The organism is Acinetobacter marinus (assembly GCF_900096915.1).
Lineage (GTDB): Bacteria > Pseudomonadota > Gammaproteobacteria > Pseudomonadales > Moraxellaceae > Acinetobacter > Acinetobacter marinus.
The window spans coordinates 519044-576714 of sequence record NZ_FMYK01000001.1 but is presented as its reverse complement, the minus strand read 5'-3'; the positions used below and the strand labels follow the sequence as shown (position 1 = coordinate 576714).

Genomic DNA, 57671 nt, shown 5'->3' with positions numbered 1-57671 from the left:
TAAGACAAAACTCGAGTTACTCAGCTGGAGCTTATGATTGAAATAAAATAATGCGCCGAGCATGATCACTGTGCCGAGCTGATGCAGTAGGTAGGATTGCATCTCCAGTGGATGAATACTGGCAATAGCGACCATCACGATCAACACCAAGATGGTCAGCCATTTGATTTTATTCATTATTATATCCAGTATGCCTTTATCTCAATAAAGACATACTAGCGATTTGTTTGATTCAGAACAATTTAAATTTCTGAGAAATTATAAATATTTCTTGAGGTCTTTGGCTTGCTGTTCCGCATTACCTGTATAGCTCGCAGGGGTCATCTCAGCAAGGCGAGCACGATCAGGTGCAGGCACTTGCGTCAGCTCATCACCATTGACAAAGTTCACCATCATGTCACGAGTCATCGCTTGACCACGCGTCAATGCTTTCAACTTTTCATATGGTTTTTCAATGTTATAACGACGCATCACAGTTTGAATCGGCTCAGCCAAGACTTCTTGCGCTTGGTTCAAATCTTCCAACAGGCGATCAGCATTGAGTTCAAGTTTACCAATGCCTTTTAAGCAGGCATCAAATGCAATCAAACTTTGCGCAAAGCCAACGCCCATATTACGCAGTACCGTTGAGTCGGTGAGGTCACGTTGCCAGCGAGAGATTGGTAATTTTTCACCCAAGTGTGCAAGCACGGCATTGGCAATCCCGAGGTTACCTTCTGAGTTTTCAAAGTCGATAGGATTCACTTTGTGTGGCATCGTTGATGAGCCAACTTCGCCATCTTTGAGTTTTTGTTTGAAGTAACCGAGTGAGATATAGCCCCAAACATCACGATTAAAGTCGATCAAAATGGTGTTAAAACGACGCAGTGCATCGAATAATTCCGACATATAGTCATGCGGTTCGATCTGTGTGGTGTATGGGTTGAACGTCAAACCTAAAGACTCAACGAAGGCTTGAGAATGCTTCGCCCAGTCAAGTTCTGGATAAGCTGACAGATGCGCATTGTAGTTACCGACTGCGCCATTGATTTTGCCTAGCAATTCCACTTGTTCAAATTGTTTGATTTGACGAGAGAGGCGATACGCCACATTCGCCATTTCTTTACCCAAAGTTGTCGGGCTTGCAGTCTGACCATGTGTGCGAGATAGCATTGGCTGTGCTGCATGCGTTTCAGCGAGTTTTGCAATGCTATCTAAAATATTTTTCATACTGCTCATCAGCACATCACGACCACTTTTCAGCATCAACGCATGTGACAAGTTGTTGATGTCTTCAGAGGTACAGGCAAAGTGAATAAATTCGCCTGCATCTTTCAGCTCATCAATATGTGCAATTTTTTCTTTAAGAAAATATTCAACTGCTTTGACATCGTGGTTGGTGGTGCGTTCAATCTCTTTGATACGATTGGCATCATCTTCTGAAAAATTCGCTACGATCGCATCCAGTGCAGTATTAGTTTCTGCGCTAAATGGTTGAATTTCAGTGATGTCTGCATGATTGGCAAGTGCTTGTAACCAACGCACTTCAACCGTAACACGAGCATGGATCAGACCAAATTCAGAGAGGAAAGGGCGTAGAGCGTCGCATTTGCTGGCATAGCGTCCATCGAGTGGTGAAAGTGCGGTTAGGCTAGAGAGCATGACAATTCCTTAGACATTAAAGGGAAAATTGAGGGAAATTAAAATCGTATGTTCAGCGAGATGATTAACCATCATGAACCATCTCTTTTTGACTTTGCTGATATTGTATCGAAGCAAAATAACGAATCTGTTTAAGCGTTTTGGATTTGGTGAAAATCATTTTCCACGGACTACCGCCTAGCTGTCGCCAATAATGCGCCGATTGTAAACCTGTAAATAACATCGCTCGGATCAGCGCCACATCATGCGGATTCTTAAAGGTGCGAGCAGTGCCCTTGACCATAATCCGAGGCTTCATGGTACTTGCGGTGTCTGTATATAACGTCGCTAGGCTTTGAATGATACTTTGATGCTGAAAATTATGCTCAAAAAAAGTCAACTGACGAATGATCTGTTGCTGAGTGTTGAGAATTTTCTGCTGAAAATCTTTATTACTGTAGACCTTGCTTGAGAGCTGTAGCATAGCCATCGCATAAGCCAAAGTCTGTTTACTTGCAGGCAATTTAAAGCGTGGAAAACGATGCTTCGGCTGTGGATCGTAAGGCGCAATCAGACTTTGTTCGAGTGTGCGTAAACCTAAACCCAAATGCTCAAGTGAGCCAAAAAATAATAAACTATTTTGATTGGGATTGTCCGTTGCACGAATATTTAGAGCCGCTTGCAATAGCGTTTGACTGTATTGATCACCTGTATCATGTACCGCTTGACTGCCACGGAGGGCAATCAGATGCACAATCTGCGCTGCCTGAAACACCGCAGCCAGCGCCAGCACCTGATGCTGTTCACGGCTGAGCGTCACGCTTGGCTGAAAAGGGCTAAGATCGGTCATGTACTATTGCCTTGTAACGGTTAGGTTGCCTTGCTAGGCTAGCTACGATTGAAATTTTAAAATCAACTGATCACGTTAAATCCATCAAGCTAAATAGCTCAAACCAAATAGCTTAAACTAAGTATTGCGGTAAAGGTGCGTCAATACTGCGAATCACACCACCACCCAAACACACTTGATCTTGATAAAACACAACAGATTGCCCAGGCGTTGCGGCACGTTGCGCTTGATCAAACACCACACGTACGCCCTGTGCAAAATCAGGATGTGGAAATATTGTACAGTCTTGATCGGGTTGGCGATAGCGTGTTTTTGCAGTACAACGCAGTCCAGTCGTCGGAATGGCTTGTTCGCCTGCGATCCAGTCAATGTTTTCACTGTCAAGACTATGACTGAGCATCAGCGGATGTTCATGTCCTTGACCAACGACAAGTCGATTATTTGCAATGTCTTTGTGCAATACGAACCATGCACCTTCAGCCACATCTTTTAATCCGCCAATGCCAATCCCGCCTCGTTGACCAAGTGTGTAATACATTAAGCCATGATGTTCGCCGATGACTTTACCATCTTCCAAAACAATTTCCCCAGCTTGAGCGGGCAGATATTGCTTTAAGAAATCACTAAAGCGACGCTCACCGATAAAGCAAATCCCCGTCGAGTCTTTTTTAGTCGCTGTGGCAAGATCATATTTCTTGGCAATTTCACGCACTTGTGGTTTTTCTAACTCACCAACTGGGAATAAGGTTTTATTGATCTCACGACCGTGTACGGCATGTAGGAAATAGGTTTGATCTTTATTATTGTCCACACCACGAAGCAGTGGCGCATAGCTTTCGCCTTGACTATTTTGCAAAGTTTGCCCACGGCGTGCGTAGTGACCTGTGGCAATATAGTCTGCGCCCAACGTCATGGCATAGTCCAAAAATGCACGGAATTTAATTTCTTTATTACAGAGAATGTCAGGATTTGGCGTGCGTCCTGCGGAATATTCCGCCAAGAAATGCTCAAAGACACGATCCCAGTATTCTGAGGCAAAATTCGCGGTATGGAGCTGAATCCCTAGCCGATCAGCAACCGCTTGCGCATCGGCTAAATCTTCCAGTGCCGTGCAATATTCCGTACCGTCATCTTCCTCCCAATTCTTCATAAATAAGCCTTCGACTTGATAACCTTGTTCAAGTAAAAGTGCCGCAGAAACTGAAGAGTCCACACCGCCAGACATGCCGACAATGACATGTGTGTTTTGTGGAGTATGAGCATTGTGATCAGTCATAGGAGAATGTTGTTCCAAAAAATTAGAGCCTAAAATTAACAAGGCAGTTTAAAAGCCTATATGGCGTTTAAAGCGTTTAAATCAACTCAAGCGGTAAAGGGTGAGGCTGAAACTTGCGCAAATGGATGTTCATAAATCAAATCGACGGGATACTTCTTACCAGCCAAAGCATCTTCAATCGCTCGAATCACCAATGGACTCCGTGCACGTGCAGTCAGTTGCAATTCCTCAAATGTCATCCAGTGCGCTTGCACGATGCCATCATCTAAATCCTGCTGTGTATGCTCAAGCGCATTCGCTAAGAAACAAAAACGATAATAAGTACGATCAGGAAACATCGGCGGGGTATAACTATAGATGCCAAGCAAATCGGTAATTTCCACTCGCCAAGCTGTTTCCTCTAAAGTTTCACGGAGGGCAGCTTGGATCACGGTTTCACCTGCTTCGACATGTCCCGCAGGTTGGTTAAATACAGTATGACTAAAACCCTCGCTATGTTCTTCAACCAACAAGAAGCGATCTTCACGCTGTACCACAGTCGCTACGGTAACATGTGCAGTCCACGCTGATGTTGCGTGTGATGATACTAAATTTGAAGTATTCGCCATCTGTACAAGCCCTCAAAATTGAGGTGCATATGATACGAAATTTTGTCGAAAATGGCTATGTTATTCATAGAGTGCAATTGAATTGCTGGTTCGATTATTCTAGGTTATACATTCGTGATGATTACAAAAAATGAGAGGGTTTGAGTATCTACTTATCACATTTATTCATAACAACATGCAAAAAACATATATGTTGTAATTTCATCAATATATCGCAAATATTCATGTCATCGACTTGAAAATCTATGTGTACGGCAGAATATCGGCATAGCATTCAGAAAGTTAGCCAGTTGTATGCTAGACTACCTGCCTGAAATTTAACACCTTGTTGTATGCGTCATGCGTTTTTGAAAACGTGTTGATTGGAATATTTGATTGGAATCGTAGTAGGGTCTCCTTAATGTCTGACGAAAGATTAACCCACCTAAAACAGCTTGAAGCTGAAAGTATTCATATTATTCGAGAGGTTGCAGCAGAGTTTGATAACCCTGTAATGCTGTATTCGATCGGTAAAGATTCGGCGGTGATGCTGCATCTTGCGATGAAGGCATTCTATCCTGCAAAGCTCCCATTTCCATTGATGCACGTCAATACAGGTTGGAAATTCAAAGACATGATCACCTTCCGTGATGAGATGGTGAAGAAAAATGGTCTGGAATTGATCGAACATAAAAATCTTGAAGGCATGGCGCAGGGTATTAACCCTTTTGATCATGGTAGCTCGAAATATACCGACATCATGAAAACCCAAGCCTTAAAGCAAGCATTGGATAAATATAAATTCGATGCGGCATTTGGCGGGGCACGTCGTGATGAGGAAAAATCACGTGCCAAAGAGCGTGTTTATTCTTTCCGTGACAGCAAGCACCGTTGGGATCCAAAAAACCAACGTCCCGAGCTGTGGAATATCTACAATGGTAAAGTCAATCAAGGCGAAAGTATCCGTGTATTCCCACTCTCAAACTGGACTGAGCTAGACATTTGGCAATATATCTACCTTGAGCAGATTCCAATTGTGCCATTGTATTACGCTGCTGAGCGTCCTGTGGTTGAGCGTGATGGCACCTTGATCATGATTGATGACGAGCGCTTCCCACTGCGTGAAAATGAAGTGCCTGAAAAGAAATCGGTGCGTTTCCGTACACTGGGCTGTTATCCACTGACAGGTGCGGTCGAGTCAAAAGCGGATACCTTGCCTGACATTATCCAAGAAATGCTCCTAACCACCAGTTCTGAGCGTCAAGGTCGAATGATTGACCATGATGAAGCAGGTTCAATGGAAAAGAAAAAGCAAGAAGGTTACTTCTAATTTTTTCTCACTGCATTTCATTGTTGATTGCATGTGGTTTGGTTTTTCACTGCAATAACTGATTTAAGTTTTTAACTGGTAAAGTTTTTAAAGAATATTAGGCGGAATATAAATGTCGCATCAATCCGAACTGATTAGCCAAGATATTTTGGCATATCTCAAACAGCACGAACAAAAAGACTTATTGCGTTTTCTGACTTGCGGTAATGTCGATGATGGTAAAAGTACCTTGATTGGTCGCTTGTTGCATGACTCGAAAATGATCTATGAAGATCAACTCGAAGCAGTACAACGTGACAGTAAAAAAGTCGGGACACAAGGTGAAAAAGTTGATCTTGCGCTCTTAGTTGATGGTCTGCAAGCAGAACGTGAACAGGGCATTACCATCGATGTGGCGTATCGTTATTTCTCCACGGAAAAGCGTAAATTTATCATCGCAGATACCCCAGGACATGAGCAATATACTCGCAATATGGCTACAGGCGCATCGACCTGTGATCTTGCGATCATCTTGATTGATGCACGTTATGGCGTACAGACGCAAACTCGTCGTCATACTTTTATTGCTGCATTACTCGGTATTCGTAACATCGTGGTGGCAATTAACAAGATGGATTTGGTGGAATTTTCTCAAGACAAATTCGATCAAATTCGCCAAGATTATTATGCTTTTGTTGAGCAGTTGGGCGACCGTCAGCCTAAAGACATTCGTTTTGTGCCGATTTCTGCATTGAACGGCGACAACGTGGTCAATCCATCAGAAAGTACGCCGTGGTACTACGAGAATGGTTACCAAGCACAAACTTTGATGAATATCTTGGAAACCGTTGAAATCACTCGTGATGCCAAGAAGCAAGATTTCCGTCTGCCTGTGCAATACGTTAATCGTCCAAACCTCGACTTCCGTGGTTTTGCAGGCACGATTGCGCTTGGTGCGGTGAAAGTTGGTGACGAGATTGTTGCGCTTCCTTCAGGAAAACGCAGTACCGTCAAAGAAATCGTGACTTATGATGGCAATCTTGATCAGGCGCAAGTTGGTCAAGCCGTCACTTTGACTTTAAATGATGAAATCGACATTAGCCGTGGTGATTTGATCACGCACCCAAGCGCATTACCGTCTGTATCTCGTGCAGTGCGTTCGACTGTGGTGTGGATGAGTGACCATCCGCTCGTGGTGGGCAAGTTGTACAACGTCAAAGTTGGCGTGCAAAGTGTCCCTGCCAAAGTCACCCGTATTAACCATCGTATCGACGTGAATACGCTTGAGCATGGTCAGGTTGATCAGTTAGAGCTCAACGGTATTGCGGATATTACTGTTGAATTTGACCGTCCAATCGTGTTTGATCATTATCAAGACAGTCGTCATACAGGTGCATTTATCTTTATTGATCGTTTGAGCAATGTCACGATTGGCGCAGCGATGATCGAAGATTTGGCGCAAGTGTCTGATAGCGCACAACCTGTGACTGCTGAAGATCGTGCAGCACGACTTGGTCAAAAGCCTGCGGTATTGGCGGTGACTGCTGAGCTATTTGCACAGTCGCAACAGCTTGAACGTGCCTCACTCTCGGACGGTATTGTGGTGATTGCACAAGCGAACTTGAATGCAGACAGCATCAATTTACTTCGTGAAACTGGTATCACTGTACTTGTCGATCAAGCTGAGCTTGCAGATACTGAAATCACTGCTAAAACCGTCGATGAAGCGGTGGCGCAGATTAAGGCGATTGTTCAGCTTTAATTCGACAGTTTCTTTAATTCAAAAGTAAACTTAAAAAAAGAAAAGCTCTAAATTACGGTTTAGGGCTTTTTTAATACAACTGAATTAACTTTTAAAACTTGTTAGACAACTACAAAACGCTACAGTCAGCAGATGGCTTCGTGTCATGCTATGATTTCAATGCCTAAATAAATGCAATAAAAATCAACTTGGTGCTTTCTATGCCGATATACAACGATGCTCATCTTAATGGTCACCAACGCTATTTGATCGCTTCACTGAAGCGTGATTTGCAACACGCCGAGAATTATAATGAATGGAAAACTATTGCGCAGCAGTTGGATGAGGCGACGGGTCTGGAAGCATGGAAATTTGATAATACTTCGCCACATTACGGGTATCCATTTTTGGCACAGCGTTTGGTGCGGATGAAGCGATTGATTGAAAATGATCAACAGCTTGATTTGGCAGAATATTTGCGCGAAGGTTTAAACTTTGATATTGCCAATATTGCGCATCCCTTACTTTATAATCAAACTTTTACAGGGACAAAGAAACTGATTGAAGATTATGTCGATAGCATGAGTAAAGCTTTTGCTCATATCGCTTCCGATGAGTTCACTGCATTTAATCGCGCCGAAAAAATCGAATATTTCGAAGGCGCTTTAAAAGCTTATGGTCAGCCTGCATTGATGTTCTCAGGCGGTGCGACACTGGGTATTTTTCATCTTGGTGTGTGTAAAGTGCTGTATGAGCAAGATTTATTACCAAAAGTATTTTCAGGCTCTAGTGCGGGTGCGATCATGGCGGCGATGTTGGCAACGCATAATGATCAAGAGCTGATGGATTTTATCCAAGGCGATGGTTTTATTGACCATGCCTTTAAATATCGCAGTATTTACCAAATTTTGGCAGATCAAGGTGGTCTAGCGGATATCGGCACCCTAAAAAAATTCTTGATTGCCAATCTTGGGGATTATACTTTTGAGGAAGCCTTTGCCAAGTCGGGTCGACATTGTTCGATTGTAGTGGCGCCATATAGCACAGGTTATAATCCACGGATCATGAATGAAATCATGTCGCCAGAGTTGTTGGTGTGGAGTGCGACATTAGCATCCTGTGCGATTCCATTTTTCTTTCCACCTGTCCGCCTCAAAACTAAACGCCATGATGGCGTGTACACACCGTATATGGCAAATACGCACTGGGTTGACGGCAGTGTGCGCAGTGATTTTCCACAAATCCGTATGGCTCGACTTTATAATATTAATTACAGCATCGCTTGTCAGGTCAATCCGCATGTGGTGCCGTTCATGCAATCGGATTTTCAGCGTTATCGTCGAGATTTGCTCAGCTGGCCAAGTCGTTTTATTCGTCATCAAGCCAAGACTTTATCCATGCAAGGTTTAGATTTTACGCGCAACAATTTATCCAGTTTTCCGTTGATTCAGCGTGTGGTTGATCATGGCTATGGCATCGTTGGACAGCGCTATTATGGTGATATCAACATCGCTGCGAAATATAACCTCAACCATTATCTATGGATGGTCAAAAATCCTGATAAGAAAATCTTTAAGCAATTGCAAAAAGAAGGTGAGCGCGCTACTTGGTCGAAGATCAGTCGTATAGAGATGCATGCTCGAGTCGGCAAAACTATTGAACATTGTTTGACTGTGCTCAAGTCTGGACAGCAACAACATCAAGGTTCAGCACATGAACATCAACTTTGATCCAAAACTGCCTTATCAAAAGATCAAATCGCTCAATGCGGATTTTAGTCGAAAGTTAGGGCAGTACGTTGATTTGATCCGCCAGCAGGATCACGATTTTGTGTTGAAATATTTGAGTGAATCGGCAAATATGGTGTTAAAAAGCAGTTTTTCGTATGAATTGGCGATGAATGCGAAATTATTTGATTTAGGTTTCTCTCAGCTTGATCAAATCTGTGATCAGGTACAATTCAAACAAAAATGTCAGGCTGATTCTGACATACTCATATTGCCTTGTATGATATCGATAGATTGTAGCTCGCTCAATGTTGAACAAAGCATCGAAAAATTTATAAAAATCGCAGAATGTGTCGATACCTTGCACAGTTTGGGCTTTCTACATGGCGATTTAAAATTAAAACATTTTTTAAGTGATGCTATGGGGGCGATTCGGCTCATCGACTTTGCGCAAAGTCAAAGCATTCAAATATCTGCTACAAATCTCATCAGCCAAACGCTCAATGCGACGCCAGCCTATATGGCGCCCGAACTATTTCATGGATCGGCAAAATCTGTGCAGAGTGACATTTATGCATTGGGGGTGATTTTCTATGAAATTCTGATCGGGCAGAAGCCATTTCAGCAGCAAGGCAAGGTGCTGAACAGCTATCAAGATTGGGCGCTCGCACATTGTCAGCGAGCGATTCCACTGTTGCCTGAAGCATTGCAATGCTATCAAAGTGCTTTGGATCACATGCTTGCTAAACGACTAGAGAATCGTGCAAAAAGCATAAAAACTGCGATAAGTGATTTAAAATTAAGCAAAAAATAGGAATTTGATGATTTAATGCCCGCTTGTGATACTTTTATGAAAAAAGTACTTGGCAAGTGAAAAGCACATTGCTAATATACGCACACATCGGGGGCGTGGCGAAATTGGTAGACGCACTGGATTTAGGTTCCAGCGCTGCAAGGCGTGAGAGTTCGAGTCTCTCCGCCCCCACCATATACTTAGCAATATTGATATATTGTAAAGGCTTAGTGAAAATATCACTAAGCCTTTTTTTATTTGTGCGATGCTTTTTTCGATGTATTTTGATTGCAAGTTTATCATGTGGCGTTGTTTATCCAGTTTCAATTTATGCCGATGATTTTGAATGAATTAAATTTTCGCCATGGTAGAGTGTGGCTGGGATTTACAAGCTTTATCTATTTTTTGCTTTAGTCGAGCTATTTTTTTCGATATGCTATATTCATTAGATTATATTTTAACTTATTGAATAAATTAAGGATAAATGGATGCAACCAATCATCATCGTTGGTGGCGGCATGGTCGGGCTGAGCCTTGCACTGATGTTGGCAAAACTAGAGCTAAAAGTCACCTTGCTTGAAGCGATCACGTATCCTGATTATCAAGCGCAAGGCGGTGAGACGGCATATCACTCCAGTTTTGATGCACGAAATACTGCCTTATCTCGGCGCAGTGTTGAGATTTATCATGAGTTAGGATTGTGGGAAACATTACAACAATATGCCACGCCAATTCATCAAGTGCATATTTCAGAACAAGGCAGTTTTGGTAAAGCCAAACTGGTCAATACTGAGGAAAAAGTCGAAAGTTTTGGGCAAGTCATTGAGAATGCATGGCTTGGTCGAGTTCTTCTGCAAACTGTGCAAGACAATCCATTAATTGAGCTGATTGATGGCGTGCAAGTGACTCGCTTGGCACAAGATGAGCATTCGGTGTCGATTACTGCATCCAAAGGGGATGCGACCATGGCGTTGAAAGGGCAGTTGGTGATTGCTGCTGATGGTCGAGATTCGTTCTGCCGTCAGGCGTTAGGCATCGGTGTGGATGTGCATGATTATGATCAAGTGGCGATCGTCACCACGGTACAAACCTCAAAAGCACATCAGCAAGTCGGCTTTGAGCGATTTAGTCCTTTAGGGCCTTTGGCGTTGTTGCCTTTACATGGGGAATATCGTCGTTCCGTCGTCTGGCCTGTGAAAAAAGGTACGGAGCAAGAATGGCTTGGTGAGGAAAATGATCAGCATTTCTTAGATGCGCTACAACAAACCTATGGCGATCGTGCAGGGAAATTTGAAAAGACTGGAAAGCGTTTTAGTTATCCATTATCCCAAGTGCTAGCACATCAGCAAGTGTCAGGTCGTGTGGTACTGATGGGCAATGCGGCGCATACCATTCACCCTGTGGCAGGGCAAGGCTTTAACTTGTGTCTACGCGATGCTTTTGTCCTGTGTCGTTATCTTGCTCATCAACAACAGCAGGGTTTAGATTTGGGTGATCATGAGATGCTGAAATCTTATGAGCAAGCACGTCTCAGTGATCAAAAGAAAGTAATTTTCTTCTGTGACAAAGTGGTGCGAGGCTTTAGCAATCACAACCCAATTTTAAAAATTGCACGCAACACAGGCTTACTCGCATTTGATTTGATTCCAGGTGTCAAGCCGATGGTGGCGACCTTTGCCATGGGGTTAAAAGCATGAGTAAGGAAATGCACAATACGCATCAAAACACGCACCATAGTGTGATTATCATTGGTGGTGGTTTGGTTGGTGGATTGACTGCTTTGTTGCTTGCCAAAGCAGGCATTCAAGCCACTGTTTTAGATGCTTCGCCATTGCTTGATGCGGAAAAAGTGCTCAGCCAAACTAATCCACGTGTATTGGCACTCAATCAAGCCTCGATGCACTTGATGGAGCAAGCGGGCGCATGGCAACATTTGCAAAAATTTCAGCGTTATCAGCCCTATAGTGGTATGCAAGTGTGGCACCGTGATGGACATGGTGAGATTCATTTTGGGCAAGCCTCTATGACACCGCCGATGCCTCATGATTGGCTTGGCATTATGGTCGAGCCAAGTGTGCTTAACCTTGCTTTACAGACAGAATTACAGCAGAAAGTTCAAGATTATCGTACTCAAGTCAAAGTCACTCGACTGGAGAAATTACCTCAACATTGGCAAGTCACTTTGGCGGATGGTGAGGTGCTCACCACAGACTTAATTATTGGTGCAGATGGCGCAAATTCTTTTGTTCGTGATCAGGTTGGGATTTTGCCAGATCGTCTGGATTATGGACAAACGGCGGTCAGCTGTGCGATTCGTACCGAAAAAACGCATCAGCATGTGGCTCGGCAAATTTTCCTCGATACAGGTCCTTTAGCATTTTTACCCATGAAAAGTTTAGATGCAGAACATCAAGGGCATTGGCAATCCATTGTTTGGACTTTACCAACGGATTATGCGGATGAATATCGTGAACTGAATGATCAAGATTTTGCCAAAAAAGTCAGTCAAGCCAGTCACTATATGCTCGGTGAAGTGTTTGAGGTCGTTTCACGTGCAAGTTTTCCGTTAGCAGCTCGTCAGGCGCAAAGTTATGTGACAGATGGTGTGGCATTGGTCGGTGATGCGGCGCATGTGATTCATCCATTGGCAGGGCAAGGGGTGAATTTAGGCTGTTTGGATGCGGCGGTATTGGTCGATCAATTGATTAAAGATCACAAACGTGGCGCATGGGCGCATATTCAGACACTGCGCAAATATGAACATCAACGTCGCCTGCACAATAGCTTGATGATGCACAGTATGTCAGGGCTGGGTTGGATCAATATCACTCAGCTTCGACCGCTACAATGGCTTCGTAATGAAGCGGTGCATTTCGTAGCAAATCAGCAAAATGCGGTGGATTTCTTTAGCGTGCAAGCCAGTGGTGTGCCTGCGCTCAAAGATACGCAATACGCAATTTAAAAAAATGATCGTTCTTCTCAAGAACGCTGATTGTTAAAAATTCAATCAATTGATCAAAATCGTGATAAAAATTGAATTTTTCGATGATATTTTCACCATTTTTAACAGTCAAGGGGCTAGGCGGATACCCAATTGATTGCTACATTTCGCCTAAATAGATCAATTTAAAGCGATAGATGTACGTCGCTGCGAATATTTGATGTTGTGGAGATACTGAGCATGAGCGGTAACATAGATTATGACGACGACGACCTGAACGAAGGCGTTGATGAGGAAGAAAGTAAATCTGCCGAAAATGGTGCAGAGACTGATGATGGTGATGGGGAAAGTGCTGGGCGCACCACAGATGCAGAGCGTGAAGAAGCAGAAAGCCTTTCAGTCACTGCACGTCAAAAAGCCCGAGATTCGCTTGAAGATGAAGTGGCACGCTTTCTTGCACAGGGCGGACGCATTACCGAAGTGCCACCTGATGAATCTGCACATGATTAAGTGGGTTTGTTTGAATTCACTATAATTGCCTTTACGGCGTTATTACTCGACTTCGGTCGAGTTTCTTGTTTTTGAATGTTGAAAAATTATCATGAAACTTTAATTGTCATCATATCTTCATCATTTTGCGATCAAAGGTTCATGTTGGCGGTTTAGATTTTTGCTGTTTATTGATAGCCAAAGATGAGAAATCTATGCCAAGTTTCGTGACACGCCGTGCGTTAATTCAAAAGAGTTTAATGGGCTTTGGGGCATTATCTGTTGCCAGTAGTTTGGTGGGGTGTAATGACGATGATGATCAAGATTCGGATCATGCGCCAAAAGTTGAGTTCTTACATGGCGTTGCCAGTGGTGATCCTCTGCAAGATCGGATGATTTTGTGGACACGTATTAGCCCAGAAGATGCGTCTTTGCGTGTCAATGTGACTTGGGAAGTCGCAAGCGATGCGGCATTTTCTCAGATCATCGCTACAGGAAAAGTCGAAACCAGTATTGCAGTGGATTTTACGGTGAAAGTGGATGCAACAGGTTTGGATGCAGGACAAGCCTATTTCTATCGTTTTAAATGCGGTTCAGCGATTTCTGCAACAGGACAAAGCAAGACTTTAGCGACACAAACCGATCAAGTCAGCTTTGCCGTGTGCTCGTGTTCAAACTATCCTGCGGGATATTTCCATGTCTATGCGGAGATGGCAAAACAAGATGTCGATGTGGTGATTCATCTCGGCGATTATATTTATGAATATGGCGCAGATGGCTATGCTACAGAAGATGCAGTCGCTCTTGGTCGTACGCTCGCAGCAGATAACAATGTAGAAATCGTCAAATTAGACGACTATCGTAAGCGTTATGCGCTGTATCGCACCGATGCCGATCTACAAGCATTACATCTGCGCCATCCATTTATCGTGGTGTGGGATGATCATGAGCTGGCGAATGATACATGGCGTGAAGGTGCTGAAAATCATCAAGACAATGAAGGTGATTTCTTCGAACGCAAACTTGCGGCACTACAAGCCTATTTTGAATGGATGCCAATTCGTCCGATTTCAGAAGATGATCATTTGAATATCTATCGTCAGTTTAATTTTGGTGAGCTGGTACAGCTAAATATGCTCGATACACGTATTTTGGCACGAGATGAACAGTTGGATTATGCGGATTATATCACTGCATCAGGCGTAGACTTTGCGACATTTCAAGCAAATTTGACAGCGCAAAATCGCACACTCATGGGTTATGCTCAGCGTGCTTGGTTACAGCAACAATTGGCGATGTCAACAGCGACTTGGAACGTGCTTGGGCAACAGGTGTTGATGGCGAAAATGTTGATCCCTGCGGAGTTGCTCATGTCATTAAGTGCAGTTACCAGTGGTAATGTCACCGCAGACACCTTGGCAGCTATGAATGCGCAAATCACCGAATTGGTCACGATCAAAATGCGAATTGCTCAAGGCGATACGTCGGTCACAGCGCAAGAAAAGGCACGGATTAGCACGGTTGCGCCGTACAATCTCGATGCGTGGGATGGCTATTATTATGAGCGTGAAGTACTGTACGGGACATTGATGCAACTGGGCAAAAAGGTCGTAGTGCTAGCGGGTGATACGCATAATGCGTGGAGTAGCTATCTATATAGTCAGGCGACTGATACACAATCATCTAGCTATGTGGGTGTGGAGCTGGCAACCAGCTCGGTGTCTTCACCAGGCATGGAAAAGTATTTGAATATTTCGCAGGCGCAGTTGCAACAGTTTGAAATGGCATTTACTACTTTGATTGATGAGTTGGCATATACCAATCTGAATCAGCGTGGCTATCTCACCGTGACTTTTGATCAAGTGCAAATGCAAGCCAATTGGATTTTTGTTGATACCATTAAAGATAAAGAGTATTCGGTGGATAGCAGTCGTGCACATCAGTTGACTTTAGATGTAGATTTAAATGTAAAAACTGACTCTGCACAAGTTGCGTAACGGTCAACAAAATTTGCACTGACGCTAAGTTCTTTAATTGATTGATTTCAGCCAAATGCGTTTGGCTGATTTTTTGGTTAAAAATATTATAAATTACAGATTATTAATGATTTGATCGCAATTTTTAGACACAAAAAAACCAGCATTATGCTGGTCATTTTCTACATTAATTTCAATATAAGAATTAATGTCACCATAAAATGGTGCCCGGGGCCGGACTCGAACCGGCACGCTTTGAGGGCGGGGGATTTTAAATCCCCTGTGTCTACCTATTTCACCACCCGGGCGTTCATTCTAATTTTGCATATGATTTCAAGTCTTTATGCTTAGACATTACCAATTTGGAGGCGGAGGTCGGAATCGAACCGGCGTACACGGAGTTGCAGTCCGCTGCATGACCACTCTGCCACCCCGCCTACTTGGTGATGCACATATTAGCAACCTTTGAGAAAAAAACAATACTATTGGCGGCGAATATGCGCAGAAAAACAACATCTAAGCGCAATTGTGCAAAAAATTCATGTATGATTTGCACATTAAAATTTTTGTTGAATCGTGGAGAACAGGCTGTGGCATTGGTTTTGGATGGTCGTGCATTAGCAAATACAATTGAAGCAGATTTACTCACTCGTGTAGAGGCGTTAAAAAGCAAAACAGGTCGCACCCCGATTTTGGCAACGATTTTGGTCGGTGATGATGGTGCATCTGCGACTTATGTGCGGATGAAGGGCAATGCCTGTCGTCGTGTAGGCATGGATTCTGTCAAGGTTGAATTGCCACAAAGTACTACAACTGAACAGCTTTTAGCAGAAATTGAAAAGCTCAATGCCAATCCTGATGTACACGGTATTTTGCTCCAACATCCAGTGCCTGAGCAGATCGATGAGCGTGCTTGCTTTGATGCGATTAGCCTTGAAAAAGATGTCGATGGCGTGACTTGTCTTGGTTTTGGTCGTATGGCGATGGGTGAATCTGCATACGGTTCAGCAACGCCACAAGGCATCATGACCATTTTAAAGGAATATAGTATCGACATCGCAGGTAAACACGCAGTAGTGGTTGGTCGTTCGGCGATCTTGGGTAAGCCCATGGCAATGATGCTTTTACAAGCCAATGCCACCGTAACGATTTGTCATTCACGTACCCAAAACCTTGCAGACCTCGTCAAGCAAGCGGATATTGTAGTCGGCGCAGTCGGTAAAGCAGAGCTCATCAAAAAGGATTGGATCAAACAAGGTGCCGTGGTGGTTGATGCAGGTTTCCATCCACGTGACGGTGGCGGTGTCGGTGATATTGAGTTGCAAGGCATCGAAGACATCGCTGCTGCGTATACGCCTGTACCAGGCGGAGTTGGTCCAATGACCATTACCACCTTGATTCGTCAGACCGTAGAAGCTGCTGAAAAAGCATTTGCTTAATTGGTGAGTACGATGAGCAATCTGAGCGCACCACAGCAATTGTTGGATGCGCTCCATCAAGTCATTCCAAACTGTGAATTAACCGCACAATATCTGCCTGATACACCGATTCAATTGTGGTTGATTCCGCCTGTATTTTCGAATGACCGCTTGGATGATGAAGTCATTCGCAAAATTTGGAATGAAACGCCGTATTGGATTTTCTGTTGGGCGTCTGGTTTGGCGATGGCTCAGTGGCTGTTAACAGAGCCACATCATGTCAAAGATAAAGTGGTTTTGGATTTTGGCGCAGGCTCGGGTGTGGTGGCGATCGCTGCCAAGCTGGCAGGCGCAAAGCGCGTCATTTGTTGTGATATTGATTTGGTCAGTCTTGAGTCGTGTCGTGAAAATGCCAAGCTGAATCAAGTTGAATTGGAGTATTTGGCGGATCTTTATGCTTTAGAGCAAAGTGCCGCTGAGCAAGTCGATGTACTTCTCGCTGCCGATGTACTTTATGACCAATGTAATCGTTTTTTTCTTGATGAATTTCTAAAATTTGCCCCAGAAGTGTGGGTGGCGGATAGCCGTGTGAAAAACTTTAGTCATCCAAACTATATCAAAATTGATGAGCGTAGTGCCACCACTTGGCCTGACTTGGATGAAGCCAAAGAGTTTCGTAATGTGAGTTTTTACAAGACAGTGTGAAATTCGCAGTAGCGCTGCTTTGTCTAGAAGTGATTAGTCCAGAAGTTAAACGAGCATCTTAAGGTCTATTCCATCTGAACAAACCTCAAGACGTGTATAAAGTGTTTTAAGCGGTGCAGGTATATAGGATGACATTCAATGTTTTTGGCTGAGCTTCTAATGCTTGGCGAGTCGCATAATCATCGGTGCTCGATAAACTTGGTGTTGTCGATAGTCCAAATGTGGCACGAGTTTGACCGATATTAACGCCTTGAGCAGGTGGATTACTGGCTTGAGTATTGACTTCACTGGTGCCTAAAATATCAATCTTATAGGTTTTATTTGCACCAAGCACTTTTTGGCAGGCACTTTGCAACTTTGCTTGAATCTTCGCTTTATCAGGATTTGCTGAGAGCGTATATTTGAGCGTTGTGGTCTGTGCAGTTTGTGAAACGACTTCGTAGCCAGATTTGCCGTTGAATTGTTGCGCTGTGGTTTGACAGCCTAATAGGACGACAACAGGGCTGATGATGGCGAAAATTGAACTGTATTTAATCATTGATGGTTTATCCCTGTTTGTCGATTTGCTTATGTCGAGTATGCCATAATTCAGTGCGTTCAGGTGAGAATTCATTCTCATCGCTATGTATAGTCTGTTATTTCAACAAATTGTCAAAAACTGGATGGAGTTTAAGCATTTGATGCAACATAGCCTTGACGAATGGCGTTGAAAAGATAATAATGCGCCCACAGTTTACGGCTATGTAGCTCAGTTGGTTAGAGCACCGCACTCATAATGCGGGGGTCACAAGTTCAAGTCTCGTCATAGCCACCATTTTTATAGATCATACTCCCATGTATGATCTTTTTTTTGCCTAAAATTTTATCAGAACGTGTGAAGTGATTTTGCCGATGCGTTTAGGCTCAGCCATCTGGTTTAAGATTTTTGCTTTAAAATCTTTGCTTTAAAACCTGATTGAGTTGATCAATCGTATGTTCAGATTGAAAAAATGGCTGAATCATGTGATCGATGATTGTATCTAAGAGACCCAATTCATCTAAGCGCTTTAAGATGCTTGGCGCAAAACGTTCTGCTTCCAGCTGTATATCTTCGATGTTTAAACCCGTTGCCAGAAACAGGGTATAAATATTCTCATCGGCAAAAGTTGCGTAGAAGTCACGGATACCTTGTTCAATAATGTGCTGAAAGGTCTGATTGTGGCGAAAATCTTTCCAAAACTCATAACTGAGAATAAACACTTCTTCAGTATCGAGCGGTGTACTCATTTGGCTAAACTCGGCGACCGTGCTGTGCTTTAAACTGTGCCATAGGCTCATGCCCAGTGAGAGATATTCTGCCTTTTCAAGGTTGAGCAAAAACAAGAGCTGTTGCTGGAAAAGCTGCGCCGTTTTGATTTCAACGTGTTCTTCTAGCTTTTGCGCTTGCTTGTAAACAAAGCGTTGGACTGATGTAGGCAGTCGATCAAAGGTTTTTTCTGAGACTTGGTCTAAATGCTTTGGTCGAAAATGTGCAATATTTTGATTGATCCAGTAAGCGCAGAGGCTGCGTATTTGCGGGGTTTGCGCAATCTTGATTTTGAGATAATCAAAAATATCATCTAGCTCCAAGATTTTTCGCAACCAATGTTCCACTTGTTGATCGCTGATAAAGTCTGATAAAGGGGCGTTGCTCTGGCTGAGTTGACGGTGAATATTTTGTGCAATTTCGCCGATGACACTGAGTAACGCAGGTTTGAGGTTGATTTTATAAACTTGGCTGTGGACTACGCCAATCAGTTGCTGAACATCAATGACTTGCTTGAGTTGGATAGTTTCGCAAGTTTGAAAAAAATATCGAATACGTTGTTGTTGTAAGGTGTGGGCATGTTCACCGAGCAATTGATCTTTAAAATATTGTTTTTGCAGGCTGTGGAGTTGTTGCAACACCTGCTGAGCACTGGGCTCGGCAGATGTTGATGATTTTTTTGTCTGATTTTCTGTCTGATTCTGTGTATTAGACACCTGCTTTCCATCCATTGACGATCGGGTAGCGACGCTCCCGACCGAATGCACGGGAGCTGATACGTGGCCCAATTGCACCTTGACGACGCTTATATTCATTGCGGTCGACCAGTGCGATGACTTTGTTGACTACTTCTGCGTCAAAGCCTTTTGCCACGATGCTATCTTGGCTTAAATCTTCCTCAATGTACATATACAAGATTGAATCTAAAATCTCATAAGCAGGGAGTGAGTCTTGATCTTTTTGGTCAGGACGCAGTTCTGCCGATGGCGGGCGAGTAATGACACGTTCTGGAATCACAGGCGTTTTCGCTATCGAGTTACGATATTTTGCCAGTTCAAACACGATGGTTTTATAGACATCTTTGAGTGGTGCGAAACCACCAACCATGTCACCGTAAAGGGTACAATAACCGACTGCCATTTCTGACTTATTGCCAGTTGCCAAGACTAAGTTGCCAAACTTATTAGAAAGTGCCATCAGTAGCGTGCCACGAGAGCGAGCTTGTAAGTTTTCCTCAGTGGTATCCATCGGACTATCGCCAAAGAACGGATACAGTGTTTGCATAAAGCCATTCACGATTGGATTAATCTCGGCGATACCAAAGGTGATGCCAAGACGTTTGGCTTGCTCGGTAGCATCTTCCACACTGATCTGTGCGGTATAGGTGTACGGCATCATTAAGGCTTGCACACGGTCAGCGCCCAAAGCATCTACAGCAATCGCCAGCGTGAGTGCAGAGTCAATCCCGCCTGAGAGACCAAGCACGATGCCAGGAAAACCCGAATTATTGACATAATCACGTACAGCCATTACCAACAGCTGATAAATCTCAGGAATGCTATCGAGCGCAGGCGCAACATTTTGTTGAACATATTGTTTGGTTTCAGCATCAAAATCGACCAAAAGCAGTTCAGATTCGGTTAGTTTGGCACGTGCAGCGACATCACCATTTTGATTGATCACGGTCGATGCGCCATCAAAAATCAAATCATCTTGTCCGCCGACTTGGTTGACATAGACGATACGCACATCATTTTCGGCAGCGAGTTTACTGACCAATTGCTGGCGTTGTTGTGGCTTACTCACTTCATACGGCGAAGCATTGAGTACCAAAATGGTTTCTGCGCCAAGTGATTTTAATTGTTTGGTATTTTTCTCAACCCAAATATCTTCACAAATCAAGACGCCAAACTTATGCCCTTGATGCTCAAAAATCAGATGTTGATGACCTGCTTCAAAATAACGCTGTTCATCAAAGACACTATAGTTTGGTAGGTTTTGCTTATGATAGCGACCGATGATCTGACCATGGTGAATCAGCGCCGCCGAGTTGTAGCGTTTGCCATCTTCATCGACATGCACATAACCTGCAACAATGATGATGTTTTTGGCTTGGCTCAGATGCTTTAAGCCTTTCTCTATACGTGCAGCAAGGCTCGGACGCAGCAATAAATCTTCGGGTGGGTAGCCGATCAACGATAATTCTGGAAAAACGATAATCTGTGCACCTTGCTTGGCAGCTTGCTCAGCCTGTTGCAACATATTTTCAGCATTTTTTTGGATATTCCCGATCAGTGGAGAGAACTGAGCGAGAGCAATTTTAAAATTACGCATTCTAAGAAGTTTCCTAATTATTTCAGGACATCATGAATCGCTTGCAATAAATCTTCTGTTGTTGTGTTATTGCAGGACGATCATTGTAAATAAGCCCAAATGATGGCGATCGCTTTGCAAAAACGCAAAAATATCGATGGCACATCAAGTACAGTATGATGATTTAAATCCATGCTATTGTAGGGGAAAAGCCAATTTAAATCCTAGTATTTTAGGTGGTTTTTTGTTTAAAACCAAAAATAATACGAAATACCCCTGCTCACGGTCTAAATATTGCAATGAGCACTAAAGTATGCGACGGATTTGTAAGGTCGGTTTTGTACAGAAATGAAAGAATTTAAACAATGATATTGCTTTTCTTTTGGTTTAAATATTGAATAAACGATTAGGGTCTGTTGACATTTCACAGATGCTTGCGACTACGGATGTTTTTTAAGCGATACTAGGCAGGAATGAGGAAATTTAGTCATTCTAAATGACTCGTTCCTAACGACGTAGCGTCAAAAAACATCCTTGTCCTGAAAGGTTATTGCTAAAACTGCCATAAACTTCGTTATGAAATTTGGCAAGGGAGTGACCATTCCCTTCATTTCATTCCTCGTTTCTGTTGTTTTAGCTTATAACGCAATGCATGGCTGAAATGTCAACAGACCCTAAGTAAAAAGCCGATTGAATATGGATGTGAATACGTGAAAATCCCGCAATTTTCAGCAAAACCATGGTTGATTCTCAAGCGTCGTGCGCTAACAGTGGGCGAGATTGCTTTGGCTCGCAGTATTTTTGCTGAACACCTCGACTATGCCAAAGTTGAAATCGTGTCGCATCGTCTGGTGCTTTCCCACTATGCCATCAGTCCGAATGGGCATATCTATTTTAGTCCAAAAGATTGGCGTGCAGATTTTTCCAAGGAAAGTCTAGCGATTCAATCATGGCTGATCCATGAGCTGACCCATGTTTGGCAAGTTCAGCAGGGCATTTCGGTGGTGAAAAAAGCCTTATTCGATCGGCGCTATCGCTATGTGTTGCAGCTTGGCAAATCATTTTTGAATTATGGTATAGAGCAACAGGCGCAGATGGTACAAGATTATTTTCTGAAATCACATCGTGGTGAGCAGTGTGAGGATTTAAGGCAATGTATTCCATTTTTTAGTGCGGTGACTCAGAATTCTTAGGTGGTATTGCACGCGCTTGCTGAGAAAGCCGATAAATAATTAGTTCGGCGATAATTAAATTCACCGTCCAGCCCAACCACGACTCCAGTTGATAGATATGAATCGGCGTGAGCCAATCCCAAAAGGGTTGTAGTTGATACAGTGCCAATTTCCACGTGCGCAGACTCAGTGCAGATAAGGCAAGGGCAAAACTGCGAATCATCCAATTTCGATGCTTAAGCCATTGTTTTTGTATGGCAAAATACAGCGCACACAGTGTAGACATTCCCCACAGTCCACTCAATAGCACAAAACAAAGTTGTGTGCTGAATCCGCCGTTCGCATCAAGTGCCAAAATAAAACCACTTGGCAATGCCAAACCCAGTGTGACCACGATGTAAAGCCAGCCACAACGACGATGAAGCCGAGGCGCTTTGCGGCGAATGGTTTTAGAAAATTGAGTAAATCCTGCCAACAGCACCAGACTGCTAAATAGCACATGCACCTGAAAAGCAAAACGCCAAGGCTGGCTGTGCACCACATCTTGTTTCAGGACTAAGAAATTGGTTTCATTCGTCCACGGAAAATAGTTGATACAAATTTGCACCATTAAGATGAAAAAGTAGATAAAAACCAAGCTGATCATGGTTTTGCTGAACAGCTTAAAGGATTTCAACATAAAAGACACACTGCGAGAATGATGAAGTGCATGTAAAATTGCTGTATAAATATACTAAAGAGAAGATTGATCAAAATGCAAGTAAAAAGGAAATCACCATGAATAAAACATACTCTACAAATAAGCAGCGGATTTTAAGCGTATTGTCACTTTTCGTGCTGTCCGCCAGCACCACGGTAATGGCGAAAGTCCCACAAATTGCAGATTCTTGGACGGGGCGATATAGCGATCAAAAGATTTCATTATTTTTTAAGCAAAAGGGCGAAACAGTCACGGGCTATAGTTTGCTGAGTGGCAAACGCACCAATTTTAAAGGAAAAATCGTTCCGCAACAGTCGAATTATCGGCTGACTTTGACAGAGCAAGGACAAGGCGCAAGTGTCGGTAAATTTGTGCTGGATTATAAAAATAATGGATCTGACATGGATGGACAGTGGATTTCCAGTCAAGCCAAGGTCAAACCACGTTTTTTTCGCTTAAACGCACAACAATGTGGTTATAGTGATGAGATTGGTTATTTCCCGATTGCTTCAAAGAAACCATTAACCGATGAATATTTGCAAGTGCCATTAGGACAATTGCAACATATGCGTAATGAAATCTATGCTCGACATGGTTATGCCTTTCAAAGTAAAGAGTGGGCAAGAACTTTTGCAGGATACGAAGCCTACATGCCGTGCTATACCAATGTCGATAATAAGCTGAGTAAGGTCGAAAAGGAAAATATCCGACGCATCAAACTGGTCGAACCCTATGCCGAAGATGTGGATTGGGGGCGTTAAGTAGCATTTTGGATAAGCTGATTCATCTTTAGCACCAAATTTAATTTACATCTCGATTTACTCTTGATTTTGTTTTAATCGGTGTTTATCAGCTTTTTCGGACTAAATTGATGTACTTGACGTGCAAAATAGGTGGCAATCACTTGATCATCAGCATCACGGCGCAATTGGATTTTAAAACCATGCGTCGTGGTTCCTCGAGTTCGGCTTTTGCTTCGAACTAGAGTCTCGCTAATGTGGAATGTATCCGCACCATATTGAAAATGTCGGTCGGATAAAACGTGCAAAGGCGCTGTCTGTTTAAATTGATATAACACCTTGAGGCGTTGATAAAATTCATCATAAAGATAAATCGTATCGTGATCACAAAAAAGAAAAGCATATTGTCCAGGATAGGGTTCGTTGTGCTGTATGCCAAGAATTTGTAAATCTTTTTGCCGAATTGATTTCTTCCCAAAAAACTGATAATCGGCAACGTCTGGCAGTGCATTGGCATTGAAATAAAAATGATCACCGTCTGTGGCGAGATTCACATCCTGACTTAAGCGATTTTCTCCAACAAAGATTTGTGTTTTGCTTGGGTTTAACTGCTCCAACTTTTTATTTTGATAATAAACGTGCTTTTGATCGTAAATGTATTGATCGCTATGATGAAAAGTGCTGACAGACTGTGGCGATAAGTCATTTAATTTGAAAGTCTTATAATAAACATGCTGTTTGTCTTTGGCATAATAAAATCCCAGCACATTAAAAACAGGATGCAAAATTGATTGAAAACTTTTGGCATCTGCCTGATCAAGTAAATGATTTTGAAAATAAACGTGCTTTAAGTCTTTGCTATAGTCATTGCCGAGGTAGGTTGTTTCTGCTGGATTGAGCTGTTGTAGGATATGATCTTGCCAATAGACAAGTTTTTCTGTCTTGCCGACATTGCTATATAGCTCGGGTGCACGCTGGGGTATATCATCTAGCACCAAACCTGTAAATTGTTCTGCTTTGACGTGGGGTAATGGCAACTTACCTTCGCCTTGTTTGAGGATATATACTTGATTATCTACGGCTTTGAAATTTGTACCTGAATAAGCCTGCTCCTGACCTTGCACAGTTGCGCTTGGATGAGCAAGTTCACGCCATAAAACTACAATGAATATCAACACACTTAGTGCAATGAAGCCAATCATCAGTCCGATCGTATAGCGCTTGGCACGACGTTGTGTTGCACCCAAAAGCGTTGGATTGGCAATTAGTTGTGTGATTTTTATCTGATTCTGTTGCGTATTCTCTGGGTGTGCTTTGTCGTAGTGTGCATTGTTTTTAAGCGCATTGTCTTTAAATTCGCTATTTTTAAACGAGTTATCTTGACCTGTAGCGCCTTGGTACTGCACATTTTTTTGCATCATCGATCGGGTGTGCTTTTCTATCGCTTTCCAAAATGTCATCCAATTTGAGTTCTCGCCAAGTGCCAGTGGGGTACGACGAAAAGATGGTGCTAACCAAGATTGAAAATAATAGTTTAGGTTTTTTGCCACAGGGTTCTTTGGCATCTCAAGGGATGTGGCAGATGGTGCTATGGTCATGAGCTGAAAGCAAATGGCTTGACCCTGATGCTGTTTTAATTGTAAGGCAGCCAGCGCTTGCCATGTAAAAGAATCATCTGAGCTGGCAGATGAAATCGAAATACCCGTTGCATAAAGGGTAAAATTCAGAGTTCTGCGAAAAAAATAACAATATATTTGATTGAAAAAAAACAGAATCGCCAATAAAACCACGAATAGCACAATAATATTCAGCAGTTGTGCAAAGCGAGGAATGATTTGATAGAGATAATAGAGGCTAAGATCGTATAAAAAATAACTGATAGCGAGCCAAGATGTGATGATTCCCAATGAAAAAAAGAGTAGCAGAGCGGGGTGCCTTGGGTACGTCGGCATGGTGATTTTACTGATGGCTGAAGTATTATTTTTCATGTTCATCGATAATCGACATTGATGATTTTAGATATTGATGGTTTTAGATATAGCATAAAAAAGAACGCACATTGGCGTTCTTTTTTAGGACTAAACACTAAACAGTGAATCAATTAACCTTTGATATCACGCTGTGCAGGACCAGTGTATAACTGACGTGGACGACCGATCTTGTAAGGTGCAGAGTGCATTTCTAACCAATGGCTGATCCAACCTACTGTACGTGCAAGTGCAAAAATCACAGTGAACATTTCTGTTGGGATACCGATTGCTTTTAGGATAATACCTGAATAGAAATCGACGTTTGGATAAAGTTTGCGCTCGACGAAGTACGGATCGCTGAGTGCAATACGCTCAAGTTCCATTGCCAATTCAAGCTGTGGATCATTGATACCAAGGGCTTCAAGTACTTCGTCACAGGTTTGCTTCATCACTTTAGCACGTGGGTCGAAGTTTTTATAAACACGGTGACCGAAGCCCATCAATTTGACTTCTTTACGTTTCACTTTTTCCATGAATTCAGCAACATTGTCTTTCGTGCCGATTTCATCAAGCATACGAAGAACTGCTTCGTTTGCACCACCGTGCGCAGGCCCCCAAAGTGCAGCAATACCTGAAGCGATACACGCATATGGATTTGCGCCAGTAGAACCAGCTAGACGAACCGTTGAAGTTGATGCATTTTGCTCATGGTCTGCATGCAATGTGAAGATGCGATCCATCGCTTTGGCAAGCACAGGATTCACTTTGTAATCACGGTCAGCAGGCGTGGAGAACATCATATATAAGAAGTTTTCAGCGTAGTTTAAATCGTTGTTTGGATAAACGAACGGTTGACCGATGGTGTATTTGTAGCTCCAAGCCGCCAAAGTTGGGATCTTGGCAATCAAACGCACCGCAGTGATTTCACGGTGGTCAATGTTTTCAATGTCTAAGCTGTTGTGATAGAACGCAGACAATGCGCCAACTAAACCAACCATAATCGCCATCGGATGTGCATCACGACGGAAACCATTGAAGAAACGGCTGACTTGATCGTGCACCATGGTGTGGTTGCGAATTTTTTTGTCAAATGCTGCTTTTTGTTCTGCGTTTGGCAATTCGCCATTCAAAAGGAGATAGCAAGTATCTAAGTAATCAGCTTGAGTCGCCAATTGGTCGATCGGGTAGCCACGGTGTAGGAGAATACCTTGGTCGCCATCGATATATGTAATTTTAGATTCGCAGGCTGAAGTCGCCATGAAACCAGGATCAAAAGTGAAGTGACCTTCTTTTAAAATACCGCTTACATCAATGACATCGGGACCTAAAGTACCGCTATAAATTGGAAGTTCAATTTTTTTGCCATCAAGTTCTAATATGGCTTTTTTGCCAGTAGTGTCAGACATTCAAAAGCTCTCCTGTCCTGGTGAAATAAAAGTTCTGATCCAAATTTGTGTTGTTATACAAAGTCAATCAGACTGTTGCAAAAACAGTATTAGCTTAGTGAGTGTAAGTATTTTGTCAATTCTCATTCCTTGGAAAAAATGCAGAATCGTGCGCAAAAAACATCATTTCGTATAAAAAAAATACAAAAACAAGGATTATTGAACAAACAAGTCACTTTGCTTGATTAACTCGTACATTTGCAGTAGGCAAGCTTACTGCAAAATGCCAAGAATTGATTCAAACAATTGTAAGGAGATTTATCCTGATCAAAAGTCGCTGATCAATCGAAAAGCATAGAACAAACAAGTTTATACCTAAAAAATGACACATTTAAATATTCAACTTTTGTCGTAAAGGCAACCCATGAAAAACGTAAAAATGGACTTAACAATTGGAAAATAATGCAAATTTTAAAATGAAAATAATTCTCAATTCGGTAATTTTAAACAAGTTTTTATTTTGTTCATTTGTATTTTTGCGTACTGCGTTCTATAATTCCCTGTCGTTTAGATGTGGCAAGCTTTGCCTTTAAAATGCCAGCTTTCCTTTGGAATTACTTCAACTAACTCCATTTTTATCGTTCTTAAATCTGGGGTGATTACTTACAGGATGCCCGCTGTGAAAAGCAACAGACCTGTCAATTTGTCCATGGGTCAAGTTTTAGCTGTAAACTTAAAATCCCCTGTGGCTATTGCATCAATTTTACACCGTCTATCAGGTGTCATCGTATTTTTACTGGTACCAGTTCTACTTTGGATCTTGGATAAATCACTTTCATCCCCAGAAGGATTTGACTACGTGAAGAATGTTGTGTTCGGCAACATCTTCGTGCGTTTGATTGTGTGGGTGTTCGTTGCAGGTTTGATTTATCACTTCATCGCAGGGATCAAGCATTTGCTTGCCGATCTTGGCGTAGCTGAAGAGTTGAACAGTGGTCGTTTAGCAGCGACTATCGCTTTAATTTTGTCTGTGATTGGAATTCTCGCAGCATTTGTATGGATCGTGATCTAATATGAAAAGTGCTACAGGTTTAACAGGCTCAGGCTCTCGAGATTGGTTTATCCAACGTGTGAGTGCTGTGGTTTTGGCAATCTATACGGTTGTGATGTTTGGCTGGATTCTTTGCAATAGCGGTTTTAGCTATGAGCAATGGTCTGGCTTTATGATGACTTTACCGATGAAGATTTTATCTTTGTTGGCGATTTTGTCATTGGTTGCGCATGCATGGATTGGAATGTGGCAGGTTTTTACTGACTACGTGACCACTCGTCAAATGGGACCATCTGCATCAGGTTTACGCCTTGTATTAACGTCTGCAGTGATTATTGCAGTATTTGTATATGCAATCTGGGGTATCCAGATTTTCTGGGCGAATTGATAGGAAGAGATCATGGGCGCATTTACCCCTAAAGAAGATTATTCAAATATTCAAACCCTCACTTTCGATGCAGTCATCGTTGGTGGTGGTGGTTCAGGTATGCGTGCATCGTATCAGCTTGCACAAGCTGGTTTAAAAGTTGCCGTATTGACCAAAGTTTTCCCGACACGTTCACACACAGTTGCTGCGCAAGGTGGTATCGGTGCGTCACTTGGTAATATGCAAGAAGACAATTGGCACTATCACTTTTATGACACTGTCAAAGGTGGCGACTGGTTAAGTGACCAAGATGCATGTGAATTCATGTGTCGTGAGGCACCAAAAGTTGTTTATGAACTTGAACATCTTGGTATGCCGTTTGACCGTAACGAAGATGGCACGATTTATCAACGTCCATTCGGTGGTCACTCTGCCAACTATGGTGAAAAAGCGGTGCCACGTGCCTGTGCTGCTGCCGACCGTACAGGTCATGCACTATTGCATACGCTATATCAAAGCAATGTGAAAATGGGTACAGAATTCTTCGTTGAATGGATCGCATTAGATCTGATCCGTAACGAAGCTGGTGATGTACTTGGTGTCACTGCGTACGATCAAGAAACAGGTAATATTGCGGTATTCCAAGCCAAAGCAACTTTGTTTGCAACGGGTGGTGCAGGTCGTGTGTATCGTGCGTCTACCAATGCCTACATCAATACCGGTGACGGTCTAGGTATGGCTGCTCGTGCGGGTATTCCATTACAAGATATGGAATTCTGGCAGTTCCACCCAACGGGTGTGGCTGGTGCAGGTGTACTGTTGACTGAAGGTTGTCGTGGTGAAGGTGGTGTACTTCGTAATGACTCTGGTGAGCCATTCATGGAGCGTTATGCCCCAACACTCAAAGACTTGGCGCCACGTGACTTCGTATCACGTTCAATGGACCAAGAGATCAAAGAAGGTCGTGGCTGTGGTCCAAATAAAGACTACATCTTGCTTGATTTGACCCACTTGGGTGCAGATACCATCATGAAGCGTCTACCATCTGTATTTGAGATTGGTAAAAAATTCGCCAACGTGGACTGTACCAAAGAGCCAATTCCAGTTGTACCCACTATTCACTATCAAATGGGTGGCATTCCGACCAATAAACATGGTCAGGTGGTTGTGCCTTATGGTGTGGAAGAGGGTGAATTTTCTGCACACTATAATAAAGAAACCAAAGAATATACTTACCAAGGGACACGTGATTATGTAAAACCTGTCAAAGGTTTTTATGCGATCGGTGAGTGTTCTTGTGTATCAGTACATGGTGCAAACCGTTTGGGTACCAACTCTTTGCTTGACCTTGTGGTATTTGGTAAAGCTGCGGGCGAAACCATCATTGATTATGTGACCAAGCATCACGGTGATGAGTATGTGCCATTGCCAAACAATGTCTTGGAAAATACTTTGGCACGTGTGCGTAAACTTGATGATTCAAGTGAAGGTGAAAATGCCCAAGAAGTGGCTGATGCGATTCGTAACATCGTACAAGATCACGCTGGTGTATTCCGTACTCAAGCCTTGCTTGATGAAGGTGTTCGTCAGATTCTTGCGATCGAGCCACGTGTACGCAACATCCACTTAAAAGACAAATCAAAAGTGTTTAATACAGCACGTATCGAAGCCTTGGAAGTGGAAAACCTATACGAAGTAGCGAAAGCAACTTTGATCTCTGCGGCTGCACGTAAAGAATGTCGTGGTGCGCATACGGTTGTTGACTATGAGCTACCACCAGATCACGCAGACTACCCATATGGTCGCCGTGATGACGATTGGATGAAGCATACTTTGTGGTATTCATCTGATAACCATTTAGAGTACAAGCCAGTGCGCTATCAGCCATTGTCTGTTGAAGCCATTCCACCTAAGCCACGTACATTCTAATCGGGAGAATTAAGATGAGTAGAGGTACTCGTACATTTCATATCTACCGCTACGATCCTGATAAGGATAAAGCACCGTATATGCAGACCTTCAAGCTCGAATTGCTAGATAGTCACCGCATGCTGCTCGATGCTTTATTGGCATTGAAAGTACAAGATGAAACTTTGACTTTCCGTCGCTCTTGCCGTGAAGGGATTTGTGGTTCGGATGGTGTTAACATCAATGGTAAAAACGGTTTGGCATGCTTGCAAAACCTCAATGACTTGCCAAATGAAATCACTATTCGTCCTTTGCCTGGTTTGCCAGTGGTCAAAGATCTTGTTGTGGATATGAATCAGTTCTACGATCAGTACAACAAAATTCAGCCATTCCTGATCAATGATCAACCTGCGCCACCAAAAGAACGCCTACAATCTCAAGCAGAGCGTGAGCATCTTGATGGTTTGTATGAATGTATTCTTTGTGCATGTTGTTCAACATCTTGCCCATCATTCTGGTGGAACCCTGACAAATTCTTAGGACCGTCTGCATTGTTAAATGCATATCGCTTTATCATTGACTCTCGTGATACTGCGACCCAAGATCGTTTGTCACGTTTGGACGATCCGTTCAGTTTGTTCCGCTGTAAAGGCATCATGAACTGCGTATCAGTATGTCCAAAAGGCTTGAACCCAACCAAAGCCATCGGTCACATCCGTAGCATGTTGCTTGATCAAGCGGGTTAAAGAATCCTTCGTTTTAACGAAAAGAACGCATCTTCGGATGCGTTTTTTTATATGCTGAGAATTTCTGGAGTGAAACATCAATAGGCTTCGATCAAAAATGCCAATTAAAATGGTTTGAATTAATTGTATCTAACTGATATATATAATTAAAATAATTTATTCAACAATTATGGCAAAGAAAAAATCAAACATTTTGCACATTTGTGTATATATTTGCACGCTATGAAAGAGCTTTTTCGTCATCCGTATTTATTTCTGGCTATGTCACAATATCGACTCGCAATTTAAGTATGACAGGAACATTCATGAGTATTCGTATCACAGGGACAGGTGTCTATACGCCCAAGGATCAAATCAGTAATCGTGAATTAGTCGACAGCCTGAATACTTATGTTGAGCGCTACAATCAACAATTTTCAACTGAAATTGAACAAGGTCTGAAAAAAGAACTGTTGCCGTCAACTGCCGAATTTATTGAAAAAGCATCAGGCATTCAATCTCGCTATGTGGTGGAAAAGTCGGGTATTTTAGATATCGATCGTCTCATGCCCGTGCTGACTGAACGTGAGAATGATGAGATCTCTATCCAAGCCGAAATGGGCGTTGCTGCTGCCAAGCAAGCCATGCAAAATGCCAATATTTCTGCTGATCAGATTGATGTGGTGATCTTTGCCAGTCTCAGCATTCAACGTGCTTATCCAGCCATCGCCATCGAGATTCAAGATGCGCTGGGGATTCAAGGTTATGCATTTGATATGAATGTCGCCTGTGCGTCTGCAACATTTGCCTTAAAACATGCGGTGGATGCGCTGAAAAGTGGCTCAAAAGCCGTGCTGATGGTGAATGTCGAAGTGATGACAGGGCAGGTGGATTTTAGTTCACGTGACAGCCATTTTATTTTTGGTGATGCGGCTGCGGCGACCATTATCGAAAATAATGCTGAAAAAAGCGGTTTTGAAGTGATTGATTGTTATTTAGAAACGATTTATTCCAATAACATTCGTAATAACTTTGGCTTTTTAAATCCTAGTGAAAATGCTGTGCGTGATGATCGTGTCTTTAGACAAGATGGGCGTAAAGTCTTTAAGGATGTGGTGCCGATGGTTGCTGATCGTATCGCCAAGCAATTGGAGCGCAATGCTATTCAAGCTGATCAAGTGAAACGCTTTTGGATGCATCAAGCCAATATCAATATGAATAGTCTGATTTTAAAGATGATTGCAGGGAAGACCGTTGATCCAGAGCGGATGCCAATGGTTCTTGATCAATATGCCAATACCTCATCGGCGGGTGTGATCATTGCAATGAATGAAAGTGCTGAACAAGTCGCAGCGGGCGAGTATGCCGTGATGAGCTCATTTGGCGCAGGCTATGCGATGGGATCAATTATTTTAAGGAAAGTGTAATGCGCAAAACATTACACGATTGATTTAATACTGTTTGCTTCAAGAAAAAAACGGTTAGCTGGCAATATAATTTTGCAATTGCTCAATCAATGTTTGCTGATCTTGAATAATGCCTTTGACCAAGTCGCCGATTGATACCAAACCGATGAGCGCTTCATTTTCTACTACAGGTAAATGACGCAGGTGTCGTTCGGTCATTAAATTCAAGCATTCTTGCACAGTATTACGTCGTTCAACTGTCAGTACTTTGCTGGTCATAATGTCCGCCACACTGGTTTCGTGTGAGTTGCGATCCATCAATGCGACTTTACGCGCATAATCCCGTTCAGAGAAAATTCCGACAACACGTTCACCATCGGTGACGATCAGCGCACCAATGCCTTTATCAGCCATCAGCCCAATCGCTTCGAGCACGGTCGCTTCAGGGGTAATGGTATATGTAATTTGTTCGTTTTTACCTTGTAAGATGTGTTCTACGGTAAGCATAACGTGCATTCCCTCATAATGGCTAAGCTAAGTCTTAGCTATAGCGCATAAATTCAGGCTTGAAAAGTAAATTTTACGGTCAATTTATTTCGGAAAGTAACAAACACATATGGAATGGTCTTTTAATGAACACAATGGTTTTAGACAAACAAAAAAAGTGAGCACAATGGCTCACTTCTTCTTGATACAAATTTTCATAGATACAAAGAATAAGATATTTCCGTCTTATCCTTTGTTCAGGCTTAGTGGTGGTGACCACCTTCACCGTGTACGTGACCGTGATCAAGTTCTTCTTGAGTCGCTGCACGTACTTCTACGATTTCTACGTCAAAAGTTAAGTCTTGACCAGCAAGTGGGTGGTTGCCATCGATGATCACAACCTCATCTTCAACAGATTTCACCACGACAAACTGTACGCCACCGTCTTGTGTTTGTGCTTGGAATTGCATACCAGGCTCAATGTTTTCAACACCTTGGAACATTTCACGTGGTACTTCTTGTACCATCTCTGCTACATATTCACCGTAACCTTCTGCTGCAGGTACGTTCACAACGAGTTTTTCCCCAGCACTTTTCCCAGTTAGTGCATTTTCAAGACCTGGGATGATATTGCCAGCGCCATGAAGATAAGCAAGAGGATGGGCAGCGTCTGATTGATCAAGAACTTGACCTTCACCATTGGTTAGTGTGTAGCTGAATTTTACTACGTGGTCATTTGCAATTGCTGTCATTGTCGGTCTATCCGCTTGTTAAGTTGTAAAGCTCAATATTTTAAAGCCTCATCGAAAAAAAGGCGAAGAAAATTACATAAAAAAGCATGATTTGTGCAAGAAAGTGTAAAAAAGCACCAAAATCGTTTGATGCTTTTAACAAATCATTTCGTGACCTTCGACTTAGTGTAATTTCACTAAAGGCGCTGTGCCTTTGCCAAAGAAATCCCGTGCTGTGAGTAAACCAGCTTTGGTGTAGCCATACAGTGCGGCTTGATGGACACGATACAATGAGTGATACATGGTTTTGGCAAGCATGCCTTCGACATGAATGTTACCAAGCAATTCGCCAACGGCGGTATTTTGTGTGAGCGATACCAATGAGCCTTTGTCACTAAATTGGAACATCGGTAATTGACGACCACGGACTTTGGCAATGATTGCATCAACGAGAAACGCTGCTTGTTGACTAGCGACTTGGGCACGTGGCGCAAGGACGGGTTTGTTGGCAAGCGGTTGACAATGTGCACAATCACCAAATGCAAAAATACTTGAATCATCAATGCTTTGTAAAGTTGCATAGACTTTAATACGCCCGATACGATCCAGACTCACGCCAAAGTTTTGGGTGACAGTTGGCGCTTTAATCCCCGCTGCCCAGACTTTCAGATTAGCATCGAACAGCACACCATCTTGACAATAGACATGCTCGGCATCGATCTTTTCAACACGATGTTTGGTGAGTACTTGGATGCCGTATTTTTGCAATTGTTTCAGTGCGCCATCTGCCACTTTTTCTGAGAGTGCAGGGAGGATACGATCAGCCGCTTCAATCACGTTGATTTTGACTTTATTCGGGTCAATTCCATCCAAACCATAACGATGAAAATCTTGCGCCGCCTGATGTAGTTCTGCTGCCAGTTCTACACCCGTTGCACCAGCGCCGATGATGGTAATATTGAGTGGTTTCTCACGTGGCATTGCATGTGCTTGCAAATATAAATTGAGCAAATCCCGTTGGAAGGCATCTGCTTGTGCACGATTATCCAGAAAATGGCAATATTCTTTGGCACCCGTCGTGCCAAAATCATTCGAGGTCGAGCCAATCGCAATGACCAACGTGTCATAGCTAATGCGACGTTCATCTGCTAGTTTCATTTCGCCTTGAGTCAGTGGTGCAAGTACAATTTCCTTGCGGTCACGATCTACAGATTGCAAATAACCAAGCTGGAATTTGTAGTGATTTTTTTTGGCATGGGCAAAATAATTCACTTCTTCATTGGATGCATTTAAAGTGCCAGCAGCCACCTCATGTAATAGTGGTTTCCAGATGTGGGTGAGATTGGCATCGACAAGGGTGATTTGAATATGTTTCTTGCGAGCAATGCGTTGTCCGAGTTGTGTTGCAAGCTCTAAACCGCCTGCGCCACCGCCAACAATGACGATACGATGTTTTTCAGCCATGGTGAGATTTCCAAAGAAAAGTAATTCCGAGAGATTTAGTCAATTTTAAATTTTCTCGATCATGGCATGAAATGAGGTGTTTGTCATTTACTGATTGGTCAGTATTTCTTCGGTTTCAGGTCAACTTTTCCAAGTTAAGCCATTAAAAAATCATCAGAATTTATCAATTTGCTGGTCTAGTGCCTGAAAATAAAACATCAAAATGGATAGGTGGTGGCTTTGGGTACATCGACCTGCCATGCAGTAAATAAGCCTTCGAACCACACCAGAAATTTTTGCCACCATGTCGCTTCTTGTAGCTCAACCTCTTCGGTGACAGGAATTTCATGAATGGTTTGCCCAAATTGCTTCACTTCAATATTTGCCAATGCCACAGCTTGGTGTGAAATTGGTGCATTGAGATGGGATTGTAATAACTGCACTTGATAGTTGAATTGGGTGGGCTTGCTTAATGGTTCTAAAGTACGTTGTCCCGTGGGATCTGTTCCGAGATGGGTCAGTTGCAGTTGATCAATCAGCGCTTGGTCGATATGAAAACGTGATGATGCATTGTCGAAATTCCGCATATCCAATTGAATCGCTGGTTGTTCAAGCAGACTTAAAGTATGTGCATTGCTGGCAGGCATTTTTACTTGATATGTGGTCACTCGACCATTCTTGACAGGAATGTCGGCAATGATCCGATCAATATCCAAATTGGCTTTGGAGATGATTTTGGTATTTAAAGTACGAGTCTGGGTATAGCTGAACGCTGCATTGAGCAGCTTATAGGCTTCATCGGCACGTGCTTGTTTAGATGGTGTGCCCATCACGACCACCACCAATCGACGATCTAATCCCGTATTGATGTCTGTGCGATGCGCTGTCAACGCCAGATTGTAGCCAGCAGCATGGGTATAGCCAGTTTTCAAACCATCGACACTTGGATCGATCTTTAATAGCGTATTGGTGGCGTGATGGTGAATGTCTTTGTAGCGAAATTCAGGTTGTTTAGAATAGCTTAAATATTCAGGCGTATCGGTGACGATCGCTGTGGAGAGCAATGCCATATCATGCGCAGAAGAAAAATGATCTTGCATAGTAATGCCCGACGGATTACTAAAATGCGTGTGCTTCATACCAAGCTGCTGTGCAGTTTGATTCATCAGCGTAATAAACTGTGGCACATCGCCAGCGACTAAACTGGCTAAGGTCAGTGCCGCATCATTGGCTGACATAATCACCAAACCAGCAAGTAGCTCTTGTACAGTGAGCTGTTGACTTGGTTGAATCTTCATTTGAGATTCATCCCACTGCACTGAAGTCACGATTTCAGGTACGGTCACTTGCTGTTGAAGCTGGATTTTTCCATCTTCAATCGCTTTGAGCGTCAAATAGCCCACCATCATTTTGGTCAGTGACGCTGGTGCTCGAGGAGTGTCGGCATTATGCTGTGCAATGATTTGATCAGACTGTGGATCATAGATCATCCACGCCTGTGCTTGTACCGATTCAGGATGAATACTGAGAATATCGGCCCAGCTGAGCTGAGAAAATACTGACAAACAGGCGAGCGTTGTACCTTGTAATAGTTTTGCAAAATATTGATTTTTGCGAGTGATGCGCTGTGTGCTTTGTTTTTTTGGAAATAACAATGAAATGTGCCTAGTTTGTATATGATGAGAAGTTGATTGGGTGTCTAAAGCCGTTGTCGCCACGAGTATTCCAAAGAATTTAAGCACAAAAATAATGCGCCCAATGCTAGACCTTTTTTTAATACAGCGCTAGCAAATGTTCGTGAATGGCTATCAATTGCAATGCGATAGTTGTTTATTTCTGCAACTTGTCTGTGCAGCACAACAAGGCGTTCAATCTGCGACACGCTTGCGTAAATAATGTACCTCGTCAATCAAGTCCAGCATCAACGCCACCGCCGTCAAACTGGCATCAAAATCACGTTGCAAACGATAGGCTCGTCGTGCTCGAAGCAAGTCTTCGCCAAGATAACGATGCTGTCGTGGGCTGGTATTGACCGATTGTAGAATGTCGTGTTCAAACAGTGCCAAAACCCAACCGTCGTTTTGACCGCAAGCCTGCACAAACTGATGAAAGCTCAAGGCTTGCTCTTGTTCGATAATTTCACTGTCACAGGCTTCTGTGATTTGGATATTGCGTATGCGGATATTCGCCATGTTTCACCTCAGAAAATGTTATTTATTTTTCAAATTAAATTACTTTAAGCTCTCGGCTGGAAGTCTTTAAAGGCTTCGGCAAAGGCTTGATAAGCCTGACGCTGTGCATCGGTATTGGCTTCTGGAACCACGATATTTAAAATCAAATACAGATGACCTGCACCTTGCGTATAGGGAATACCTTTATCTTTTAAACGGAGCTTTTGTCCATTTCGAGCATCTTTGGGAATACCGATTTGAATCCGTCCAGCAGGAGTATTCACTTCAACTTTTTCACCGAGCACAGCTTCCCACGGCGCAATATCTACCGTGCTATACACATCCGCACCTTCAACATATTGGCGCTGGTCTTCTTGGTAAGTGATCTCGATATAGAGGTCGCCATTTTTTCCACCATTGACGCCAGCTTGCCCTTGACCAGAGAGGCGGATTTGTTGACCTTCTTTCATGCCTTTTGGAATTTTGACATTTAAGGTTTTGCGCTGAATTTCAGGTTGACCTTGTGCATTAAAGCCTTGAATCTGCAAGCTGATTTGTTGTGTTGAACCAGTATAAGCAACCTCTAAAGGTACTTCGATCTTGGCATGCTGATCTTCACCTTGAAAATTTGTTTGCTGACGACGACCGCCACCAAAGCCTGCACCAAAGCGACCAAAAATATCTTCGAAGCCTGAAAATTGCTCCGCGCCACCGCCAAAACTATCATTGCCATTAAAATCATAATAATAGGACTGACCGTCCGCACCACGAAAGCCATTCGCTCCTGCGAAGTCTGAATAAGCGTTTTGACCAAAGCCGTTTTGACCTGCACCACCAAAGCCTTGTGGGTTGTCGAGCATAAAGTCATATTCAGCTCGTTTTTCAGCATTACTCAACGTGTCGTAAGCGACATTAATCGCTTGCATTTTTGCTTCGGCATCGGCTTCTTTACTAACATCAGGATGGTATTTACGAGCGAGTTTGCGATAGCTTTTTTTGATCTCATCCGCAGTCGCAGAGCGCTCTACACCGAGGGCTTGATAGTAGTTTTCTGTCATCTATAGGGTTCTCTTAAATTATTATCTGTTGCTGCAATATATGGGGATGCTTGCTTATTTTTAAAGCAAAATTTGCAGAGAAAAAGAATTTCTACATGCAAACACGCAAGCCAGTGTTAAACTGACCGCTTACACAGAAGGATAGGGCAAAAATGATCCACTACCAACTTGAGTTTGATGATTTTTCACAACATTTAATCCATGTCACTATTCGCTTCCTTGCCAATCCACAGCAACAGCTTTGGCTACCGACGTGGATTCCAGGTAGTTATTTAGTCCGTGAATTTTCCAAACATATCGAGTCGGTCAATGCTTATGATGAAGATGGTCGTCTGCTCAAAATTTCAAAAACGCATAAAAATAAATGGCAACTGTTCAACACCGATCATGAGTTGATCACGGTGGAATACAAAGTCTACGCCTATGATTTGTCGGTGCGTGGCAGTTATGTCGATCAAACACGGCTCTATGTCAATCCAACGACGGTATGCTTAGGATTGACTGATCAAGAGCATGCACCGCATGAACTCGAATTATTTGTTCCTGAATCATTGCAACACTTTACCTACGCAGGGGCATTGCCGTCTAAGTCGCTGGTCAAAGGGCGTTATACCTTAAAAGCCAAAGATTATGCGCAATTGATTGATAGTCCGTTTGAGCTTGCGATTCAAGACCGTTTTGCATTTGAAGCGGGTGGGATTCATCACGATTTTGTCATTTCAGGAAAACATTCTGCCAATCTTGAACGCTTAAAAAATGATGTGGCGAAAATCTGTCAAACTGAAATAGATATGTTCGGTTCTGCGCCATTTCAGCATTACACCTTTCTCACTATGGCGACAGGTAACTTATACGGTGGTTTGGAGCATTGCGAAAGTACCAGTCTAATTTGCCCACGGGATGATTTGCCGAAAGCTGATGAAGCGGAACAACCAAGCAAAGATTATCAGCGTTATTTGGGTTTATGTAGCCATGAATATTTTCACTCATGGTTGGTGAAATTTATCCGTCCTGACAACTATATCAATCCTGATCTGCATCAAGAAGGCTACACCTCGCTATTATGGGTATTTGAAGGATTTACTTCTTATTATGATGACTTGATTTTGCTGCGTAGCGGTGTGATTTCGCAAGTGGATTATCTGAAATTACTCACTGAGCAAATCAACCGTTATCTACAAAATCCAGGTCGCAAAATTCAATCGGTGAGTGAGTCGAGCTTTGATGCGTGGATTAAGTTTTATCGTCAGGATGAAAATACAAATAATGCAGGCACAAGCTACTACAACAAAGGCGCATTGGTGGCACTGTGCTTAGATTTGGGTCTGCGCAGTCATGGATCTAGTCTGGATGAGTTAATGCGTGCTTTGTACGCCAAAACTCAACAAGATCGCAACTTAGCGAGTAATCAAGTCAATGAGCGAACCATTTTTGAATTGTGTAAAACGCTGACAGGGCAAGACTGGTCAGATCGTTTGGGTTTTTTAATTAATAGTACCGAGGAATTACCTCTACAAGAAGTGTTGGCGCAGTTTGGTGTCGATCTACAAACAATAGATGAGAATAGCAAAGACAGTAAAACTTTACCGTTTGGTGCAAAAGTGCAAGAAAAACCTGAAGGATTATTACTGCAACAAGTTTTGCGTGATTCGAGCTGTGCCAAAGCAGGCTTGTCTGCGCAGGATGTGGTGATTGCGATTGATGACATCAAAGCTACAGCAAAAGTGTGGTCGGCAAAAGCTAAATCAGGTGAAGTAATGCAATGCCATGCTTTCCGTCGTGATGAGTTGATGACGTTTGAGCTGATTGCGCAGGATTATCCATTGGCGCAAGTGGAGTTAAAAATCAACGATCAAAACAAAGCGGATGCGTGGTTGTTGAATCATTCTTGATCTGAATTATAGGAATAGCCCATGACTGAAGTGTATACCGCCGAAGATGGCTTGCCACGTTGTAAATGGTGCAGCCAAGTGCCTGAATTTTTGGCATATCATGATGAGGAATGGGGCTTTCCTGTGGCAGATGATCGCAGGCTATTTGAGAAAGTCTGTTTGGAGAGTTTTCAGTCTGGACTCAGTTGGCGTACCATTTTGCTGAAACGTGAAAACTTCCGTCAGGCGTTTTGCAATTTTGATTATCAGCAAGTGGCGAAATTTACCGAACAGGATGTGGAAAGATTACTTCAAAATGCAGGCATCATTCGGCATCGAGGTAAAATCGAAGCGACGATCAATAATGCCAAGCAGGTGCAAGCGATCATTGATGAATTTGGCTCATTGGCAAGTTATTTTTGGCAATACGAAGTCAAACTTGACCGTGCAATATCACCACAAAGTCAAAGTATCAGTAATGAATCCATTGCGTTGTCCAAAGATTTGAAAAAACGTGGTTGGAAGTTTGTTGGTGCAACCACTATGTATGCGCTGATGCAGGCGATGGGCTTGGTTAATGATCATGTTGAAGGATGTCACAGCCGTGCCAAAGTCGCAGAAGCTCGCCGTGCATTTGTAAAGCCATAAGATTGTAAAACGATAAGATCATCAAAACATGACTGACCAAATCGAAACACATCCGCTCGAACCCTTTCTACCAAGTAATGCTAAGCTACTGATGTTGGGTAGCTTTCCGCCACCGAAAATCCGTTGGAAAATGGATTTTTATTATCCAAATTTTCAAAATGATATGTGGCGAATTGTTGGTGCGGTGTTTTTTGATGACAAAGACTATTTCATTGATGTAGAAAATAAAGGATTCAAAGAGCAGTTGCTGAAAGATTTTTTGAATGGAAAGGGCATTGCGATTTTCGATACAGCCTATCAAGTGATCAGGCAGAAAAATAATGCTTCTGATAAGTTTCTACAGATCGTACAAGCAACGGATTTAGCAAAATTATTGCAACAGATTCCACAGTGTGGGCATATCCTGACGACAGGGGAGAAAGCCACATCGACCTTATTAACACAGTTTCCTGAGATGACAATCGCACCGACTATCGCTCAATCAAGTGTTGCAAGTATAGATGTTGAAAATGTACGGCGGGAATTGACGTTGTATCGATTACCCTCGACATCGAGGGCATATCCGTTGGCATTTGATCAAAAAGTTGCGCATTATCGCCAGTTTTTTCAGCAAGTTGGCATATTGTAAATTAAGTTGTAAATCAAGAACGAGTAGTGAAGGAAGCGCTTTACGCAGGCTCTTCACAATATAAATCATGGAACGTTTGCATCAATACCAAGACTTTTGGATCAGCGATTTGATAAAAAATCTGCTTACCATCACGACGAGTGCTGACCATTTCTGATTTACGCAATACAGTCAGTTGTTGCGAAAGCGTAGGTTGGTGAATCTCTGTTAATTTTTCAATGGTTTGTACATTGACTTCGCCATCCAAAAGGTGGCGTAAAATTTTTAAACGATCAGGATTGGATAACACTTTGAGTTGATTGGTTACCACTTCAATATCTTGGTCTGTAATGTCAAAATCTATATCAGCCATCAAAGTTTCAAATTCCTTAGTTGATTGGGTGAAAATACATGCGTTATTTTCATGAAAGCACGAGCATTTTTGAGGATATGGGGCGATACTTTAAATCGTTACGAATAAACCGCTACTTGAATAAATCACTAGTGTGAATCGTTACGAAGGTTTTCATGACAATTGATTCATTACCGTTTGATTCATTACCGTTTGATTTATTAGCAATTACACATAACGAAGTGACGAGGCAATAGTATCGATCCGCATAATATGCTTACATTAATATTAAATCGTGAAATTGCGGGGAAATAAGCTGGTATATGGTTTTGCTTGGTGTGCTTCTTGTAAATAAATTGTTGCAATTGGTGGATTTAGTTACAACATGCATCTTTTTTATACAGGTTTTCATCCGCCAGTAGGTTTTAGTTTTTTTTATGCAGATCAAGAGTTGAGATGAACGATTTAGTGCAGATTAAATTCAACTTTATCAGATCATCATGAATGTGTTACAACTTATACAGGTGTCTACTGCACACAATGCACAACAATGAAATAGGGAATAAATAAATGGTTAATGACACAACAATCCAAACCACTTCGCCAACATCAGCAAAACAACCGATTATTCTGATTCCTGGGACGTGGTGCACATCCAGTATTTGGGGAGACTTTGTTCCTGCGCTTGAAGCATTAGGGTTGCAAGTGCTTACACCAAACTTACGTTATCATGGTCTGCCATATGATGAGGTGGCAAAAAAAGTTGGTAATGTTAGTCTGACAGAGTTTGTCGACGATCTCAGTGAATTGCTTCTCTCGTTAGATACACCGCCGATTATTTTGGGACACTCCTTAGGTGGTTTGTTGGCGCAGTTGCTTGCTGCACGACATCCTGACAAACATAAAGGCGTCATTCTGCTTGGTACAGCACCGATGGCAGGCATTTTTGCCATGTATTCAGACACTTTGGCGGTATTTTATAAGCATTATATGAAATGGGGATTTTGGAACAAAACCTTATATGCGGATAAAGAAAAATTTCGCAAATATGTCATGAATAATCAAACCCAAGATGATGTGGATGAGACCTTTGCACAGCTTGTGCCTGAATCTGGGCGTGTGTATTTTGAAATGGGTTTTTGGTATATGGACAGCAAAAAAGCCGCCAAAGTTGATACCGATAAGATTCAAAGTCCTGTATTGGTGATTACAGGAACAGATGACAAGATCGTCAATGCCAATATTTCTAAAGAAACTGCAAAGCGTTATAAAAACTCGACACTGTGTGTTTTTGAAGGTTCTGATCATATGTATGCGATGGGCGAGTTTATGCCGATCACGATCAATACTATTCGATCATGGTTAGATGAAAATCAGTTAATTTAAGTTTTGTTTTACTCAAGCATAAAAAAGCCAGCAAATTCGCTGGCTTTTTCGTATTCGAAAATTTATTCACATTTTAATCATGCATTTGTGAGTAATGAATTACTCAGCACGTAATAAATCATTCAAACTGGTCTTGGCACGAGTTTGTGCATCGACTTTCTTCACAATGATTGCTGCATATAAGCTATATGTTCCGCATTTTGACGGCAAGCTACCAGACACAACCACTGAACCTGCAGGGACACGACCATAATGGATTTCGCCAGTTTCACGGTCATAGATACGAGTCGATTGACCGATATAAACACCCATTGAAATCACTGAACCTTCTTCAACGATTACACCTTCAACAATCTCAGAACGTGCGCCGATGAAGCAGTTGTCTTCGATGATGGTTGGATTGGCTTGTAATGGTTCAAGTACACCACCAATGCCTACGCCACCTGATAAATGTACATTTTTACCGATTTGCGCACATGAGCCGACAGTTGCCCAAGTATCAACCATCGTGCCTTCATCCACATAAGCACCGATGTTGACATACGATGGCATCAACACCACATTCTTAGCTTGGAAAGAACCTTTACGTGCCACAGCAGGCGGCACGACACGCACACCAGCTTGTTGGAACTGCTCATTGGTCCAGCCTTTAAACTTGGTGTCAACTTTGTCATAGAAACGCAAATCGCAAGATTCGATCGGTTTGTTGTCATTGAGTTTAAAAGAAAGCAATACCGCTTTTTTTAGCCATTGATTGACAACCCATTCACCATTTTGCTTTTCAGCAACGCGCAAGCTCCCATTGTCCAGACCTGCAAGCGCTTGCTCAACGGCTTCACGAATTTCTGCAGGGCAGTCTGTGCTTGATAAGTTGGCACGATCTTCAAAGGCTTGTTCAATAATGCTGGCAAGTTGCGACATGGCGATTTCCCTAAATAAATGGACACAAAATAAGATGGGCAATAGTGTACACCAAGGCATAAAAATGGCATAGTCTAAAAGTAAGCGTGGGAAATAATTACAAGACATACATAATATTAAAATAAATGTTTCAAAAGATTACAAAACCAAACAGAAAACCCCTTCCAATAATGTAACTAATTTGTGAAAATGAACACAATTTCAAACAACCCTTTTCGTTTGAGTATTTGAGGAGTCGAAAATGAAAATGTTAAAAATCCTAGCTGTAACTGCATTGGCTGGTTCTGCTACTTTCGCATTTGCGGATGAAAAAGTAGTGACTGAAGACGGTGTAGCTACATTCTCTACCTTTAAGCCTGCTGCTGTGCGTGCTGAAGTTGGTACGACTGGTTACGGCGGTGCGATCTCTTGGAGCCCGAACCCATACGTTGGCGTAACACTTGGTTATAACGGTGGCGACATCTCTTGGTCTGATGACGTTGAAGTTGATGACGTAAACTATGACGTTGATATGGACAACAACTTGGCATATTTGAATGCTGAGATTCGTCCTTGGGCAAACTGGTTCTATGTAGCGGCTGGTGTTGGTTATATCGATCAACAATATGAATTGACTGCACGTGAAGACGGTGGTCAAATCCGCCTAGAAGGTGAAGACACTGGTTTAACTAGCTTACAATATGACTTAGACTACGATAGCAAAATTGCACCGTACCTAGGTTTAGGTTTCTCTCCTGCGATTACTAACCGTTGGGGTGTATTCGGTGAAGTTGGTGCATACTACACAGGTAACCCAACTGTATCTAATGTTCGTGCAACTGGCGGCGATTGGGAAGATATCGAAGCAGTTCGTGACCACATCGATAATGTGCGTAACGATGACAAATATGAGTGGTTACCAGTTGCGAAATTGGGTGTAACTTACCGCTTCTAATTGAGATTGCTACCTTGTAGCATGATCAAAATAAAAAAACGAGCTTCGGCTCGTTTTTTTGTGCTCATAAAATCAATTTTGGTTTGTGCTGTAGCTTTAAAAGTCCACAGCACAGCTCCACACCAAAAATATCAAACACATGGCGCTTTAAAATCGCTCGGCAGTTGCCATATTCCAGATACGATAATAAAAGTTCTCTTCATCATCTAAATTGGCTTGAAGCAAAGCATTTGACTGTAAGAAGAAATAAATTTGTGCAAAGTTTTTGATTTCATTGTGATTGACACGTTGAACCAAATGATGTGCTTCAATATCTCTTGGATGTTCCAAACCGACTGCTGCAATCATCTCAGCAAGCGCATGCAAAGTGTTGTGATGAAAGTTGGCGACACGGGTTGATTTTAGATCGACATTGAGCGCAGATTGGCGTTGCTTATCTTGTGTGGCGATACCGACAGGACATTGGTTGGTGTGACAGCTCTGCGCCTGTATACAACCCACAGCAAACATGAAGCCACGAGCGCAGTTCACCCAATCTGCACCAAGTGCAAAAGTGCTGGCAATATCAAAGGCACTGATAATTTTGCCACTTGCACCGATTTTGATGCGGTCACGAATACCTGCGCCAACAAGGGTATTGTGTACAAACAATAAGCCTTCACGTAGCGGCGTACCGATATGATCACTAAACTCAATCGGCGCAGCACCCGTACCACCCTCGCTACCATCCACAACGATAAAATCAGGAAAAATCTGTTTTTCGAGCATGGCTTTGACGATGCCCATAAATTGCCACGGCTGACCAATGCAGAGCTTAATCCCTACAGGTTTGCCATGCGACAATGTGCGAAGTTGCTGAATAAAATCCATCAGCTCAAGTGGGGTATGAAAGGCAGAATGCGCAGGCGGTGAAACGCAGTCCCGATCTCGTGGCACGCCGCGGATTTGCGAAATTTCTTCACTGATTTTATGTTTTGGTAAAATTCCGCCGTGACCTGGCTTTGCACCTTGCGACAGTTTAATTTCGATCATTTTCACTTGTGGCAGTTTGGCTTGATGCTTGAATTTTTCAGGATCAAATTTACCTTCTGCAGTTCGACAGCCAAAATAGCCACTAGCAATCTGCCAAACCAGATCACCGCCATTTTCCAGATGATAGGGACTGATACTGCCTTCGCCTGTGTCATGGTAAAAATTGCCTAATTTTGCACCAGCATTGAGCGCTCGAATGGCATTGGCACTCAAACTCCCAAAGCTCATCGCTGAAATATTCATGATCGAAGCAGAATAGGGCTGTGCGCATTGGGAATTACCGATGGTGATACGAAAAGTATTGTGGTCGCTAGGTGCTTTTGGGCTAAGAGAGTGCGCCATAAAGCGGTAATCATCTTCATAGGCATCAATGATTGAGCCAAACGGTTTATCGGCATTTTGATTTTTTGCCCGTTGATAGACGAGGTTGCGCTGCATTCTGGAAAATGGCAACGCATCCCGATCACCTTCAATAAAATACTGACGAATCTCAGGGCGAAAATACTCAAAAATAAAGCGAAAATGCCCCATGATTGGATAGTTGCGCAAAATACTATGGCTACGTTGTAAAACATCGTATAAACCAAGAAAACTCAATAGGATGGCAATGATAAATAAACTATTGAGTACGCTGTCGGCAAAGAAATAATTCGGATAATGCCGCTTACCCAGCAAAATGACATAGCCAAGAAAAAAGCTACTAGCAATGCAGAAATACCAGAGCAGATACCTTGAAATATACATATTGAGTAATTTATTACGAACTTGTTGTGCTGGGTTTTGCATTCTGATCAAATTCCTTGCAGTGCTTGCTATTTTCGACACTGTGCGGGATTGTCAGAAAAATCTCAAGCGTTGATTTGTTTAACACTTCACGTGCTCGATGGTGTTTTACTGCATTGAATATTTCAGCAAAAAATAACGTGAATCGCTTGTGTATGCTGTCAGCTTGACAATGATCAGGTATACTTGAGCAAAATTGGCAAAGGCAAAATGGCAACATGCAACACGAAGCACAACATAAAGATCAGCAACATAAAGAACAGCAAAATAGTCAAGGTTTGAACCTACAAGATATTCGCCAGCAGATTGATTCTGTCGATGAGCAAATACATTTTCTGATCAATCAACGTGCCAAACTTGCTGAAACCGTTGCCAAAGCCAAATTTTCTCAAGATGAAAATCCAGTGTTTTATCGCCCAGAGCGTGAGGCGCAAGTGCTTCGTAATGTTATGGCACGCAATCAAGGGCCATTGTCGAATGAAACTGTTGCACGCTTGTTCCGTGAAATCATGTCGGCATGTCTTGCACTAGAAGCGCCGCAGTCGATTGCCTTTTTAGGACCAGAAGGCACCTATACTCAAGCGGCGGCGATCAAGCATTTTGGGCAAGATGCGATTACCCGTCCAATTACTACCATTGAAGAAGTATTCCGTGAAGTGGAGTCAGGCTCAGCGCATTATGGCGTAGTGCCAGTTGAGAATTCATCAGAAGGTATCGTCAACCATACACTCGATTGTTTTAAAGCCTCGAAGCTACATGTCATCGGTGAAGTTGAATTGCCAATTCATCACCAATTCTTAATTTCGCACAATACCCGCAAAGACAGCATCAAACAGATTTATGCGCATCAGCAAGCCTTGGCACAATGCCGTAAATGGCTCGATGTGAATTATCCGGGTGTAGAACGCATTGCACTGAATTCAAATGCTGAAGCGGCTCGCCGTATTCGTAATGAATGGCATTCTGCAGCGATTGCAGGCGATGTCGCAGCGCAAATTTATGATTTAGAAATTTTGCATGCCAATATCGAAGATAATCCTGACAATACCACTCGCTTCTTGGTCATCGGTCGTGAAAAATCGTCACGTAGCGGTCACGATAAGACTTCGTTGCTGATTGCCGCGCATGATAAGGCAGGGGCGTTGATCGAGATACTTGCGCCGATTGCTAAACATAATCTGACCATGACCAGTATCGAAACCCGTCCGTCATTGCCTGAGAAATGGACCTATGTGTTCTTTATTGATCTCAAAGGACATATCGAAGATGAAGGTGTGCGTGAGGCGATTGAAGAAATTCGTCCACATGTCAAAGAGCTTCGTGTACTTGGCTCATATCCTTTGGCAGTGTTGTAATGACTGACCAAGTTTTCACTTCAAATATGAGTGCCAATAACACGCCATTATTTGAAAAAGTCGTTTTTATTGGACTCGGTTTAATCGGTTCAAGCCTTGCTCGTGTCATCAAAGCACATCACTTGGCTGGTGAAGTCGTTGCTTCGACTCGCTCTGAAAAGACTTTAGCTGATGCCAAACAGCTTGGTTTGATTGATCAAGGGTTTCGTTCGGCAAATGAAGCAGTGCAAGACGCTGATCTAATCGTGCTGGCTTTACCTGTACAAGCCACAGAAACCGCTTTGGCACAAATCAAACCATACTTACGTGCTGATGCAATTATTACCGATGTGGGGAGTACCAAAGGTAATGTGGTACAAGCCGCTCAAAATGTCTTTGGGGAAAACTTACCCAAAGGTTTTGTGCCGGGTCATCCGATCGCAGGCAGTGAACACAGTGGCGTGCATGCAGGGAAAATTGATCTTTTTGCCAATCATAAAGTGATTTTGACGCCACTCTCATCAAGCGATCCGATCGCTGTACAAAAACTGATTCAACTTTGGCAAACAGCACAAGCCGAAGTGATTTGTATGGATGTGGCACAGCATGATGAAGTGCTTGCACATACCAGTCATTTACCGCATTTGATGGCGTTTAATTTGGTCGAGCAACTTGCCAATCGCCAAGATAATTTAGATATTTTTCGTTATGCGGCGGGTGGCTTTCGAGATTTTTCTCGCATCGCAGCCAGTGATCCGCAGATGTGGCACGACATTTTTTTTGCCAATAAACAGGCGATTTTGAGTGCGGTTGCAGGTTTTGAAGATCAATTACAACGCTTTAAACAGGTCATTGAATCCGAAGATTCTCATGCGCTGATGGGTATGCTTGGTCATGCCAAAGCCGCGCGCCAACATTTTAACCATATGCTCGCCAATATACCTTTGATGGAGAACAACGCTGTGACGCAACAATTTACCATTTCACCGGGAAGCCAACAATTCTCGGGGCAATTTTCAGTGCCGGGTGATAAGTCGGTGTCGCATCGCTCGATCATGTTCGGCGCAATCGCAGAAGGTACAACCCATGTCACAGGTTTTTTAGAAGGTGAAGATGCGTTGGCGACCTTGCAAGCCTTCCGTGATATGGGCGTGTCGATCGAAGGGCCTAAAAATGGTGAAGTCACCATTCATGGTGTCGGCATGCACGGTCTGAAAAAGCCTGCAAGTGCGTTATATATGGGCAACTCAGGCACCAGTATGCGTTTGCTTTCAGGGATGTTGTCCGCACAAGCCTTTGATACAGTGATGACTGGTGATGCGTCACTTTCCAAACGTCCGATGGAGCGTATCGCAAAACCACTGCGTGCGATGGGTGCAAAAATCCAAACTACAGGTGAAAAAGGCACACCGCCAGTCAGCATCACAGGCGCACAAGGCTTAAAAGGCATTCATTATAATTTGCCGATGGCTTCGGCACAGGTCAAATCTGGTATTTTATTGGCAGGGCTTTGGGCTGAGGGTGAAACTTCTGTGGTTGAGCCTGAACCGACACGTGATCATACTGAGCGTATGCTTCGTGCATTTGGCTATGAAGTCAAGACAGAGGGCAATCAAATCACCTTGCAAGGTGGCGGAAAATTAGTTGGGACAAATATTCAAGTGCCTTCGGATATCTCCAGTGCAGCGTTCTTTATGGTCGGTGCGGCGATTAGCCAAAATGCCGATCTGACTTTACAAGCTGTTGGGATTAACCCAACGCGTACAGGTGTGATTGAAATCCTCAAGCAAATGGGCGCAGAAATCAGTGTCTTGAATGAACGCATCGCAGGCGGTGAGCCGATCGCAGATATTCATATCCGTGGTGGCAAAACCTTAAAAGGCATTCATATGCCTGAAGATCAAGTGCCACTGGCGATTGATGAGTTTCCTGCGTTATTCATTGCTGCTGCATGTGCAGAGGGCGAAACAATATTGACAGGTGCTGCGGAGCTTCGTGTCAAAGAGTCTGATCGTATCCAAGTGATGGCAGACGGATTAATCGCACTGGGTATCCAATGTCAGCCAACCGACGATGGCATCATCATTCAAGGTAAAGGCAAATCAGGCGAGTGGTCGCCAATCTTTACAGGTGGTCAAATCGAGTCGCATCATGATCATCGCATTGCCATGAGCTTTAGTATTGCGGGCTTACGCTGTGCCGAGCCGATTGTGATTCATGGGACAGAAACGGTAGCAACCAGTTTTCCAACCTTTACTGAGCTTGCGCAAAAAGCAGGGATGTTGATTCAGCAGTCTGATGTCTAATGTCTTAAAGAATGAGTGAAAAGAAAACCGCAGTTCAAGGTGAGTTGCGGTTTTCTTTATGACTAAAATTTAAAAAGTTTATTTCTGATATTCCGCTAACACTTCCAAAGCAGCACGAAAGGCTTCCTGTGTCGTCGGTGCACCACAATACGGCAAGCTATGTAACAGCACTTCTTGGATTTCCTCAACGCTTGCACCATTATTCAATGCACCACGGATATGCCCTTTAAGCTCATTAGGTGCTTTTTGTGCAACTAAAAAGGCAATGGTAATGAGCGAACGATATTTACGTGGCAATACGCCTTCACGTTGCCAAGTCGATCCCCACGCATGTTCATTGATCCAGTCTTGCAGTGGTTCGGTGAACGGCACAGTATTGTCTTGAGCACGTTTGACGAAATGCTCACCCATCACTTCAGTGCGCACTTTCAGCCCATTTTCGTAATCTTGTTTTGACATAATTTTCAATAAATAGTTGGCAGTGTCACGATTATACGCTGATCTAGGTCATTTCCCAAAAAGACAGAAATGATCTACGAAAATAAGACGTTATCAGGATTTTTAATAAACTTGGCAGAAATCATCACTGCACACATGGCATGAAATATGCTATTTATTTAGGGGCTTAGGTAGTTAAGCGAATAGCTATATGAAAATTTTCACATTAAAGGAGATGCGTTGCCAGATTCAGTTATCAATTCGTTGATTCATCATGATGATTTTTCCAAAGGAATAATCATTGATATTCATTTTAGTGAGGTGCTTATGACAGAGCTACAGGTGATTTTGATGAAGTATGACTTTTGGTCTCGAAGTTTGAAGTTGATTTATAGTGACGGTTCTGGGGCGATTTATACCAGCGTGCCTGAATTTATTCATCAAAATATGCAACGCTGTGAAAATAAAATGGCTTTTGTGCAGAAATATTTGGAATATGACCTGCAGTTTCAGAAAATTTCTCTACTTTAAATTCACTTTAATCGAAGTGTTTAAAATGATAATTTAAGCGAAAAAATAGCCTGATTAATTCAGGCTATTGCATTATTACTATCAAGATGATCAGGATAACCGACAAAGAGAATTTTAAAAATACAGCATTTAAACACTACTTAAATATAATAACTGGTCTTGGTCATCGTTTTAGAGATCACCGTCATTAAAATTTGCACAGGCTTCGGCAAATCGACACCACCTGCTTGAAGTGCAGTATCTCGATGATGCAATTCATCTGTATTCATCTGTTCTAATATTGCTTTAGAGCGCTGATCTTGTTCAGGCAGTTGCGATAGGTGAGCGAGTAAGTGCTCGCTGACTTGTCGCTCAGTTTCAGCAACAAAACCAAGACTATATTTATCGCCTGCAATACCTGCAACCGCACCCATAGCAAAGGAGAGGCTGTACCACACTGGATTAAGTAGACTGGGAATACTATTGAGTTCTTTTAAGCGATCTTCACACCACGCCAAATGGTCTTCTTCTTCTTGTGCAGCGTGTTCCATCTCGGTGCGCACACTGGGTAATTTCGCCGTGAGGGCTTGTCCGTGATAGAGTGCTTGTGCGCAGACTTCACCACTGTGATTGACACGCATTAAACCTGCGACATGGCGAGATTCATTGATGCTAAGTTCGGCGCTATGTGTTTCGGCAGGATTTTCACGGCTAGCGGTGGTGACTCCTGGCACAAGACTTCTTAATGCTTGATCGAAGGAGTTAATCATCTGGTCGAAAGGACTAAATTGGCGCATTAAGATTCTCCACTACTGAGCCGACGGCGAAGCGCTATCAATAAAACGATGGTAATCATAGCACTCAAAATCGCTGTGATCACGAATAAATGTGCCAAACTAAGATTTAAGCTACTGAGCACGATAATGCTAAAAATCGCTGCCAACACCATAAAGATCGCATTAAAAATATTATTGGCTGCCACCACTCGGGCACGATGACTGATCGGGGCTTTGGCTTGCATCATGGCATACAGCGGTACGATGTAAAAACCACCACTAATACCCAGTAAGGTCACTGCTGCAAAGACATGATAAAAGCCAATACCTTGCGCAAAGACTTGAGTAATATTGAATAATTCACCTTGGAAAGTTGGTAACTGTGCCAGTGCCCAAGCCAGATACAGGGCAAATAGGGTTAAGCCGACTGCACCATATGGCACCATTTTAATGTTGACGTGTTCGCCACTGAGTTTTTTACATAGTGCTGAGCCGATCACCACACCGATCGAGAAGAAGGTCAGAATCAAACTCGAGACATTTTCATTGCCATGCAAATATTGCGCAGTCATTTGCGGGATTTGCGTGATCACGGTAGCGCCATAGAACCAATACCATGAGTTGCCGAGCAACACCAAAAAGATCAGCGGAAGTCCATAGCTAAATTTGACGATTTGCCAACTGGTGGCGAAGACGTTCCAATTCACTTTAAGATTCGGGTCTGCAATTTTTTGTTTCAAAATCATTCGGCTAGAAACAAAACCTAAAATCGCAACACCAATCAAGGTTAAGCAAATCCACCACATATTGCCCGCAGACAGGGAAATCACAATCCCGCCGATCACCATACCAAGCAAAATCGCTAAGGATGTACCTGATTGAAAAATGGCATTACCCGTCATCAGCTCTGTTTCTTCAAGAATATCGGGCAAGATCGCATATTTAATCGGACCAAAAATCGCCGACTGTGCACCCATCATAAATAATGCAAATAAAAGCAACCAAATATTGCCAACCATAAAGCCGACAGTGGCAATACACATCACCACGATTTCACCAATTTTCAGCCATTGGATAAGATTTGAGCGTTCATAACGGTCGGCAATCTGTCCAGCAGTTGCAGAAAAAATAAAAAAAGGCAAAATGAATAACAATGCTGCGACATTATTGAGCGTGCTGACACTGATATCGCCCTTGGGAATCCAGCCATAGGTGAACACCATCAGCAAAGCATATTTAAAAATATTGTCATTAAATGCACCAAAAAACTGTGTCGCAAACATTGGGGCAAAGCGGCGGGTGCCAAGTAGGAAGGGTGTCGATCCAGACATACGCTGACTCACTGATGTATTTGATTGATTGTTAGGAATTTAACTGATGAGTTTTGTATGCAAGTTTAATAGAGATTGTATTTCAGTGATATAAGTCCTTTACAATTTTACAATAACTCAAGACAATCTAACCGATGGAACCTTTATCCCTGTTCGAGTGCAGTATGCCAGATTCAAACAAGAAACGATTTTCCTGTAATACTTTAAGCCAGTCCATTCGGCAAATTATGATTAAGCATGCGGCGCCGACGGCAATGCTCTTTGGTCTAAGCTGTGCATTGGGGCAATTTGCGTTTGCGGAAGACAGTTTTGTGGTGACTAATCCCGCCGATACAGCGTCGGTCGATGAGGCGATCGCAGAAAAGGAACAAGAACAGCATGAAGCGCTGGCGGACGCCAAACAAGAACAAGCCGAACAACAGCAACAGGATACTGCACAAGCACAGCAGGAAATGACGGCACTGGAGCAAAGTGTTCAGCAATTTCAATCCGATGAAGTCTATCAACTCAAAGACAGTGATATTCCTGCGCCAGATCAGGCGATGCTGAATGAAATTAATCAAATTGCCGCTGAAGCGCAACAGCAAGCCATCCAGCAAGAGCAAACTGTGCCGAGCATTGCGCAGATTGAAGCCAATAAAAATAGCAGTGTGGTGATGGCACAAGATGGCACTGCAATAAATGGTACTAGCATAAGCAGTAATAACAATATCGACACCACGATCAACACTGTGAATGTCGACCAATTAGTCAACACTTTGGAGCAACAACAAGTTACCGTGCCTGAATTTCAGGAAGATGCTACAGATCCAAGTCAAAGTGCGCAAAGCACGAGCAATAATGAAGAAAGCAAGAAAAAACGAGGCTTCTTTGCCCGACTATTTCATCGTGGCGATGACGACCAACCTGAGGAAATCAAAACACTTCCAAAAATCAATATTACGGTGCGCAATGCTGGCGAAGCATTAGATGAAAATCTGCAAAATAATATCGAGGCAAAACTGTCCACATATACGGTTGAAGCCTTTGAAGACTTTAATATTGCCTTACCACAGCTCAAAGAAATGACCACTGCCGCAGCGCAAGCGGTGGGTTATTATCAAGCCGAGTTTAAATTTAGCAAGCAAGACGATGAAACGCTGATTGTCGATGTGGTGCAAAATGATCCTGTGATTGTCGCCAGTCAGCCAGACATTAGCTTTACGGGTGCAGGTGCGGAAGTTCCAGCCTTCCAAGTGGTGAGCGTGGTGCCTGACTTAAACGAAGGCGATATTCTCAATCATGGCAAATATGAAAATATGCGTGCCCGTATCGAAAAGGCAGCCAGTGGTCGAGGCTATTTTGATGGCTATTGGCGTATGCGGGACGTCAAAGTGACTCTGCCTGAAGACACCGCAGATATTTTAATGAAATATGAAACAGGTGAACGATATAAGCTCGATGCGGTCGAGTTTCGCATGAGTGATCCAGACAAGCCATTTCCACTGCGTAAGGAAATCTTGGAGCAATTGGTACCATTTAAAGCGGGTGATGACTATACCGAATGGCGAACCAATCTCTTGTCCAGCAACCTCATCGGTAGTCGTTATTTTAACTATACCTTAGTCAATGTGGCTAAGCCTGATCCGATTACCAAGCCATTGGAGCTTCCACCAGACCTTGCTGCACTTGAACAAGCACAGCGGGCAGAAGCATCACAGCAACAAGCCACCACACCAGAAGGTGAGGAAGTCACCAGTCAAAATGTGGTCGTTGAGGATGAGTTTGTTGGGGCAAATGCCGATGAAAATCAAAATGCAGAGTTAGCAAAAAGTCAAACAGAGGCTGAACAGCGTGCCGAGGAAACGGATAAATTAAAACAGCAAGCCCGTGAAACCAAACAAGTTCCTGTGATCGTGACTTTAAATGCGGATAAATTAAACAGTTTGGAGACAGGTTTGGGCTATGGTACCGATACTGGAGTGCGTTTGAGAACGCAATATCGTCGTGCCATCGTCAATGATCGTGGACATAGTTTTGATGCCAACTTCCAAGTCTCTGAAAATTATCAATCTTTAGATGGTCGATATAATATTCCCTATAAGCATCCACTGAATGATTATTTTAGTTTGGTTGGTGGGTATGAGCATGAAGTGAATGATGATATTGGTCAGGGTGTTGAACTCGATACCGAGTCGGCGATTGTCGGGGCAGAGCGAACCATCAAAAAGCCAATGGGCAACTGGCAACAAAATATGTCGGTGCGCTATCGTCTCGATCGGATGGAAGCCACAGGCGATATTGATGCCGATGATATTCCAGATGCCTTTCGGGTGGTCAGTGATGATCCAGAGCAAGAGTCGTTATTATTTGGCTATGAGCTGAGTCGTACCGATCAAAATAATTATGTCAACCCAACCAAAGGTTTTCGGCAATTTTATCGGGTCGAGGTGGGCTCAGAAAGTTTGTTGACTGAAACCGATATGGCGATATTGAATGCAGGCTGGCGCTTTATTTACTCATTAGGCGAAAATAATGACCATCAATTTGTTGGGCGAGGTGATTTGGGCTATATCGTGACCGATGACTTCGATCATGTACCATACAATTTGCGCTATTTTGCAGGTGGTGATCAAAGTATTCGTGGCTATGATTATGAGAGTCTCGGCCCTGAAGAAGATGATTTGCTGATTGGGGGGCAGGCTTTAGCGGTTGGCTCGATTGAATATAATTATCAATTTAAGGAAGGCTGGCGTGCTGCGGTCTTTACCGACTTTGGTAATGCTTATGATGAAAAATTTAGCAATGAAACCATGTATGGGGTTGGTGTCGGTGTGCGCTGGGCGTCACCTGTAGGACCGATTCGTATTGATGTGGCGGCTGGGGTGAGTGAAGATAGTGTACCGATTCGCTTACACTTCTTCATTGGTCCACCACTCTAATTTTACCTTTTGCACTGAATGAACAAAAAATAGGACAAAGACAAGCCCATGACTGAGCAACAGCCTGAACAGCTTCCCAACCCAGTAAAACCACGCTCGAGAACAGCACGTATCGTACGCTGGGTACTCTTTGGCGTGTTGGGGCTACTGTTATTGTTGATCGTGGCGCTGGGGATGTTTGCGAGCTCAGATCGGGGCAGTAAATGGTTGCTTGAATTCGTACTTGATCGTCAGCAAATGATTAGCTATCAATATGAAGATGGTAATCTGATCGAAGGCATTATCCTGAAAAATATTTTGGTCAAGGTCAAAGATGTTGAGGTGAAAATCGATCGGGCGGATGTGCATCTCGGTTGGCGTGCCATCGTCAAAAAAGAAATCCATCTGATGCATGCCGATGTCGATACGGTACACGTCATTAATCATGCACCGCCTACTGATAAAGAGTTTGAATTTAAAGAATTAAAATTACCTTTTGTACTGCGTCTTGATGAAGCCAATATTAAAAAATTGATCTTACAGACCACCACGACCACGGTGAATTTTTACAAAGTACAGCTCAATGAAGCGGAATGGTCGGGGACGAAAATTCAACTGGTCAATTCATCTTTCGGTATGGATTATTTGTCGGCAAAAGCGATTAATGGCTACATTCAACTCGATGGTAAATACCCGCTGAGTTTGACTGCGGATGCCACCATTCCGTCTTTAGAAAATCTCAAGATGAGCAAGTTGAAACTGGTTGCAAAAGGCGATGTGGATACACTCAAAGCTGGTTTTGCTGCTGCCAGTCCTGATGTGATCTCAGGGTATTTGGTACTGCATCCTGTGCGCAAAGATGTGCCGATGTTTGGTAAAGCCTATTGGTCAAAATATCACTGGCCAATCGCCCCTGAACAAAAGCTGTTTTCTGAGGCGGGCGAAGTCAACTTGAGCGGTGACATTAGCAAACTGAATATCAATGTCGATACTGATCTGAGTGGTGCGCAGATTCCACAAGGTTATTATCAAGCCAAAATGAATACTGACTTGAAACAGTTGAACATCGAGGATTTCGTCGGTTCATTGATGGATGGTCAAGTGGAGTTGGCAGGTGTGGTCGGCTGGCAAGATGCCATCAGTTGGGATGTCAAAGGGCGATCTACAGGGATTAATCCGAATAATGAGGTCATTCCTGA

50 protein-coding genes and 4 tRNA genes (2 of these 54 running past the window's edge) are annotated in these 57671 nt (G+C 42.9%); 29 read left to right on the top strand and 25 right to left on the bottom strand.

Going from position 1 to position 57671, the window contains the following annotated elements:
- The 5 genes from BLQ60_RS02590 to BLQ60_RS02570 form a co-directional block, all read right to left on the bottom strand.
- Window positions 1–177, bottom strand: partial view of a DUF2238 domain-containing protein gene (locus tag BLQ60_RS02590; RefSeq protein WP_092615510.1) — the start only. The gene continues 441 nt to the left of window position 1, outside the view; 177 of the gene's 618 nt are visible here — the first part of the coding sequence; it begins with the start codon at window positions 175–177; its stop codon lies beyond the left edge, outside the window.
- Between the two features lie 81 nt (window positions 178–258).
- Window positions 259–1641 carry an adenylosuccinate lyase gene (gene purB / locus BLQ60_RS02585; RefSeq protein WP_092615506.1) on the bottom strand — a complete coding sequence of 461 codons (1383 nt, stop codon included), beginning with the start codon at window positions 1639–1641 and terminating at the stop codon, window positions 259–261.
- Window positions 1642–1705: 64 nt separating this feature from the next.
- Window positions 1706–2470, bottom strand: coding sequence for a DUF489 family protein (locus tag BLQ60_RS02580; protein ID WP_092615503.1), 765 nt, complete (start codon window positions 2468–2470; stop codon window positions 1706–1708).
- 112 nt (window positions 2471–2582) lie between these two features.
- Window positions 2583–3746, bottom strand: a complete 1164-nt coding sequence (gene mnmA, locus BLQ60_RS02575) for a tRNA 2-thiouridine(34) synthase MnmA (RefSeq protein WP_092615500.1) — start codon at window positions 3744–3746, stop codon at window positions 2583–2585.
- 86 nt (window positions 3747–3832) lie between these two features.
- Entirely contained in the window at window positions 3833–4354 is a 522-nt protein-coding gene (locus tag BLQ60_RS02570; RefSeq protein ID WP_092615497.1) for an NUDIX hydrolase, read from the bottom strand.
- Between the two features lie 400 nt (window positions 4355–4754).
- Between BLQ60_RS02570 and cysD the strand changes: the two genes are divergently transcribed.
- The 9 genes from cysD to BLQ60_RS02525 all read left to right on the top strand — a co-directional run bounded on the left by cysD (window position 4755) and on the right by BLQ60_RS02525 (window position 15330).
- The gene (gene cysD, locus BLQ60_RS02565) at window positions 4755–5663 is read left to right on the top strand and encodes a sulfate adenylyltransferase subunit CysD (RefSeq protein WP_092615494.1); all 909 of its coding nucleotides are present in this window, start codon (window positions 4755–4757) and stop codon (window positions 5661–5663) included.
- Between the two features lie 112 nt (window positions 5664–5775).
- The gene (gene cysN / locus BLQ60_RS02560; RefSeq protein WP_092615491.1) at window positions 5776–7404 is read left to right on the top strand and encodes a sulfate adenylyltransferase subunit CysN; all 1629 of its coding nucleotides are present in this window, start codon (window positions 5776–5778) and stop codon (window positions 7402–7404) included.
- A 200-nt stretch (window positions 7405–7604) separates the two neighbouring features.
- Window positions 7605–9113 (top strand): DUF3336 domain-containing protein, encoded by a 1509-nt coding sequence (locus BLQ60_RS02555; RefSeq protein WP_092615488.1) that lies wholly within the window; start codon window positions 7605–7607, stop codon window positions 9111–9113.
- Window positions 9097–9924 (top strand): protein kinase domain-containing protein, encoded by an 828-nt coding sequence (locus BLQ60_RS02550; protein WP_092615485.1) that lies wholly within the window; start codon window positions 9097–9099, stop codon window positions 9922–9924. The genes BLQ60_RS02555 and BLQ60_RS02550 overlap by 17 nt, the downstream gene beginning before the upstream one ends.
- An 89-nt stretch (window positions 9925–10013) precedes the next feature.
- A tRNA-Leu gene (locus BLQ60_RS02545) sits at window positions 10014–10098 on the top strand.
- Between the two features lie 293 nt (window positions 10099–10391).
- Complete coding sequence (gene ubiH / locus BLQ60_RS02540) at window positions 10392–11600, top strand: 2-octaprenyl-6-methoxyphenyl hydroxylase (RefSeq protein WP_092615482.1); 1209 nt, start codon at window positions 10392–10394, stop codon at window positions 11598–11600.
- Window positions 11597–12865 carry an FAD-dependent monooxygenase gene (locus BLQ60_RS02535; protein ID WP_244515937.1) on the top strand — a complete coding sequence of 423 codons (1269 nt, stop codon included), beginning with the start codon at window positions 11597–11599 and terminating at the stop codon, window positions 12863–12865. The genes ubiH and BLQ60_RS02535 overlap by 4 nt, the downstream gene beginning before the upstream one ends.
- Window positions 12866–13084: 219 nt before the next feature.
- The gene (locus tag BLQ60_RS02530) at window positions 13085–13354 is read left to right on the top strand and encodes a hypothetical protein (RefSeq protein WP_092615476.1); all 270 of its coding nucleotides are present in this window, start codon (window positions 13085–13087) and stop codon (window positions 13352–13354) included.
- A 194-nt stretch (window positions 13355–13548) separates the two neighbouring features.
- Window positions 13549–15330, top strand: coding sequence for an alkaline phosphatase D family protein (locus BLQ60_RS02525; protein ID WP_092615473.1), 1782 nt, complete (start codon window positions 13549–13551; stop codon window positions 15328–15330).
- A 201-nt stretch (window positions 15331–15531) separates the two neighbouring features.
- Here BLQ60_RS02525 and BLQ60_RS02520 read toward each other — a convergent pair.
- Both BLQ60_RS02520 and BLQ60_RS02515 read right to left on the bottom strand, forming a co-directional pair.
- A tRNA-Leu gene (locus tag BLQ60_RS02520) sits at window positions 15532–15617 on the bottom strand.
- Window positions 15618–15672: 55 nt separating this feature from the next.
- A tRNA-Cys gene (locus BLQ60_RS02515) sits at window positions 15673–15746 on the bottom strand.
- 153 nt (window positions 15747–15899) lie between these two features.
- Here BLQ60_RS02515 and folD point away from each other — a divergent pair.
- Both folD and BLQ60_RS02505 read left to right on the top strand, forming a co-directional pair.
- A complete protein-coding gene (folD, locus tag BLQ60_RS02510) occupies window positions 15900–16748 on the top strand; it encodes a bifunctional methylenetetrahydrofolate dehydrogenase/methenyltetrahydrofolate cyclohydrolase FolD (protein ID WP_092616046.1) in 849 nt (282 codons plus the stop codon).
- A gap of 12 nt (window positions 16749–16760) precedes the next feature.
- Window positions 16761–17432, top strand: a complete 672-nt coding sequence (locus tag BLQ60_RS02505) for a class I SAM-dependent methyltransferase (RefSeq protein WP_092615470.1) — start codon at window positions 16761–16763, stop codon at window positions 17430–17432.
- Window positions 17433–17538: 106 nt separating this feature from the next.
- On the opposite strand, the gene BLQ60_RS02500 is transcribed toward BLQ60_RS02505, so the two are convergent.
- A complete protein-coding gene (locus tag BLQ60_RS02500; protein ID WP_092615467.1) occupies window positions 17539–17970 on the bottom strand; it encodes a hypothetical protein in 432 nt (143 codons plus the stop codon).
- 199 nt (window positions 17971–18169) lie between these two features.
- On the opposite strand from BLQ60_RS02500, the gene BLQ60_RS02495 reads away from it, so the two are divergent.
- A tRNA-Met gene (locus BLQ60_RS02495) sits at window positions 18170–18246 on the top strand.
- Window positions 18247–18362: 116 nt separating this feature from the next.
- Here BLQ60_RS02495 and BLQ60_RS02490 read toward each other — a convergent pair.
- Together BLQ60_RS02490 and BLQ60_RS02485 are read right to left on the bottom strand one after the other, a co-directional pair.
- The gene (locus tag BLQ60_RS02490) at window positions 18363–19433 is read right to left on the bottom strand and encodes a hypothetical protein (RefSeq protein ID WP_092615464.1); all 1071 of its coding nucleotides are present in this window, start codon (window positions 19431–19433) and stop codon (window positions 18363–18365) included.
- Window positions 19426–21051, bottom strand: coding sequence for an NAD+ synthase (locus tag BLQ60_RS02485; RefSeq protein ID WP_092615461.1), 1626 nt, complete (start codon window positions 21049–21051; stop codon window positions 19426–19428). Before BLQ60_RS02485 ends, BLQ60_RS02490 begins: the two co-directional genes overlap by 8 nt.
- A gap of 689 nt (window positions 21052–21740) precedes the next feature.
- Between BLQ60_RS02485 and BLQ60_RS02480 the strand changes: the two genes are divergently transcribed.
- Window positions 21741–22223 (top strand): type IV secretion protein Rhs, encoded by a 483-nt coding sequence (locus BLQ60_RS02480; protein ID WP_244515936.1) that lies wholly within the window; start codon window positions 21741–21743, stop codon window positions 22221–22223.
- Here BLQ60_RS02480 and BLQ60_RS02475 read toward each other — a convergent pair.
- The gene (locus BLQ60_RS02475) at window positions 22198–22881 is read right to left on the bottom strand and encodes a DUF2306 domain-containing protein (RefSeq protein ID WP_092615459.1); all 684 of its coding nucleotides are present in this window, start codon (window positions 22879–22881) and stop codon (window positions 22198–22200) included. The genes BLQ60_RS02480 and BLQ60_RS02475 overlap by 26 nt on opposite strands.
- 98 nt (window positions 22882–22979) lie before the next feature.
- On the opposite strand from BLQ60_RS02475, the gene BLQ60_RS02470 reads away from it, so the two are divergent.
- Window positions 22980–23663 (top strand): YARHG domain-containing protein, encoded by a 684-nt coding sequence (locus tag BLQ60_RS02470; RefSeq protein WP_092615456.1) that lies wholly within the window; start codon window positions 22980–22982, stop codon window positions 23661–23663.
- 74 nt (window positions 23664–23737) lie between these two features.
- Here BLQ60_RS02470 and BLQ60_RS02465 read toward each other — a convergent pair whose 3' ends face one another.
- Entirely contained in the window at window positions 23738–25630 is a 1893-nt protein-coding gene (locus BLQ60_RS02465; protein WP_171259027.1) for a DKNYY domain-containing protein, read from the bottom strand.
- Window positions 25631–25743: 113 nt separating this feature from the next.
- Window positions 25744–27018 carry a citrate synthase gene (gene gltA, locus BLQ60_RS02460; protein ID WP_092615450.1) on the bottom strand — a complete coding sequence of 425 codons (1275 nt, stop codon included), beginning with the start codon at window positions 27016–27018 and terminating at the stop codon, window positions 25744–25746.
- Between the two features lie 649 nt (window positions 27019–27667).
- Between gltA and sdhC the strand changes: the two genes are divergently transcribed.
- The 5 genes from sdhC (at window position 27668) to BLQ60_RS02435 (ending at window position 32475) form a co-directional block, all read left to right on the top strand.
- Window positions 27668–28069, top strand: coding sequence for a succinate dehydrogenase, cytochrome b556 subunit (gene sdhC / locus BLQ60_RS02455; protein ID WP_143005168.1), 402 nt, complete (start codon window positions 27668–27670; stop codon window positions 28067–28069).
- A 1-nt stretch (window position 28070) separates the two neighbouring features.
- A complete protein-coding gene (sdhD, locus tag BLQ60_RS02450) occupies window positions 28071–28436 on the top strand; it encodes a succinate dehydrogenase, hydrophobic membrane anchor protein (RefSeq protein WP_092615447.1) in 366 nt (121 codons plus the stop codon).
- Between the two features lie 12 nt (window positions 28437–28448).
- Window positions 28449–30344 (top strand): FAD-dependent oxidoreductase, encoded by a 1896-nt coding sequence (locus BLQ60_RS02445; RefSeq protein WP_092615444.1) that lies wholly within the window; start codon window positions 28449–28451, stop codon window positions 30342–30344.
- 14 nt (window positions 30345–30358) lie between these two features.
- Entirely contained in the window at window positions 30359–31069 is a 711-nt protein-coding gene (locus BLQ60_RS02440) for a succinate dehydrogenase iron-sulfur subunit (protein ID WP_092615441.1), read from the top strand.
- 305 nt (window positions 31070–31374) lie between these two features.
- Window positions 31375–32475, top strand: coding sequence for a beta-ketoacyl-ACP synthase III (locus BLQ60_RS02435; protein ID WP_092615438.1), 1101 nt, complete (start codon window positions 31375–31377; stop codon window positions 32473–32475).
- A gap of 54 nt (window positions 32476–32529) precedes the next feature.
- Here BLQ60_RS02435 and BLQ60_RS02430 read toward each other — a convergent pair whose 3' ends face one another.
- The 6 genes from BLQ60_RS02430 to BLQ60_RS02405 all read right to left on the bottom strand — a co-directional run bounded on the left by BLQ60_RS02430 (window position 32530) and on the right by BLQ60_RS02405 (window position 38343).
- A complete protein-coding gene (locus tag BLQ60_RS02430) occupies window positions 32530–32961 on the bottom strand; it encodes a CBS domain-containing protein (RefSeq protein WP_092615435.1) in 432 nt (143 codons plus the stop codon).
- Window positions 32962–33203: 242 nt separating this feature from the next.
- The gene (locus BLQ60_RS02425) at window positions 33204–33692 is read right to left on the bottom strand and encodes an FKBP-type peptidyl-prolyl cis-trans isomerase (protein ID WP_092615432.1); all 489 of its coding nucleotides are present in this window, start codon (window positions 33690–33692) and stop codon (window positions 33204–33206) included.
- A gap of 162 nt (window positions 33693–33854) precedes the next feature.
- Window positions 33855–35135, bottom strand: coding sequence for an NAD(P)/FAD-dependent oxidoreductase (locus BLQ60_RS02420; protein ID WP_092615429.1), 1281 nt, complete (start codon window positions 35133–35135; stop codon window positions 33855–33857).
- A 197-nt stretch (window positions 35136–35332) separates the two neighbouring features.
- On the bottom strand, window positions 35333–36769 hold the full coding sequence (locus BLQ60_RS02415; RefSeq protein ID WP_143005165.1) for a D-alanyl-D-alanine carboxypeptidase family protein: 1437 nt from the start codon (window positions 36767–36769) through the stop codon (window positions 35333–35335).
- 213 nt (window positions 36770–36982) lie between these two features.
- Window positions 36983–37306 (bottom strand): chaperone modulator CbpM, encoded by a 324-nt coding sequence (locus tag BLQ60_RS02410; protein ID WP_092615426.1) that lies wholly within the window; start codon window positions 37304–37306, stop codon window positions 36983–36985.
- A 44-nt stretch (window positions 37307–37350) separates the two neighbouring features.
- A complete protein-coding gene (locus BLQ60_RS02405) occupies window positions 37351–38343 on the bottom strand; it encodes a DnaJ C-terminal domain-containing protein (RefSeq protein WP_092615423.1) in 993 nt (330 codons plus the stop codon).
- Between the two features lie 152 nt (window positions 38344–38495).
- Here BLQ60_RS02405 and BLQ60_RS02400 point away from each other — a divergent pair, with 152 nt between their 5' ends.
- From BLQ60_RS02400 to BLQ60_RS02390, 3 genes are read left to right on the top strand one after another with little or no spacing between them, the layout of a single operon-like run.
- Entirely contained in the window at window positions 38496–40235 is a 1740-nt protein-coding gene (locus BLQ60_RS02400; RefSeq protein WP_092615420.1) for a M61 family metallopeptidase, read from the top strand.
- 21 nt (window positions 40236–40256) lie between these two features.
- Entirely contained in the window at window positions 40257–40862 is a 606-nt protein-coding gene (locus BLQ60_RS02395; RefSeq protein ID WP_092615417.1) for a DNA-3-methyladenine glycosylase I, read from the top strand.
- A gap of 28 nt (window positions 40863–40890) precedes the next feature.
- The gene (locus BLQ60_RS02390) at window positions 40891–41490 is read left to right on the top strand and encodes a uracil-DNA glycosylase family protein (RefSeq protein ID WP_092615414.1); all 600 of its coding nucleotides are present in this window, start codon (window positions 40891–40893) and stop codon (window positions 41488–41490) included.
- Window positions 41491–41530: 40 nt separating this feature from the next.
- Here BLQ60_RS02390 and BLQ60_RS02385 read toward each other — a convergent pair whose 3' ends face one another.
- Window positions 41531–41842: an ArsR/SmtB family transcription factor gene (locus tag BLQ60_RS02385; RefSeq protein WP_092615411.1), complete on the bottom strand. Its 312-nt coding sequence runs from the start codon at window positions 41840–41842 to the stop codon at window positions 41531–41533.
- 549 nt (window positions 41843–42391) lie between these two features.
- On the opposite strand from BLQ60_RS02385, the gene BLQ60_RS02380 reads away from it, so the two are divergent.
- Window positions 42392–43207 carry an alpha/beta fold hydrolase gene (locus BLQ60_RS02380; RefSeq protein WP_092615408.1) on the top strand — a complete coding sequence of 272 codons (816 nt, stop codon included), beginning with the start codon at window positions 42392–42394 and terminating at the stop codon, window positions 43205–43207.
- A gap of 99 nt (window positions 43208–43306) precedes the next feature.
- Here the strand turns inward: BLQ60_RS02380 and dapD are convergent, their stop codons facing one another.
- The gene (dapD, locus tag BLQ60_RS02375; RefSeq protein WP_092615405.1) at window positions 43307–44128 is read right to left on the bottom strand and encodes a 2,3,4,5-tetrahydropyridine-2,6-dicarboxylate N-succinyltransferase; all 822 of its coding nucleotides are present in this window, start codon (window positions 44126–44128) and stop codon (window positions 43307–43309) included.
- Between the two features lie 241 nt (window positions 44129–44369).
- Between dapD and carO the strand changes: the two genes are divergently transcribed.
- Window positions 44370–45062 carry an ornithine uptake porin CarO gene (gene carO, locus BLQ60_RS02370; RefSeq protein WP_092615402.1) on the top strand — a complete coding sequence of 231 codons (693 nt, stop codon included), beginning with the start codon at window positions 44370–44372 and terminating at the stop codon, window positions 45060–45062.
- A gap of 147 nt (window positions 45063–45209) precedes the next feature.
- On the opposite strand, the gene BLQ60_RS02365 is transcribed toward carO, so the two are convergent.
- A complete protein-coding gene (locus tag BLQ60_RS02365; RefSeq protein WP_092615399.1) occupies window positions 45210–46880 on the bottom strand; it encodes an FMN-binding glutamate synthase family protein in 1671 nt (556 codons plus the stop codon).
- A 215-nt stretch (window positions 46881–47095) separates the two neighbouring features.
- Between BLQ60_RS02365 and pheA the strand changes: the two genes are divergently transcribed.
- Both pheA and BLQ60_RS02355 read left to right on the top strand, forming a co-directional pair.
- Window positions 47096–48232, top strand: coding sequence for a prephenate dehydratase (pheA, locus tag BLQ60_RS02360; RefSeq protein WP_092615396.1), 1137 nt, complete (start codon window positions 47096–47098; stop codon window positions 48230–48232).
- A 26-nt stretch (window positions 48233–48258) separates the two neighbouring features.
- Window positions 48259–50517: a bifunctional prephenate dehydrogenase/3-phosphoshikimate 1-carboxyvinyltransferase gene (locus tag BLQ60_RS02355; RefSeq protein ID WP_092616034.1), complete on the top strand. Its 2259-nt coding sequence runs from the start codon at window positions 48259–48261 to the stop codon at window positions 50515–50517.
- Between the two features lie 78 nt (window positions 50518–50595).
- Here the strand turns inward: BLQ60_RS02355 and BLQ60_RS02350 are convergent, their stop codons facing one another.
- A complete protein-coding gene (locus tag BLQ60_RS02350) occupies window positions 50596–50976 on the bottom strand; it encodes a carboxymuconolactone decarboxylase family protein (protein WP_092615393.1) in 381 nt (126 codons plus the stop codon).
- A 306-nt stretch (window positions 50977–51282) separates the two neighbouring features.
- Between BLQ60_RS02350 and BLQ60_RS02345 the strand changes: the two genes are divergently transcribed.
- On the top strand, window positions 51283–51486 hold the full coding sequence (locus BLQ60_RS02345; RefSeq protein WP_092616031.1) for a KTSC domain-containing protein: 204 nt from the start codon (window positions 51283–51285) through the stop codon (window positions 51484–51486).
- Window positions 51487–51626: 140 nt separating this feature from the next.
- Here BLQ60_RS02345 and coq7 read toward each other — a convergent pair whose 3' ends face one another.
- Complete coding sequence (gene coq7 / locus BLQ60_RS02340; RefSeq protein WP_092615390.1) at window positions 51627–52262, bottom strand: 2-polyprenyl-3-methyl-6-methoxy-1,4-benzoquinone monooxygenase; 636 nt, start codon at window positions 52260–52262, stop codon at window positions 51627–51629.
- A complete protein-coding gene (locus BLQ60_RS02335) occupies window positions 52262–53572 on the bottom strand; it encodes an MFS transporter (RefSeq protein WP_092615387.1) in 1311 nt (436 codons plus the stop codon). Before BLQ60_RS02335 ends, coq7 begins: the two co-directional genes overlap by 1 nt.
- A gap of 227 nt (window positions 53573–53799) precedes the next feature.
- On the opposite strand from BLQ60_RS02335, the gene BLQ60_RS02330 reads away from it, so the two are divergent.
- Window positions 53800–56493 carry an autotransporter assembly complex protein TamA gene (locus BLQ60_RS02330; RefSeq protein WP_378235145.1) on the top strand — a complete coding sequence of 898 codons (2694 nt, stop codon included), beginning with the start codon at window positions 53800–53802 and terminating at the stop codon, window positions 56491–56493.
- Window positions 56494–56541: 48 nt separating this feature from the next.
- Window positions 56542–57671, top strand: partial view of a translocation/assembly module TamB domain-containing protein gene (locus BLQ60_RS02325; protein ID WP_092615381.1) — the 5' end (the start) only. The gene runs 3406 nt beyond the window's last position; only the first 1130 of its 4536 coding nucleotides appear in the window; it begins with the start codon at window positions 56542–56544; the stop codon falls past the right edge of the window.

Bases quoted from the DNA above. Each gene is read 5' to 3' on its own strand.
- BLQ60_RS02570 (WP_092615497.1), bottom strand. From the start codon at position 4,354: ATGGCGAATACTTCAAATTTAGTATCATCACACGCAACATCAGCGTGG.
- cysN (WP_092615491.1), top strand. From the start codon at position 5,776: ATGTCGCATCAATCCGAACTGATTAGCCAAGATATTTTGGCATATCTC.
- carO (WP_092615402.1), top strand. From the start codon at position 44,370: ATGAAAATGTTAAAAATCCTAGCTGTAACTGCATTGGCTGGTTCTGCT.
- BLQ60_RS02425 (WP_092615432.1), bottom strand. From the start codon at position 33,692: ATGACAGCAATTGCAAATGACCACGTAGTAAAATTCAGCTACACACTA.
- BLQ60_RS02580 (WP_092615503.1), bottom strand. From the start codon at position 2,470: ATGACCGATCTTAGCCCTTTTCAGCCAAGCGTGACGCTCAGCCGTGAA.
- BLQ60_RS02335 (WP_092615387.1), bottom strand. From the start codon at position 53,572: ATGTCTGGATCGACACCCTTCCTACTTGGCACCCGCCGCTTTGCCCCA.
- BLQ60_RS02390 (WP_092615414.1), top strand. From the start codon at position 40,891: ATGACTGACCAAATCGAAACACATCCGCTCGAACCCTTTCTACCAAGT.
- BLQ60_RS02410 (WP_092615426.1), bottom strand. From the start codon at position 37,306: ATGGCGAATATCCGCATACGCAATATCCAAATCACAGAAGCCTGTGAC.
- ubiH (WP_092615482.1), top strand. From the start codon at position 10,392: ATGCAACCAATCATCATCGTTGGTGGCGGCATGGTCGGGCTGAGCCTT.
- BLQ60_RS02435 (WP_092615438.1), top strand. From the start codon at position 31,375: ATGAGTATTCGTATCACAGGGACAGGTGTCTATACGCCCAAGGATCAA.
- BLQ60_RS02345 (WP_092616031.1), top strand. From the start codon at position 51,283: ATGACAGAGCTACAGGTGATTTTGATGAAGTATGACTTTTGGTCTCGA.
- coq7 (WP_092615390.1), bottom strand. From the start codon at position 52,262: ATGCGCCAATTTAGTCCTTTCGACCAGATGATTAACTCCTTCGATCAA.
- BLQ60_RS02475 (WP_092615459.1), bottom strand. From the start codon at position 22,881: ATGTTGAAATCCTTTAAGCTGTTCAGCAAAACCATGATCAGCTTGGTT.
- BLQ60_RS02535 (WP_244515937.1), top strand. From the start codon at position 11,597: ATGAGTAAGGAAATGCACAATACGCATCAAAACACGCACCATAGTGTG.
- cysD (WP_092615494.1), top strand. From the start codon at position 4,755: ATGTCTGACGAAAGATTAACCCACCTAAAACAGCTTGAAGCTGAAAGT.
- BLQ60_RS02525 (WP_092615473.1), top strand. From the start codon at position 13,549: ATGCCAAGTTTCGTGACACGCCGTGCGTTAATTCAAAAGAGTTTAATG.
- BLQ60_RS02420 (WP_092615429.1), bottom strand. From the start codon at position 35,135: ATGGCTGAAAAACATCGTATCGTCATTGTTGGCGGTGGCGCAGGCGGT.
- BLQ60_RS02485 (WP_092615461.1), bottom strand. From the start codon at position 21,051: ATGCGTAATTTTAAAATTGCTCTCGCTCAGTTCTCTCCACTGATCGGG.
- BLQ60_RS02505 (WP_092615470.1), top strand. From the start codon at position 16,761: ATGAGCAATCTGAGCGCACCACAGCAATTGTTGGATGCGCTCCATCAA.
- BLQ60_RS02465 (WP_171259027.1), bottom strand. From the start codon at position 25,630: ATGAAAAATAATACTTCAGCCATCAGTAAAATCACCATGCCGACGTAC.
- BLQ60_RS02500 (WP_092615467.1), bottom strand. From the start codon at position 17,970: ATGATTAAATACAGTTCAATTTTCGCCATCATCAGCCCTGTTGTCGTC.
- BLQ60_RS02400 (WP_092615420.1), top strand. From the start codon at position 38,496: ATGATCCACTACCAACTTGAGTTTGATGATTTTTCACAACATTTAATC.
- BLQ60_RS02330 (WP_378235145.1), top strand. From the start codon at position 53,800: ATGATTAAGCATGCGGCGCCGACGGCAATGCTCTTTGGTCTAAGCTGT.
- BLQ60_RS02380 (WP_092615408.1), top strand. From the start codon at position 42,392: ATGGTTAATGACACAACAATCCAAACCACTTCGCCAACATCAGCAAAA.
- sdhD (WP_092615447.1), top strand. From the start codon at position 28,071: ATGAAAAGTGCTACAGGTTTAACAGGCTCAGGCTCTCGAGATTGGTTT.
- BLQ60_RS02430 (WP_092615435.1), bottom strand. From the start codon at position 32,961: ATGCTTACCGTAGAACACATCTTACAAGGTAAAAACGAACAAATTACA.
- BLQ60_RS02395 (WP_092615417.1), top strand. From the start codon at position 40,257: ATGACTGAAGTGTATACCGCCGAAGATGGCTTGCCACGTTGTAAATGG.
- purB (WP_092615506.1), bottom strand. From the start codon at position 1,641: ATGCTCTCTAGCCTAACCGCACTTTCACCACTCGATGGACGCTATGCC.
- mnmA (WP_092615500.1), bottom strand. From the start codon at position 3,746: ATGACTGATCACAATGCTCATACTCCACAAAACACACATGTCATTGTC.
- BLQ60_RS02550 (WP_092615485.1), top strand. From the start codon at position 9,097: ATGAACATCAACTTTGATCCAAAACTGCCTTATCAAAAGATCAAATCG.
- BLQ60_RS02530 (WP_092615476.1), top strand. From the start codon at position 13,085: ATGAGCGGTAACATAGATTATGACGACGACGACCTGAACGAAGGCGTT.
- dapD (WP_092615405.1), bottom strand. From the start codon at position 44,128: ATGTCGCAACTTGCCAGCATTATTGAACAAGCCTTTGAAGATCGTGCC.
- BLQ60_RS02385 (WP_092615411.1), bottom strand. From the start codon at position 41,842: ATGGCTGATATAGATTTTGACATTACAGACCAAGATATTGAAGTGGTA.
- sdhC (WP_143005168.1), top strand. From the start codon at position 27,668: ATGCCCGCTGTGAAAAGCAACAGACCTGTCAATTTGTCCATGGGTCAA.
- gltA (WP_092615450.1), bottom strand. From the start codon at position 27,018: ATGTCTGACACTACTGGCAAAAAAGCCATATTAGAACTTGATGGCAAA.
- BLQ60_RS02365 (WP_092615399.1), bottom strand. From the start codon at position 46,880: ATGCAAAACCCAGCACAACAAGTTCGTAATAAATTACTCAATATGTAT.
- BLQ60_RS02355 (WP_092616034.1), top strand. From the start codon at position 48,259: ATGAGTGCCAATAACACGCCATTATTTGAAAAAGTCGTTTTTATTGGA.
- BLQ60_RS02350 (WP_092615393.1), bottom strand. From the start codon at position 50,976: ATGTCAAAACAAGATTACGAAAATGGGCTGAAAGTGCGCACTGAAGTG.
- BLQ60_RS02470 (WP_092615456.1), top strand. From the start codon at position 22,980: ATGAATAAAACATACTCTACAAATAAGCAGCGGATTTTAAGCGTATTG.
- BLQ60_RS02440 (WP_092615441.1), top strand. From the start codon at position 30,359: ATGAGTAGAGGTACTCGTACATTTCATATCTACCGCTACGATCCTGAT.
- BLQ60_RS02445 (WP_092615444.1), top strand. From the start codon at position 28,449: ATGGGCGCATTTACCCCTAAAGAAGATTATTCAAATATTCAAACCCTC.
- BLQ60_RS02555 (WP_092615488.1), top strand. From the start codon at position 7,605: ATGCCGATATACAACGATGCTCATCTTAATGGTCACCAACGCTATTTG.
- BLQ60_RS02405 (WP_092615423.1), bottom strand. From the start codon at position 38,343: ATGACAGAAAACTACTATCAAGCCCTCGGTGTAGAGCGCTCTGCGACT.
- pheA (WP_092615396.1), top strand. From the start codon at position 47,096: ATGCAACACGAAGCACAACATAAAGATCAGCAACATAAAGAACAGCAA.